Origin of the sequence: Streptomyces sp. NPDC002773 (genome assembly GCF_040295605.1) — a bacterium.
GTDB lineage: Bacteria > Actinomycetota > Actinomycetes > Streptomycetales > Streptomycetaceae > Streptomyces.
This window is the reverse complement of the sequence record NZ_JBEOVO010000003.1, coordinates 111,396-169,066: the sequence shown is the minus strand read 5'-3', so window position 1 is coordinate 169,066 and position 57,671 is coordinate 111,396. Positions and strand designations below refer to the sequence as shown.

General features: G+C 71.9%; 41 protein-coding genes and 1 pseudogene (1 of these 42 only partly in view). 20 read left to right on the top strand and 22 right to left on the bottom strand.

Annotated features, from left to right (window positions below; all coding sequences use genetic code 11):
• The 4 genes from ABT034_RS05950 to ABT034_RS05935 all read right to left on the bottom strand — a co-directional run.
• A protein-coding gene (locus ABT034_RS05950; RefSeq protein WP_351211680.1) for a prolyl oligopeptidase family serine peptidase crosses the window boundary here: on the bottom strand, positions 1–2,032 show its 5' portion. The gene continues 23 nt to the left of window position 1, outside the view; 2,032 of the gene's 2,055 nt are visible here — the first part of the coding sequence; it begins with the start codon at positions 2,030–2,032; its stop codon lies off the left edge, out of view.
• A 42-nt stretch (positions 2,033–2,074) separates the two neighbouring features.
• Positions 2,075–3,409: a M20/M25/M40 family metallo-hydrolase gene (locus tag ABT034_RS05945; RefSeq protein WP_351211678.1), complete on the bottom strand. Its 1,335-nt coding sequence runs from the start codon at positions 3,407–3,409 to the stop codon at positions 2,075–2,077.
• Positions 3,402–4,235 carry a M55 family metallopeptidase gene (locus ABT034_RS05940; RefSeq protein ID WP_351211676.1) on the bottom strand — a complete coding sequence of 278 codons (834 nt, stop codon included), beginning with the start codon at positions 4,233–4,235 and terminating at the stop codon, positions 3,402–3,404. The genes ABT034_RS05945 and ABT034_RS05940 overlap by 8 nt, the downstream gene beginning before the upstream one ends.
• A 99-nt stretch (positions 4,236–4,334) precedes the next feature.
• Positions 4,335–6,101: a hypothetical protein gene (locus ABT034_RS05935; RefSeq protein ID WP_351211674.1), complete on the bottom strand. Its 1,767-nt coding sequence runs from the start codon at positions 6,099–6,101 to the stop codon at positions 4,335–4,337.
• Between the two features lie 196 nt (positions 6,102–6,297).
• On the opposite strand from ABT034_RS05935, the gene ABT034_RS05930 reads away from it, so the two are divergent.
• Positions 6,298–7,452 (top strand): hypothetical protein, encoded by a 1,155-nt coding sequence (locus ABT034_RS05930; RefSeq protein ID WP_351211672.1) that lies wholly within the window; start codon positions 6,298–6,300, stop codon positions 7,450–7,452.
• Positions 7,453–7,470: 18 nt separating this feature from the next.
• Here ABT034_RS05930 and ABT034_RS05925 read toward each other — a convergent pair whose 3' ends face one another.
• Together ABT034_RS05925 and ABT034_RS05920 are read right to left on the bottom strand one after the other, a co-directional pair.
• Positions 7,471–9,939 carry an MFS transporter gene (locus ABT034_RS05925; RefSeq protein WP_502972815.1) on the bottom strand — a complete coding sequence of 823 codons (2,469 nt, stop codon included), beginning with the start codon at positions 9,937–9,939 and terminating at the stop codon, positions 7,471–7,473.
• A 252-nt stretch (positions 9,940–10,191) separates the two neighbouring features.
• Complete coding sequence (locus ABT034_RS05920) at positions 10,192–10,635, bottom strand: SRPBCC family protein (protein WP_351211668.1); 444 nt, start codon at positions 10,633–10,635, stop codon at positions 10,192–10,194.
• A 147-nt stretch (positions 10,636–10,782) separates the two neighbouring features.
• On the opposite strand from ABT034_RS05920, the gene ABT034_RS05915 reads away from it, so the two are divergent.
• The 3 genes and pseudogenes from ABT034_RS05915 to ABT034_RS05905 form a co-directional block, all read left to right on the top strand.
• Positions 10,783–11,814 (top strand): Rv2578c family radical SAM protein, encoded by a 1,032-nt coding sequence (locus ABT034_RS05915; RefSeq protein WP_351211666.1) that lies wholly within the window; start codon positions 10,783–10,785, stop codon positions 11,812–11,814.
• Between the two features lie 134 nt (positions 11,815–11,948).
• Positions 11,949–13,601 carry an alpha/beta hydrolase gene (locus tag ABT034_RS05910; RefSeq protein WP_351211664.1) on the top strand — a complete coding sequence of 551 codons (1,653 nt, stop codon included), beginning with the start codon at positions 11,949–11,951 and terminating at the stop codon, positions 13,599–13,601.
• A gap of 78 nt (positions 13,602–13,679) precedes the next feature.
• Positions 13,680–14,081: pseudogene (locus tag ABT034_RS05905) on the top strand (RidA family protein); the annotation flags it as partial.
• 69 nt (positions 14,082–14,150) lie between these two features.
• On the opposite strand, the gene ABT034_RS05900 reads toward ABT034_RS05905, so the two are convergent.
• A complete protein-coding gene (locus ABT034_RS05900) occupies positions 14,151–14,753 on the bottom strand; it encodes a HEAT repeat domain-containing protein (protein WP_351211662.1) in 603 nt (200 codons plus the stop codon).
• 365 nt (positions 14,754–15,118) lie between these two features.
• Between ABT034_RS05900 and ABT034_RS05895 the strand changes: the two genes are divergently transcribed.
• The 9 genes from ABT034_RS05895 (at position 15,119) to pssA (ending at position 25,991) form a co-directional block, all read left to right on the top strand.
• Positions 15,119–16,900, top strand: a complete 1,782-nt coding sequence (locus ABT034_RS05895; protein WP_351211660.1) for a 3-hydroxyacyl-CoA dehydrogenase family protein — start codon at positions 15,119–15,121, stop codon at positions 16,898–16,900.
• A 97-nt stretch (positions 16,901–16,997) separates the two neighbouring features.
• On the top strand, positions 16,998–17,834 hold the full coding sequence (locus ABT034_RS05890; protein ID WP_351211658.1) for a TetR family transcriptional regulator: 837 nt from the start codon (positions 16,998–17,000) through the stop codon (positions 17,832–17,834).
• 388 nt (positions 17,835–18,222) lie between these two features.
• Positions 18,223–19,584, top strand: coding sequence for a crotonyl-CoA carboxylase/reductase (gene ccrA, locus ABT034_RS05885; protein WP_351211656.1), 1,362 nt, complete (start codon positions 18,223–18,225; stop codon positions 19,582–19,584).
• Positions 19,585–19,598: 14 nt separating this feature from the next.
• On the top strand, positions 19,599–21,620 hold the full coding sequence (locus ABT034_RS05880; RefSeq protein ID WP_351211654.1) for an ethylmalonyl-CoA mutase: 2,022 nt from the start codon (positions 19,599–19,601) through the stop codon (positions 21,618–21,620).
• Complete coding sequence (locus ABT034_RS05875) at positions 21,617–22,582, top strand: HpcH/HpaI aldolase/citrate lyase family protein (protein ID WP_351211652.1); 966 nt, start codon at positions 21,617–21,619, stop codon at positions 22,580–22,582. The genes ABT034_RS05880 and ABT034_RS05875 overlap by 4 nt, the downstream gene beginning before the upstream one ends.
• A gap of 4 nt (positions 22,583–22,586) precedes the next feature.
• A complete protein-coding gene (locus tag ABT034_RS05870; protein ID WP_351211650.1) occupies positions 22,587–23,099 on the top strand; it encodes a MaoC family dehydratase in 513 nt (170 codons plus the stop codon).
• Positions 23,100–23,101: 2 nt separating this feature from the next.
• On the top strand, positions 23,102–24,307 hold the full coding sequence (locus ABT034_RS05865; RefSeq protein ID WP_351211648.1) for an acyl-CoA dehydrogenase family protein: 1,206 nt from the start codon (positions 23,102–23,104) through the stop codon (positions 24,305–24,307).
• Between the two features lie 168 nt (positions 24,308–24,475).
• Positions 24,476–25,132 (top strand): phosphatidylserine decarboxylase, encoded by a 657-nt coding sequence (locus ABT034_RS05860; RefSeq protein WP_351211646.1) that lies wholly within the window; start codon positions 24,476–24,478, stop codon positions 25,130–25,132.
• On the top strand, positions 25,125–25,991 hold the full coding sequence (gene pssA / locus ABT034_RS05855) for a CDP-diacylglycerol--serine O-phosphatidyltransferase (protein WP_351212057.1): 867 nt from the start codon (positions 25,125–25,127) through the stop codon (positions 25,989–25,991). Before ABT034_RS05860 ends, pssA begins: the two co-directional genes overlap by 8 nt.
• 67 nt (positions 25,992–26,058) lie before the next feature.
• Here pssA and ABT034_RS05850 read toward each other — a convergent pair whose 3' ends face one another.
• The 6 genes from ABT034_RS05850 to ABT034_RS05825 form a co-directional block, all read right to left on the bottom strand.
• Positions 26,059–26,640: a GNAT family N-acetyltransferase gene (locus ABT034_RS05850; RefSeq protein ID WP_351211644.1), complete on the bottom strand. Its 582-nt coding sequence runs from the start codon at positions 26,638–26,640 to the stop codon at positions 26,059–26,061.
• 85 nt (positions 26,641–26,725) lie between these two features.
• Complete coding sequence (locus ABT034_RS05845) at positions 26,726–27,991, bottom strand: ABC transporter substrate-binding protein (protein WP_351211642.1); 1,266 nt, start codon at positions 27,989–27,991, stop codon at positions 26,726–26,728.
• Positions 27,988–29,121, bottom strand: coding sequence for a branched-chain amino acid ABC transporter permease (locus ABT034_RS05840; RefSeq protein WP_502972804.1), 1,134 nt, complete (start codon positions 29,119–29,121; stop codon positions 27,988–27,990). Before ABT034_RS05840 ends, ABT034_RS05845 begins: the two co-directional genes overlap by 4 nt.
• On the bottom strand, positions 29,114–30,004 hold the full coding sequence (locus ABT034_RS05835) for a branched-chain amino acid ABC transporter permease (protein ID WP_351211640.1): 891 nt from the start codon (positions 30,002–30,004) through the stop codon (positions 29,114–29,116). The genes ABT034_RS05840 and ABT034_RS05835 overlap by 8 nt, the downstream gene beginning before the upstream one ends.
• Positions 30,001–30,810, bottom strand: coding sequence for an ABC transporter ATP-binding protein (locus ABT034_RS05830; protein ID WP_351211639.1), 810 nt, complete (start codon positions 30,808–30,810; stop codon positions 30,001–30,003). The genes ABT034_RS05835 and ABT034_RS05830 overlap by 4 nt, the downstream gene beginning before the upstream one ends.
• Entirely contained in the window at positions 30,807–31,625 is an 819-nt protein-coding gene (locus ABT034_RS05825) for an ABC transporter ATP-binding protein (RefSeq protein WP_351211637.1), read from the bottom strand. Before ABT034_RS05825 ends, ABT034_RS05830 begins: the two co-directional genes overlap by 4 nt.
• Before the next feature lie 194 nt (positions 31,626–31,819).
• On the opposite strand from ABT034_RS05825, the gene ABT034_RS05820 reads away from it, so the two are divergent.
• Positions 31,820–33,019 (top strand): PucR family transcriptional regulator, encoded by a 1,200-nt coding sequence (locus ABT034_RS05820; protein ID WP_351211635.1) that lies wholly within the window; start codon positions 31,820–31,822, stop codon positions 33,017–33,019.
• A gap of 259 nt (positions 33,020–33,278) precedes the next feature.
• Here ABT034_RS05820 and ABT034_RS05815 read toward each other — a convergent pair whose 3' ends face one another.
• The gene (locus tag ABT034_RS05815) at positions 33,279–34,430 is read right to left on the bottom strand and encodes a glycerate kinase (RefSeq protein ID WP_351211633.1); all 1,152 of its coding nucleotides are present in this window, start codon (positions 34,428–34,430) and stop codon (positions 33,279–33,281) included.
• Positions 34,431–34,540: 110 nt separating this feature from the next.
• Between ABT034_RS05815 and ABT034_RS05810 the strand changes: the two genes are divergently transcribed.
• The gene (locus tag ABT034_RS05810; protein WP_351211631.1) at positions 34,541–36,223 is read left to right on the top strand and encodes a BCCT family transporter; all 1,683 of its coding nucleotides are present in this window, start codon (positions 34,541–34,543) and stop codon (positions 36,221–36,223) included.
• Positions 36,224–36,272: 49 nt separating this feature from the next.
• Here the strand turns inward: ABT034_RS05810 and ABT034_RS05805 are convergent, their stop codons facing one another.
• The 7 genes from ABT034_RS05805 to ABT034_RS05775 all read right to left on the bottom strand — a co-directional run bounded on the left by ABT034_RS05805 (position 36,273) and on the right by ABT034_RS05775 (position 42,455).
• Complete coding sequence (locus tag ABT034_RS05805; RefSeq protein WP_351211629.1) at positions 36,273–36,476, bottom strand: type II toxin-antitoxin system VapB family antitoxin; 204 nt, start codon at positions 36,474–36,476, stop codon at positions 36,273–36,275.
• 21 nt (positions 36,477–36,497) lie between these two features.
• On the bottom strand, positions 36,498–37,001 hold the full coding sequence (locus tag ABT034_RS05800) for a methylated-DNA--[protein]-cysteine S-methyltransferase (RefSeq protein WP_351211627.1): 504 nt from the start codon (positions 36,999–37,001) through the stop codon (positions 36,498–36,500).
• Positions 37,002–37,007: 6 nt separating this feature from the next.
• Positions 37,008–38,492, bottom strand: a complete 1,485-nt coding sequence (locus ABT034_RS05795) for an AlkA N-terminal domain-containing protein (protein ID WP_351211625.1) — start codon at positions 38,490–38,492, stop codon at positions 37,008–37,010.
• Positions 38,493–38,568: 76 nt separating this feature from the next.
• The gene (locus ABT034_RS05790; protein WP_351211623.1) at positions 38,569–39,360 is read right to left on the bottom strand and encodes a metallophosphoesterase; all 792 of its coding nucleotides are present in this window, start codon (positions 39,358–39,360) and stop codon (positions 38,569–38,571) included.
• A 127-nt stretch (positions 39,361–39,487) separates the two neighbouring features.
• Complete coding sequence (locus ABT034_RS05785) at positions 39,488–40,108, bottom strand: L-threonylcarbamoyladenylate synthase (protein ID WP_351211621.1); 621 nt, start codon at positions 40,106–40,108, stop codon at positions 39,488–39,490.
• A gap of 26 nt (positions 40,109–40,134) precedes the next feature.
• On the bottom strand, positions 40,135–41,538 hold the full coding sequence (locus ABT034_RS05780; RefSeq protein WP_351212053.1) for a phytoene desaturase family protein: 1,404 nt from the start codon (positions 41,536–41,538) through the stop codon (positions 40,135–40,137).
• A gap of 80 nt (positions 41,539–41,618) precedes the next feature.
• Positions 41,619–42,455 carry an inositol monophosphatase family protein gene (locus tag ABT034_RS05775; protein ID WP_351211619.1) on the bottom strand — a complete coding sequence of 279 codons (837 nt, stop codon included), beginning with the start codon at positions 42,453–42,455 and terminating at the stop codon, positions 41,619–41,621.
• A 279-nt stretch (positions 42,456–42,734) separates the two neighbouring features.
• Between ABT034_RS05775 and ABT034_RS05770 the strand changes: the two genes are divergently transcribed.
• From ABT034_RS05770 to ABT034_RS05760, 3 genes are all read left to right on the top strand, one after another.
• Positions 42,735–43,544, top strand: a complete 810-nt coding sequence (locus ABT034_RS05770) for a serine protease (RefSeq protein ID WP_351211617.1) — start codon at positions 42,735–42,737, stop codon at positions 43,542–43,544.
• 303 nt (positions 43,545–43,847) lie between these two features.
• Positions 43,848–44,429: a carbonic anhydrase gene (locus ABT034_RS05765; protein WP_351211616.1), complete on the top strand. Its 582-nt coding sequence runs from the start codon at positions 43,848–43,850 to the stop codon at positions 44,427–44,429.
• Between the two features lie 11 nt (positions 44,430–44,440).
• Positions 44,441–45,904 (top strand): SulP family inorganic anion transporter, encoded by a 1,464-nt coding sequence (locus ABT034_RS05760; RefSeq protein ID WP_351211614.1) that lies wholly within the window; start codon positions 44,441–44,443, stop codon positions 45,902–45,904.
• 32 nt (positions 45,905–45,936) lie between these two features.
• On the opposite strand, the gene ABT034_RS05755 is transcribed toward ABT034_RS05760, so the two are convergent.
• Positions 45,937–46,335, bottom strand: coding sequence for an NTP pyrophosphohydrolase (locus tag ABT034_RS05755; RefSeq protein WP_351211612.1), 399 nt, complete (start codon positions 46,333–46,335; stop codon positions 45,937–45,939).
• Positions 46,336–46,678: 343 nt separating this feature from the next.
• On the opposite strand from ABT034_RS05755, the gene ABT034_RS05750 reads away from it, so the two are divergent.
• Positions 46,679–57,100, top strand: a complete 10,422-nt coding sequence (locus tag ABT034_RS05750) for a LamG-like jellyroll fold domain-containing protein (protein ID WP_351211610.1) — start codon at positions 46,679–46,681, stop codon at positions 57,098–57,100.
• Positions 57,097–57,621 (top strand): hypothetical protein, encoded by a 525-nt coding sequence (locus ABT034_RS05745; protein ID WP_351211609.1) that lies wholly within the window; start codon positions 57,097–57,099, stop codon positions 57,619–57,621. The genes ABT034_RS05750 and ABT034_RS05745 overlap by 4 nt, the downstream gene beginning before the upstream one ends.
• Positions 57,622–57,671: the final 50 nt, after the last annotated feature.

Below are 57,671 nucleotides of genomic sequence, written 5' to 3'. Positions count from 1 at the left end.
GGACGTCCTGCCGGTCGAGCCCGAAGACCCGCGCGTACAGGGAGAGTTCGGCCTCCAGGGCGCGCACCAGGGTGTCGGCCCTGCGGAAGCCGTGGCCCTCGCCCTCGAAGGCGAGGTAGGCGTGCGGGACGCCCCGGCCGGCCGTGGCCGTCAGGAACCGCTCGGCCTGCGCGGGTGGGCAGATGACGTCGTCGAGCCCCTGGAGCAGCAGGAAGGGGGCCGTGACCCGGTCGACGTGTTCGATCGGCGAGCGCTCCTTGTACCGGGCGGGCACCTCGTCGAGGTCGCCGATGAGGCCGTACAGGTACTGGGACTCGAAGTCGTGGGTCTCGTCGGTCGCCCAGCCCCTCAGGTCGAGGATGGGGTAGATGATCGTGCCGCAGGCGTACACGTCGGTGGAGACGAGGGAGGCGGCGGTCGTCCAGCCGCCCGCGCTGCCGCCGCGCACGGCGAGCCGGGCCGGGTCGGCGGTGCCCTCGGCCGCGAGCGCCTCGGCGACCGCGGCGCAGTCCTCGACGTCGACGACGCCCCACTGTTCGCGCAGCCGCTCGCGGTACTCCCGGCCGTACCCGGTCGAGCCGCCGTAGTTGACCTCGGCGACCCCGATGCCCCGCGAGGTGAAGTAGGTGATCTCCAGGTCGAGGACCAGCGGCGCGTGCCCGGTGGGACCGCCGTGTGCCCAGATGACGTAGGGCGGCCGCTCGCCCTCGGGCCCGGTGAAGCCGGGGTGGTGGGGCGGGTAGACCTGTGCGTGGATCTCCCGCCCGCCGGGGCCGGTGAAGGTGCGGACCCGCGGCTCGGGGTGGTGGGCGGGATCGACGGCGTCGGTGTGGTCGGCGCCGACCACACGGGTGCGGCCGGTGCGGGTGTCGAGTTCGACGAGTTCGTACGAGGTGTGCGGTCCGGCGGCGACGCCGACCACACGGGTGCCGTGCGCGGCGAGCGCCGAGGCCCACTCGGTCCAGGGTCCCGTGACGTCGACGAGGGTGCCGCGCGCCGGGTCGAGGATGCCGAGGGTGGTGGTCCCCCGGCCGTGGACGACGGCGATCAGTCCGTTCTCCAGGGGGGTGAACCAGTTCAGCCCGATCTTCCAGAGGGGTCCGCCGAACTCCTCGGCGCGCGGGCAGAGCGCGACCGGTTCGGCCAGGTGGACATCGGTGCCGTCGCCGGTGTCGGTGTCGCCATCGGTGTCGCCATCGGTTTCGCCGGTTCCGATCTCGGCCCGGTAGAGGTTCCACCAGCCGGTGCGGTCGCTGACGAGGAGCAGCCGTCCCTCCGCGTCCCAGTCGATCTGCGGGATGGACTCGGCGGGGCCGCCCGCGACGGTCCTGGCCCCTCGGAAGGTGCCGTCGGGGGTGACCTCAGCGAGCTGGACCTCGGTTCCGTCCCAGGGCATCCGGGGGTGGTCCCAGGCGATCCAGGCCGCCCGCCGCCCGTCCGGGGAGAGCCGTGGCCCGGTCACGAACCGGTGGCGCCCGTCGGAGAGTTCGCGTACCGCCGCACGGTCCTCCGCGGCCGATCCGTCCAGGGGTACGGCCGCGAGGACCCGGCGCACGTCGGTCGGCGCGGGTCCGGTGAACTCCTCCAGGACGCACCACACCTCGCCCCGGTCCGGGTGGATCACGGGGTCGACCCAGCGCAGTCCGCCGCCGACTTCGAAGACGGGCGTGAGGGGCCGCGGCCCGGCGCCCGCCGGGGCATCGGGCTCGTACGCGTACAGCCGCTGGTCCGGCAGGTTGCAGAACACGGCGAGCGGTCCGCCTTCCGGGCGTGCGACCGCAGCCCAGGGCCGGCCGCCGTACTCGATCACCCGGCTGCGGACGTTCCACGGCGCCGGCAGCACGCTCTCCTCGGTGCCGTCGGCGCGCCGCCTGACGAGGGCGCGCCTGCCGCCCTCGGCGGGGCGGGGCGCCGTCCACCACAGTTCGCCGCCGACGGCGCCGGGGTACTCGGGCCGTCCGTCGTGGGCGGCTGCGAGCGTCGCGTCGACGGGTGACGGCCAGCTGCCGTAGGGCGCCGTGGTCGTGGTCATCCGAACTCCCCCTGTCGTGGTGTCGCGCGGACCTGTCACGTCCTACGCCGACTTCAGATAGTGGTCGAGCACCTGGACGCCGAAGTGGAGGGCGTCCACGGGGACACGTTCGTCGACGCCGTGGAAGAGGGCCCCGTAGTCGAGGCCCGGCGGCAGCCGCAGCGGCGAGAAGCCGTAGCCGGTGATGCCGAGCCGGGAGAACTGCTTGGCGTCGGTGCCGCCGGACATCGTGAACGGCACGACGTGCCCGGTCGGGTCGAAGCGCTCGACGGCGGCCCGCAGCTTGGCGAAGGTCGGTGAGTCCACGGGGGCCTCGAGGGCGACCTCGCGGTGGTGGAACTCCCACTCCACGTCCGGGCCGGTGAGCCGGTCCATGGTCGCGGCGAACTCCTCCTCGGTGCCCGGCAGTGTCCGCCCGTCGATGTAGGCGACGGCCTGGCCCGGGATGACGTTGACCTTGTAACCGGCGTCCAGGATCGTCGGGTTGGTGCTGTTGCGGACGGTCGGCTCGACGAGGGCGGCGGCAGGCCCGAGCTTGTCGAGGAGCAGGTCCACGTCGAGGTCGGGTGCGCGGGTGTCCATGTCGATGGCGTACAGCGCGGCGAGTTCGGTGAGGGCGGCCCGGACGGTCGCGGTGAGGCGGACCGGCCAGGTGTGGGAGCCGATCCGGGCGACGGCGTCGGCGAGGCGGGTGACGGCGTTGGCCGTGTTCACCTTGGAGCCGTGGCCCGCGCGGCCGTGGGCGGTCAGCTTGAGCCAGGCGGTGCCCCGCTCCCCCGCGGCGATCGGGTAGAGGGTGGTGCCGGGCTGCGGATGGAAGCTGAACGCCCCGGATTCGCTGATCCCCTCCGTACAGCCGTCGAAGAGCGCGGCGTGCCGGTCGGCGAGGAAACCGGAGCCGTCGTCGGCGCTGGCCTCCTCGTCCGCGGTGTAGGCGAGGACGATGTCGCGGCGGGGCCGGACGCCCTGCCGGGCCCAGGAGCGGACGACGGCCAGGACCATCGCGTCCATGTTCTTCATGTCGACGGCGCCGCGCCCCCACACGATCCCGTCGCGGACCTCCCCGGAGAAGGGATGGACGCTCCACTCGGCGGGGTCGGCGGGCACGACGTCCAGATGGCCGTGGACGAGGAGGGCCTCGGCCGAGGGGTCGGTGCCGGGGATGCGTGCCACCACGTTGGTACGGCCGGGGGTCCGCTCCAGGAGGGTGGGCTCGATCCCGGCGCCGGCGAGCCGTTCGGCGACGTACTCGGCGGCGGGCCGCTCACGGCAGTCGCCGCCGCCCCGGTTGGTGGTGTCGATACGGATGAGCTCGGAGGTGAAGGCGACCACCTCGTCGAGCGCTGTCGTGTCCGGGCCCCGGAGCTCCTCAGCCATACTGCTCCTCCACCGCGGCCGAGACGATGGTCGTGACCGCCTTGAACGTGCGAATTGCCTCGTACATCGTCCCGCTGGTGTACGCGACGCGCCGCTCGCCGCTCCGCGCCACGCCGGGAACCACCGTGGCGGCGGCGCCCAGGTGGTCGGCGTCGAACTCCAGCTCCACAGTGAAGGGGCCGCCCCGGACGGGCTCGTGGCGCACGGCGAGCGCGGCGCCGCTCTTCGCCGCCGCCCGGATGTCGGCGGCGGTTCTGGCCGGGGTCCTGCACACCGCCGCGTACCGCGAGACATGGTCCTTGACGGCGACCTTCGGGGCCTCGGGCGCATAGCCGAGGGCGTCCTCGCAGGTGAGGTCGTCGCCGGTGACGAGGACGACGGGGACGCCGTACTCCGCGACCACCCGGGCGTTGAGCAGGCCCTCGCTCGCCCGCTCGCCGTCGAGCCAGACGCCCGTGATGGAGTTCGCGAGATAGGTGTGGGCGAGGACGCCCTCGGCGCCCGCGCCCGTGTGGTAGCCGACGAAGGCGATGCCGTCGACGTCGCCGTGCTGCACGCCCTCCACCATCGAGAGCGCCTTGTGCCGGCCGGTCAGCATCTCGGCCCGCTCGTCGAGCCGCTCCAGGAGCAGGTTCCGCATGGACCAGTGCGCCTCGTTGATGACGACCTCGTCCGCGCCTCCGTCGAAGAAGCCGAGCACGGCGGCGTTCACATCGGAGGTGAACATCGCCCGGCACCGCTCCCACTGGGGCGTGCCGGGCAGCACGTCGGCGGGCCAGGTCACACCGGTCGCGCCCTCCATGTCGGCGCTGATGAGGATCTTCATGTCTGGCACCGTACGCGCCGCCCGGCAGCCCCACCACCCCTGTGGATAACCGTCGTTGGAGTGGACCATTGGCAGTCACCGGGACGGCGGTACGGGCCGCTACGAGCGCTCCACGTAGGCCCTGGGGTCCCCTTCGGCCAGCAGGCGCAACGTCTCCGCCGCGCGGACCTCCGGCGGGGTGCCGTCGTCCGGCAGCCGCCACAGGAACTGGCGGGTCTCCCCCTCCGCCGTGTTCCGGCCCGGTCTGCCGAGCGGCGGCCCGGTGAAGGTGACCAGGGTCGTGTCCGGTTCGTGGAAGTCGGTGCTGATCCAGCCCTCCTGGAGGCCCCAACGGGTGACGAGGTCCGGCTGGTCGCGCAGCCCCGCAGCGATCAGCCGGGCGGTGCGCCGGGCCGGCCAGGCCCAGCCGTGGTCGTGCTCGGCGCGCGCGACCTCCGCGTCGTACGCGGCGGCGTCGAAGCGGTACGTCGGGAGGTCCGGCCGCCCGGCCGCACCACTCGGCCGCCGCCAGTCGCTCCACACGACGTGCCCGCCCTCGCGGCGCACCGTCACGTACAGCGCGCCGCAGCAGCCCTCGGTGCAGTACGCCTCGGCGAGACGCACCTCCCGGGGCTCGGGAGCGGCCCGGAGCGCGCCGCTGTCGAGGAGCCGCTCGGGGGAGTCCCCCGGCCCCGGGCCGAAGGCCTCCGGCACGAGTGGGCGCCCGTCGATCAGGATGCGGGTCTCGACGACGTCCGGGTCGCCGGGGTCGGCGACGGCCACCTCGATCCGGAACCGGTGCGGGTCCGCCGGAGCGGCCCGCAGCTGGCGTGCCGTACGGCGGATCCACTCGGCGCGGCGCCGTCCGTCCGGGTCGGTGGGAGCTTTCCCGGACCACGCCGCCGTGTCCAGGAGGGTGCGGTGGAGCGCCTCACGTCGGCCCGGCGGCCAGGGCAGGAGGTACGAGGGGCCGCTGTGCAGGTCGAGGGCGAGGGTGAGCAGCCGGGCCCGCTGGTCCACGTCGCGGGGCAGTCGATGGGCGTGGGCGGCCACCGTCCCGTACAGGTCGACGGCGTCCGCGTACCGCGTGATCTCGGCGTGGTAGTCCCGGCTGCTGGTCATCCGGGCGAGGAGGTGCACGGCCGACGCGAGGAGCCCGGGGTGGTCCGGGTCCGCCCGGAGGAGGCCGGCGAGGCCGACAGCCTCGGCGGTCCGCCGGGCGATCTCGGGGCCCATGCCCCGCGCCCGCGTGGGGAGGCTTGTGAGCCGGTCGCGCACGGCCGCGCGGTCGTCGGCGGCCAGGGCGTCGACAAGGCCGCGGAGTTCGTCGCCCCTGATCCGGCCGATCAGCCACACCGCGGCGGCGGCCGACCGGTCCAGGGGGGCGAGAGCCCCGTCGACGGAGTTGCCGAGACCGTCGAGGAGGCCGAGGACGCGCAGGTACGGGACGTCCTCGGGTTCGCCGAGCCGGCTCAGGAGCCCGAGCCCGGCCGCTACTCCGAGAACGGTCGTCCCGGTCCGGACGAGGTGCCGGGCGAACGATCGGGCGCGTGCTCGGGCGGCCGGTTCGTCGGGCGGTTCGACGGCCATGGCGGCGAGGAAGGTGCCCTGTTCGCGGACGACACCCGTCGCGGCGAGCGCGCATTCCGCCTCGGCGGCGGCGCGTGCGGGGTCCGGGGCGTCGAGGAACGGGAGCAGTGTGTCGGTGACGGCGGCGCGGGCCTCGCGGTGGCGGAAGGCGGTGTTCCTGCGGCTCGGGGGCCGTGCCGTGTCGGGGAGGGGGTGTCCGCCCCGGGGCGGCAGCCCGTCGGGGTCGCGGTCGCGCAGGCCCTTGGCGTACGCGTACAGGGAAGGTGCGAGCGTCGGGCGCTCGTACGGTGCGCTCATCGCGCGCGGTGGGACTCGATTCCGTAGGTCATGGCAGCATCCTGTACGTCAGCCGCTCACCGCGCCATCCATTTTCGGAGGCCCGGAGCCCGGAGGCCCGGAGGCCCGGAGGCATGGAAACGGGCGAAACGTCGCCAAGGGGTGCGTATAGGCTGTCGGCCGCAGTTGTCGTACCCGACCTTCCGGAGTGCTCTCGGTGACCATCGCCCTCGACCCGTCCGACACCTCCTCCACCATCCCCGCCCCCGCCGGCCCCGAGCCCTCCGGGGAGGACTTCTGGGTACAGCAGCCGGAAGCCACCACGGCACCCGAGCCCGACCCCGACCCCGAGCCCGACGAGACCCCAGCCGCCGCCGACCTCGACCCCGTCGTCGTCCGTGACGCTCGGGAATTCGGGGTGTACGCGCGTACCGGCGGCTGGGCGTTCGCGCTCAAGGTGGCGCGGAGCGTCCGGCCCGGCGGTCAGGCCGCCGAGGGGACGGCCCTGAAGAAGGTCTCCGCGAAGGCCTTCGCGGAGCTCGCGGGGTGCTCGCCGGAGCGGGTCATGCGCCACTACAAGGCCTGGGACATGGCGGCCGACGACGGTCTGGTCCCGCAGTTCGAGGTGCTCGTCCCGGGTGAGGACATCGAGCTGCCCGACGCGGACGTCTGGCTCTCGTACTACACCTCCCGCAACAGCGCCTCCTCGGTGCGCGGCCAGGCGATCAGCGCGGCGGCCGAGGCGGAGGGCATCCGGCCGACGAAGGCCCTGGAGGTCGCCGAGAACCCGACGGCGCTGCGGGCCGCGATCCTCGCCGACCCGGGGACGGCGGAGGCCGCGCGCGGCGCGCTGCTCGACCGGATGAAGGAGGACCCGGCCCTCCAGACCGAGATGGCCCGCGCCATCGCGCGTACCGACGATCTGAAGAAGGCGGTGGCGAGCGAGGCGAAGGCGGCCGACCGCATCGGGTACGTGCGCCAGATCGTCGAGAACGGCCAGATCAAGACCCCCGCCGGGCAGACCGTGGAAGCGCCGGCCGAGCTGCGGGCGGAGGCGGAGCGGCATCTGTCCCTCCTCGACGAGCTCGACGACTCGGAGGAGGCGGGCGAGTGGGCCGGTGAGGCGTACGACACGGTGAAGGGCCTGGTCGCCAAGGCGGTCGAGGAGGACCCGGCGCTGCGCGTGCAGGAGCGGCGGACGAAGTTCTACAACAGCCTGCAGAAGGCGACGAAGGTCTTCGAGGAGCTGACGCTCGACGAGGTGATGGAGGAGGACATCTACGAGGCCGACATGCTCCAGCGCCTCGAAGCCCTCCAGGAGGCGATCGGCACCTGCATCAGCGCGCTGCGCAAGGCGACGACCACCCCCTGAGTACAGCAGTACGGCCGGTCAGTCCTGGTGGCCGAGCTGGAGGTCGCGTTCGGTGCGGCCGCCGCCGGCCATCTGGAGGACGGTCGCGACGGGCGGGTAGCCGGCGGCGATGACCGTGTACTCGCCGGAGGACAGGTCCACGAAGCGGAAGGTGCCGTCGGCGCCCGTGGTGAGGGTGTCGACGACGTTGCCCGCCGCGTCGAGCAGGGTGACCCGGGCGTCCTCGACGGGGCGGCCGCCGCCGGCCCGTACCGTGCCGCGCAGCACGGCGCCGCCGGCCAGCTCGATGTCCTGGCGGGTCTCGCGGGAGGACTGGACGCTCACCGGGAGCGCGGCGGGCCGGAAGGCGGGGGCGCTGGCGGCGAGGGTGTACTCGCCGGCGACCAGTTCGGTGATGACGTATCCGCCCTCGCGTCCGCTGCGGGTGGAGGCGACGACCTCGCCGCGGACGTCGGTGAGGGTGACGGCCGCGTCCCGTACGGGTGTCCCGTCGGCGGTGACGACGCTGCCCGCGAGCCGCCCCGCGCCGCCGAGGACGACGTCGAGCTCGATCGGCCGGTCGCCGACGGTGACCGAGACGGCCTGGGGCTGGTGTCCGCCGGCCGCGGCGATGAGGACGTACGCGCCGCCGCCGGGGACGCTCAGGACGTATCGGCCGTCCTCGCCGCTGGCGCCGCGGCCGACCTGCCGGCCCTGGACGTCGATGAGGGTGAGGGCGGCCCGGGGGACCCGGCTGCCGTCGTGGTGCTGGACGGTGCCGCAGACGGGGAGCCCGGAGTGGGGCGGGGCGGCGGGCGCGGAAGCGGGGGCGGCGTGCCGGGCGTGCGGGACGGCCTGGACGCCGCCGAGGTCGTCGGCCCCGGTGGCCTCGGTGGTGGGGCTGTGGTGGGTCACCAGCGGTTTCTCCTTGAGGAAGAAGGCGAGGACGAGGCCGAGCACGAGGACCGGCACGAGGTAGAGGAAGATCCGCGGCATCGCGTCCGCGTACGCCTGGATGTAGGCGTCCCGGACGGCGGGCGGCAGGGTGTGCACCGTCTGCGGGGTGATCGACTCGGCCGGCGGGACGGCCGTCGGGCCGCCCGCGAGGACGCCGGCGAGCCGGTCGCCGAGGGCGTCGTCGAGCCGGGAGGCGAAGAGGGTGCCGAAGACGGCGGCGCCGACGCTGCCGCCGATCTGCCGGAAGTAGTTGTGGGCGCTGGTGGCGGTGCCGAGGTCGGCGGGGCGTACGGAGTTCTGCACGGCGAGGATGAGGACCGGCATGACGAGGCCGATCCCGGTGCCGAGGACGGCCTGCCAGAGGCTGTGCTGGAGGCGCGGGGTGTCGGTGTCCATCCGGGAGAGCAGCCACATGCCGAGGACGGAGACGGCGCCGCCGGCCACCGGGTAGATCTTGTAGTGGCCGGTGCGGCTGATGAGCTGGCCGGAGACGATGGAGGCGACGACGATGCCGCCCATGAGGGGCAGCATCAGGAGGCCGGACTCGGTGGCGGTGGCTCCCTCGACCATCTGCAGGAAGCTGGGGAGGTAGCTGGCGGCGCCGAAGAGCGCGATGCCGACGACGGCTCCGACGAGGGCGGTGACGGTGAAGACGGAGTCGCGGAAGAGCCGCAGCGGGATGAGGGGTTCGGGCGCGAAGTGCTCGACGACCAGGAAGAGCAGGGTCGTTCCGGCGGCGCCGCAGGCGAGGGCGAGGACGACCCGGGAGTCCCAGGCGTACTCGGTGCCTCCCCAGCTGGTCAGGAGCACCACGCAGGTGGAGGCGGCGGCGAGGAGCAGCGCGCCGAGGACGTCGAAGCGGCCGCGTGCCGTGGGCTTGGGGAGCTTGAGGACGACGGCGACGACGGCGAGGGTGACGAGCCCGAAGGGCACGTTGAAGTAGAAGCACCAGCGCCAGGAGACGTGGTCGGTGAAGAACCCGCCGAGCAGGGGCCCCGCGACGGAGGCGAGGCCGAAGGCGGCGCCGATCAGGCCCATGTACCGGCCGCGTTCCCTGGCGGGGACGATGTCGGCGATGATCGCCTGGACGCCGATCATGAGGCCGCCGGCGCCGATGCCCTGGATGGCGCGGAAGGCGATGAGCTCGTCCATGCTGCGGGACCAGCCCGCGAGTCCCGAGCCGATGACGAAGACGACGATGGCGAAGAGGAAGACGCTCTTGCGGCCGAGGAGGTCGCCGAGCTTTCCGTAGATCGGCAGGCCGATGGTGGAGGTCAGCAGGTACGCGGTGATCGCCCAGGACATCCGGTCGAGGCCCTGGAGCTCGCCGACGATCTTCGGCAGGGCGGTGGCGACGATCATCTGCTCGAGGGCGGCGAGGAGCAGCGCGAGCATGAGGCCGCAGAAGACGAGCCGGACGCGGCGGGGGTCGAGGGCGGCCGGCGAGGGGTCGGCCGGTGGCGCGAGGCCGCCGGGTGGGCCGGCCGGGACGAGGGGGTCGGCGCCCGCCGCGGCCGCCCCGCCCGCCGCGCCTTCGGCGGCCTTCGCCATCGTGATCGCACCCACGTACTGCTCCCCTCGTCACGGCGTCTGCGCCGCGCCATTCTTCGCATTGGGCACGAAGGGGGAGCAAGTCGGGCGGTACGGGAGGTCAGTGGCGTCCGGAGACCTGAACGGCCCTGCGGTACGGCGCACTTGGGTCGCTCATCAGCGCGTTTACGAGGGGGCCCGCGCCCCCGGCGCACAGGGGGCGCCCTGACGGGGGTGCGGGCGATCCACTCGAATCGGTGAACGCTCCGGGCGTTACTTCTCGACCTCGTCCGCCAACTTGGCGAGAAGAGCGTCGTAGATCCGGGCGAGACCCTTGGGCGCGAAGGTCCGCTCGAAGAAGCCGCCGACGCCGGTGGCGCCGTCCCAGACGGTGGTGACGACGGCGCGGGACTTGCCCTCGCCGGCAGGGGTCACGAGCCAGGTGGTGACCATGGAGGAGTTGCGGTCCTTCTCGACGAGCTGCCCGTCGGTGGGCTCGGTGACCTCCAGGAGGCAGTCGCGGACGCGCTTGCTGGTGGCCTGGAGCTTCCAGTGGACGAGGGTGCCCTCGCCGTCGCCGCCCTCGCGCACCTCGTACTCGCTGAAGTGCTCGGGGAGCACCTTCGCGCGCGTGCCGCTGTAGTCGGCCAGCGCGTCGAACACCGTCTCCGCGTCCGCGGCGATGATCCGTTCCGTGGTGGCCTCGACCTGCGCCATTGACTTCCTCCAGCTCGTGGTTCCTCAGGGGTGTGGGCCAAGAGAACCACGTGGGCTCCGGGGCGCGAAATCCGGGTTGCGGCGATCAAGGGAACATGTGTTCTATTCTGAGCGAACGGTCGAAGCAGAGCCATCGAGGAGGCGTCCATGCGCTGGGACAATCTGGGCGACACCCCTGCCGCTCCCGCCGACATCGCCCTGTTCGGCACGGACGCGGTCACCACCCGCACCTTCGACACCCCTGAGTTTCGGGGCATCACCTTCCACGAGGTGCGGGCCCGCTCGATCCTCAACCGGGTGCCGGGCGCCTCGCGGATGCCGTTCGAGTGGACGGTCAACCCGTACCGGGGTTGCACGCACGCGTGTGTGTACTGCTTCGCCCGCAAGACCCACAGCTATCTCGACCTCGACACCGGACTCGGCTTCGACTCCCAGATCGTCGTCAAGATCAACGCCCCGGAGGTGCTGGCCCGCCAGCTCGCCTCCGCCCGCTGGCAGGGCGCGCACGTCGCGATGGGCACCAACGTGGACTGCTACCAGCGGGCGGAGGGCCGGTACCGCCTGATGCCGGGCATCCTCACGGCGCTGCGGGACCACGCGAACCCGTTCTCGATCCTCACCAAGGGCACGCTGATCCTGCGCGACCTGGAGCTCCTCACCCAGGCGGCCCAGGTCACCGAGGTCGGCATCTCCGTCTCCGTCGGCTTCACCGACGAGGAGCTGTGGCGCACGATCGAACCCGGCACCCCCTCCCCGCAGCGCCGCCTCGACGTGGTCCGGACGCTCGGCGGGCACGGCATCGACTGCGGGGTCCTGATGGCCCCCGTCGTCCCCTTCCTCGGCGACCGGCCCGAGCAGCTGCGCGACACGGTCCGCGCGATAGCCGAGGCCGGGGCGAGTTCGGTCACCCCGCTCGTACTGCATCTGCGGCCGGGCGCCCGCGAGTGGTTCATGCAGTGGCTGCGGCGCCACCACCCCGGCCTGGTGGGGCGGTACGAGCGGATGTACGCGGACGGGGCCTACGCGCCGACCTGGTACCAGCGCCGGATCACCCGTCAGGTGCACGAGCTCGCCGCCGAGTTCGGGATCGGTCCCGCGCACCGGGGAGCGGCGCGCCGGACCCCCGTACCGGAGGAACCGGAGACGGCGGCGGCACCGGAGCAGCTCACCCTCCTCTGACCACCGCCCTGATCACGGCCACGACCGTCCGATCATCGGACCGGTCACCTGACGCGCCGTCGGAATCCCCTCCTTTCGGGTCAACTCTCGCCGAAACAGGTCCTTCCGTGCCCGGTTCGGGACACAAACGCCCTATGACCCCACGCGCAGGAATGCTGATCGCCGCGGGAGCGCTGGTCGCCGGGACGGTCACCGTCCTGCCGGCCGCCCCCGCGGGCGCCGGTGAACCGGCCCCCCGACCGCTCCCCCCGCTCGCCTGGACCGGCTGCGCCACCAAGGCGTATCCGAAGCTCCAGTGCGGCACCCTGAAGGTGCCGCTCGACCACGACGACCCGGCAGGCCGGACCGTCACCCTCGCCCTCACCCGGGTCCCGCACACCGCGAAGACCTTCCAGGGGCCGCTGCTCGTGAACCCGGGCGGGCCCGGCGGCAGCGGGCGGATGATGGCCGGGTACGTGGCGGCCTCGCTGCCCCCGAAGGTGGCCGCCGAGTACGACGTCATCGGCTTCGACCCGCGCGGGGTCGGCAAGAGCGAGCCCGCGCTCGACTGCCGGCCCGGCCACTTCGACCCGGTCCGCCCGGACTCGGTGCCGAGCGGAGCCGACAGCGAGCGGGTCGCGGTCGAGCGCGCCCAGGACTTCGCGAAGGCATGCGGCAAGAAGTACGCGGACGTGCTGCCGTTCATCGACACCGTGAGCACCGCACGGGACCTGGACGCCATCCGCCGCGCGCTCGGCGCCCCGAAGATCAACTACCTCGGCTACTCCTACGGGACCTACCTCGGCACCGTGTACGCGCGGCTGTACCCGGACCGGGTACGGCGCATGGCGCTCGACTCCGTCGTGAACCCGCACGGCGTCTGGTACGAGGACAACATCGCGCAGGACTACGCCTTCGACACCCGCCACAAGGACTTCATGGCCTGGGTGGCCCGGCAGGACGCCGTGTACAAGCTGGGCACCGACCCGGCGGCGGTCGAGGCGGCCTGGTACCGGATGCGCGACGCGCTGCGCGAGGCCCCGGCCGGCGGGAAGGTCGGCCCGGGCGAGCTGGAGGACACCTTCCTGCCCGGCGGGTACTACAACGGCTACTGGCCGCGCCTCGCGAGCGCGTTCTCCGCCTACGTCAACGACGCCGACGCGGTGCCGCTGACGGAGGCGTACGAGCGGTACGGAGAGGCCGACGCCGCCGCCGACAACGGGTACTCGGTGTACACGAGCGTGCAGTGCCGGGACGCGGCCTGGCCCCGCGACTGGAGCGTCTGGCGCAAGGACAACTGGGACGTGCACGCCAAGGCGCCCTTCTCCACCTGGAACAACGCCTGGTACAACGCGCCGTGCGCGTTCTGGCCGGTGGAGTCCCTGACCCCGCCGGACGTGACCAACGACCAGGTGCCGCCGGTCCTCATCCTCCAGGCGACGGACGACGCGGCCACGCCGTACGAGGGCGGGGTCGCCCTGCACCGGCTGATCCGCGGCTCCAGCCTGGTGGTCGAGGCGGGCGGCGGCAACCACGGGGTGACGCTCGGCGGCAACGACTGCATGGACGAGCACCTGGCGACCTATCTCGCCACGGGGAAGGTCCCGCGCGCCGAGGGCGACGCCGAGGTGGACGCGGTATGCGCCGCGCTGCCGGAGCCGGAACCTGAGCCCGCCGCCCCGGCCGGCGCGAAGGACGGCCAGAAGCCGGGCAGCGCGACCGGGCAGAAGTCCGGCGGCCGGGCCGCCGCCCCGAGCGCCGAGTCGGCCGGCGCCACCCTGCACGGGTTCCTCGGCCACGTGCGCTGACGTCGCCGTACACCTGCTGACCATGCCCGCGCCCCTGGGACGCGGGCATTGTCAGTGGCGTGCGCGAGGATGTCCGACATGACGAGCCACCTCACCCATGTCCCCGCACCCGACGGCATCGCCGCCAGCCCGCAGTACAGCCATGTCGTGTGGGGGACGGGCCGCTTCGTCGCGATATCCGGCCAGTGCGCCCTCGACGCCTCGGGCGCGGTGGTCGGGGAGGGGGACGCGGTGGCGCAGGCCCGGCAGGTCTTCGCGAACCTGGACCGCTGTCTCGCCGCGGCGGGCGCCGGGTTCGGGGACGTGGTGAAGCTCACGTACTTCGTGACGGACGTGGCGCACCTCCCGGCGGTGCGGGAGGCACGGGACGCGCATTTCGCGGGGGCGCCGCTGCCGGCGAGTTCGGCGGTGCAGGTGTCGGCGCTGGTCCGCCCGGAACTGCTCATGGAGATAGAGGCGTTCGCCCTGGTTCCGGAGCGGAGGACGGAACGGCCGTCGGATCAGTCGCCAGAGTTCGACGCGCTCGGCGCCTCCCGTCCGCGTCTTCGGTCAGTGGGCGGTGCCGAGTCGGCCCAGTGACCGCTCGGCCGCCGCGCCCAGCCGCGGGTGCGGAAGCGCGGCCTCCAGGGCGGGACGGGCCCGGGGATCCCCGAGCGCTCCGAGGGCCTCGACGCAGGCGAGGCCGACCCGCCAGTGGGGGTCGTCGGCGGGAAGGCGCCGTTCGAGGACGGTGATCAGGGCCGGGACGGACTCGGGGGCACGGAGCTCGGCGAGCAGCCGCACCGGCAGCAGGGCGTAGGCGACCCGGAGTTCGTTGGTGGCGAGGGCGGCGGCCGCGCGGGCGGTGCGCGGATCACCGAGCCGGGTCAGGGCGTGGGCGGCGGTGACGCAGCGCTCGGGGTCGCGGTGGTTGAGGAGGAGTACGAGCGCCTCGAAGGCGCGGGGGTCACCGGCGACGCCGAGGGTGTAGGCGGCGATCTCGCGGGCCCAGAGGGGCTGCGCGGGCGCGGTGAGGACGCCGAGCAGCTCTTCGGAATCGGCGGTTCGCGCGAGATGTTCGAATGCCGTGGGGATCTTTCCGGTGTCATTCCGGATCTCGTCCCGCAATCGATCGATCATCGAGCAGAATTCCGGATCCTCGGCGTATTCCATGAATCCGAGCCTATCCGCGATCCAGATCACACTTTCCCCAACTTCCCGGGACTGGCGCGCTCGTTACCCGCCGGTTAGTCTCAGGTGAGCGGGCACCACCCGCACTTCTCGCCACGGCCTGGTGACGCAGCCGCGGTGAGCGTTTCGTCGGTTCGGCAGTTTCGACGTGGCTCCGGGACAGAGTCCGTCGCCCCTTTCACCGGGCACGCCCTTTCTTCGGGCCTTTGCCCGCGTGACCCCCGCGACTTCTCCCGCTCGACTTCGCCCGCACGACTTCTCCTCGTGCGATTTCAGCGGCACTCCCCTCACGTACCGCCTGGCACGCACTGCCCTCAGTCGTCACTCTTCCTCTCAGGAGTCCCCTGATGGACACCCCTCTCTCCACCATCGCCGTCGTCGGTCTCGGCACCATGGGCACCGGTATCGCCGATGTCCTGGCCCGCGCCGGCCGCGAGGTCATCGGCATCGACATCAGCGACACCGCCGCCGCCCAGGCCGTCGCCGCCCTGGAGGCCTCCACCGCCCGTGCGGTGGCCCGCGAGCGGATCACCGAGGAGGAGCGGCAGGACGTCCTGGCCCGCTTCCGTACCTTCTCCGACCTCCAGGCGGCCGCCGGGGCCGACCTGGTGATCGAGGTCGTGCCCGAGTCGTACGAGGCGAAGCACGAGGTCTTCCGGGCCCTCGACGGCATCGTGCGGCCCGACGCCATCCTGGCCACCGGGACCAACGCGCTCTCCGTCACCCGGCTCGCGGCCGACTCGGCGCACCCCGAGCGGGTCATCGGGCTGCACTTCTTCACCCCGGTCCAGGCGATGAAGCTGGTCGAGGTGGTCTCCTCCGTCCTTACCGACCCGCGGGCCGTCGACGCCGTCACCCGACTGGCCCTCGACCTCGGCAAGGAACCGGTGGCGGTCGGCGACCGGGCCGGTTTCATCGCGGACGGGCTGCTCTTCGGCTACCTGAACCAGGCCGCCGCCATGTACGAGGCCAAGTACGCCTCCCGTGAGGACATCGACGCGGCGATGCGGCTCGGCTGCGGCCTTCCGATGGGCCCGCTCGCGCTGCTCGACCTGATCGGCGTCGACACCGCCCGTACGGTCCTGGAAGCCATGTACGCGGACTCGCACGACCGGCTGCACGCCCCGGCCCCGATCCTCAAGCAGCTCAGCGAGGCCGGTCTGACCGGCCGCAAGTCGGGCCGCGGCTTCTACACGTACGAGGCGCCGGGCTCCGGCGAGGTGGTGCGGGACGCGCTGACCCCGCTCGGCTCCGCGGAGGCCGCGGCGGGCCGCAAGGTCCGCTCCGTGGGTGTCGCGGGCTCGGGCACCATGGCCTCGGGCATCGCCGAGGTCTTCGCCAAGGCCGGTTACGAGGTCGTGCTCGCCGCCCGCTCCCAGGAGAAGGCGGACACGGCCAAGGCCCGGATCGCCAAGTCCCTGGCCCGCTCGGTCGAGAAGGGGCGGATGACGGGCGAGGCCCGTGACACGACGCTGGCCCTGATCACCGCGGCGGGCACGCTCGACGCCTTCGCCGAGGTCGACCTGGCCGTCGAGGCGGTCGCCGAGGACCTGGCGGTCAAGCAGGAGCTGTTCGCGCGGCTCGACAAGATCTGCAAGCCGGGCGCGGTGCTTGCCACCACGACCTCCTCGCTGCCTGTCGTGGCTTGCGCCCGCGCCACCTCGCGCCCGCAGGACGTCATCGGGATGCACTTCTTCAACCCGGCGCCCGCGATGAAGCTGGTCGAGATCGTCCGTACGGTCCTGACCGGCGACGACGTCCACGCGACCGTGCGCGAGGTCACCACGAAGATCCGCAAGCACCCGGTGGACTGCGGCGACCGGGCCGGCTTCATCGTGAACGCGCTGCTCTTCCCGTACCTGAACAACGCGATCAAGATGGTCCAGGAGCACTACGCGACCCTGGACGACATCGACGCGGCGATGAAGCTGGGCGGCGGCTACCCGATGGGCCCGTTCGAGCTCCTCGACGTGGTCGGCCTGGACGTCTCGCTCGCGATCGAGCAGGTGCTGCACCGCGAGTTCCGCGACCCGGGCCTGGCCCCGGCGCCGCTCCTGGAGCACCTGGTGGCGGCGGGCTGCCTGGGCCGCAAGACGGGGCGCGGCTTCCGCGAATATGCCCGACGCTGAGCCCGGAGCGGCCGGCTGGGGCGGTCTCCTGAGCCTCCCGGGCACCACCGGTGTCCCGGGGGGCTCCCCGCCCCCACCTGGGCACACTCTCCCACCGATGCAGTACGTTCGGACCATGCCCAAGGCCGCGAAGACACCCCGTGCCACCTCCTCGTCCGACGCTCCGGAGAGCGCGGCGGGTACCCGTGCCGCCGCGCAGCGGCTCAAGATGCGCCGGGAGCTCGCCGCCGCCGCGATGGAGCTCTTCGCGACCAAGGGGTACGAGGCCACGACGGTCGACGAGATCGCGGCCACGGCCGGGGTCGCGCGGCGGACCTTCTTCCGCCACTTCCGCTCCAAGGAAGAGGCGATCTTCCCCGACCACGACGACACGCTGGTGCGGGCCGAGGCCGTGCTGAACGCGGCCCCGCCGCACGAGCACCCGCTCGACACGGTGTGCCGGGGCATCAAGGAAGTCATGAAGATGTACGCGGGGTCCCCGGCGGTCTCCGTGGAGCGGTACCGGCTCACCCGCGAGGTGCCGACGCTGCGGGAGCGGGAGATCGCCTCGGTGGCCCGCTACGAGCGCCTGTTCACCCGCTATCTCCTCGGACACTTCGACGAGCGCGACCACCACGACGGCAACGACGACCCGCTGCTCGCGGAGGTGGCCGCGTCGGCGGTCGTCACGGCCCACAACCACGTCCTGCGCCGCTGGCTGCGGGCGGGCGGCCAGGGCGACGTGGAGGCCCAGCTGGACCACGCCTTCGCCATCGTCCGGGAGACCTTCGGCTCGGGCATAGGCGCGCGGCCCACCACCTCTCCGCAGCCGGCTTCCCCGGCCCCCGCCGCCATGGCGTCCACCGAGGGCGACGTCGTGGTCGCCGTGGCCCGTACGGACGCGCCCCTGGACGAGGTCATGCGCACGATCCAGCAGGCTCTCCGGAAGGCCTGACCGCTTCCCGTTCCACACGCCGTGAAAGCCGCCCCATCGGGGCGGCTTTCGTCCGTTTTGAGGAGCCCTTCGATCGATCATCGCTCAGATGTGACCGGCAGATTGCATATGAGTGAAATTGTTGGCACGCAGTGCCTTGTCAGGTGACACGGCGTGCCATACGTTGATGTTGTCCGGGCGGCCGGCGCGCAGAGGTCTCCTCGTGCGCCGGCTGTCCCCACAAGCGATCGTGATTGTGCGCCCGGACGCCTGCGTCACAGGCACCCCTCGCGCCCACCAGGCGCCGCCACCGCTCGACCCGCCGAACCGACGGCACACCTCCACAGCAGCTCCCAGACGTAACCCCCAGCGCGTCCCCCTCGGACGCCGCACCGCCGGAGGCATCCCCGTGAAGGACATCCTGGACGCGATCCAGTCCCAGACTGTGACATCGAGCGGCTCCGCCGCGGTCACGTCCGCCGACTTCGCGAACATCCCGCTCCCCGAGTCGTACCGAGGGGTCACCGTCCACAAGGACGAGGCCGAGATGTTCGCCGGGCTCGCCAGCCGCGACAAGGACCCGCGCAAGTCGCTGCACCTCGACGACGTGCCGCTGCCCGAGCTCGGCCCGGGCGAGGCCCTTGTCGCCGTCATGGCCAGCTCGGTCAACTACAACTCGGTCTGGACCTCGATCTTCGAGCCGGTGTCGACCTTCGGCTTCCTGGAGCGCTACGGCCGGCTCAGCGACCTCAGCAAGCGCCACGACCTGCCGTACCACGTCATCGGCTCCGACCTCGCGGGCGTCGTGCTGCGCACCGGCCCCGGCGTGAACTCGTGGAAGCCCGGCGACGAGGTCGTCGCCCACTGCCTCTCCGTCGAGCTGGAGTCCTCGGACGGCCACAACGACACGATGCTCGACCCCGAGCAGCGCATCTGGGGCTTCGAGACCAACTTCGGCGGCCTGGCGGAGATCGCCCTCGTCAAGTCGAACCAGCTGATGCCGAAGCCCGGCCACCTGAGCTGGGAGGAGGCCGCCTCCCCCGGCCTCGTCAACTCCACCGCGTACCGCCAGCTGGTCTCCCGCAACGGCGCCGGCATGAAGCAGGGCGACAACGTCCTGATCTGGGGCGCGAGCGGCGGGCTCGGTTCGTACGCCACCCAGTTCGCGCTGGCCGGCGGCGCCAACCCGATCTGTGTCGTCTCCTCCCCCGAGAAGGCCGACATCTGCCGGGCCATGGGCGCGGACGCGGTCATCGACCGCAACGCCGAGGGCTACAAGTTCTGGAAGGACGAGCACACCCAGGACCCGAAGGAGTGGAAGCGCTTCGGCAAGCGCATCCGCGAGCTCACCGGCGGCGAGGACATCGACATCGTCTTCGAGCACCCCGGCCGCGAGACCTTCGGCGCGAGCGTCTACGTCACCCGCAAGGGCGGCACCATCACCACGTGTGCCTCCACCTCGGGCTACATGCACGAGTACGACAACCGCTACCTGTGGATGTCGCTCAAGCGGATCATCGGCTCGCACTTCGCCAACTACCGCGAGGCGTGGGAGGCCAACCGCCTGATCGCCAAGGGCAAGATCCACCCGACCCTGTCGAAGGTCTACTCCCTGGAGGAGACCGGCCAGGCCGCCTACGACGTGCACCGCAACCTGCACCAGGGCAAGGTCGGCGTCCTCGCGCTCGCCCCCGAGGAGGGCCTCGGCGTGCGCGACCCGGAGATGCGCGAGAAGCACATCGACGCCATCAACCGCTTCCGCAACATCTGAGCCCGGGGCGACACATGACTGAGCGTCAGAAGGACCGGCCGTGGCTCATGCGGACGTACGCCGGTCACTCGACCGCCGAGGCGTCCAACGAGCTGTACCGGCGCAACCTCGCCAAGGGCCAGACCGGCCTCTCGGTCGCGTTCGACCTGCCGACGCAGACCGGGTACGACCCCGACCACATCCTCGCCCGCGGCGAGGTCGGCCGGGTCGGGGTCCCCGTCTCGCACCTCGGTGACATGCGGCGGCTGTTCCAGGACATCCCCCTGGACCAGATGAACACCTCGATGACCATCAACGCCACGGCGATGTGGCTCCTGGCGCTCTACCAGGTGGTCGCGGAGGAGCAGGGTGCGGACGTCACCCGGCTCCAGGGCACCACCCAGAACGACATCGTGAAGGAGTACCTGTCGCGCGGGACGCACGTCTTCCCGCCCGGCCCCTCGCTCCGCCTCACGACGGACATGATCACCTACACGGTGAACAACATCCCGAAGTGGAACCCGATCAACATCTGCAGCTACCACCTGCAGGAGGCGGGGGCCACTCCGGTCCAGGAGATCTCGTACGCGATGTCCACCGCGATCGCGGTGCTCGACGCGGTACGGGACTCCGGGCAGGTCCCGGCGGACCGCTTCGGCGAGGTGGTCGCCCGTATCTCGTTCTTCGTGAACGCGGGCGTCCGCTTCATCGAGGAGATGTGCAAGATGCGCGCCTTCGGCCGCATCTGGGACCAGGTCACCCGCGAGCGGTACGGCATCGAGAACGAGAAGCAGCGCCGGTTCCGCTACGGCGTGCAGGTCAACTCGCTCGGTCTGACCGAGGCTCAGCCGGAGAACAACGTCCAGCGGATCGTCCTGGAGATGCTGGCCGTCACCCTCTCCAAGGACGCCCGCGCGCGGGCCGTGCAGCTGCCCGCCTGGAACGAGGCCCTCGGCCTGCCCCGGCCGTGGGACCAGCAGTGGTCGCTCCGCATCCAGCAGGTCCTCGCCCATGAGTCCGACCTCCTGGAGTACGAGGACATCTTCGCCGGCTCGCACGTGATCGAGGCCAAGGTCGAGTCGCTCGTCGAGGAGTGCCTGGCCGAGATCGGGCGGATCCAGGAGATGGGCGGCGCGATGGCCGCAGTCGAGTCCGGCTACCTCAAGTCGCAGCTCGTCTCCTCGCACGCCGAGCGGCGCGCCCGGATCGAGGCCGGCGACGAGAAGATCATCGGCGTCAACATCTTCCAGGCGACCGAGGAGAACCCCCTCACCGCCGACCTGGACACCGCGATCATGACGGTGGACCCGGCGAACGAGGCGCGGGTCGTCGCGGCCCTCCACGAGTGGCGCGACGACCGCGACGAGACCCGCGCCCAGGAATCCCTGGCGAAGCTGAAGGCGACGGCTGCCGGTGACGGCAACCTCTTCGCCGCCACCCTGGAGTGCGCGCGTGCGGGCGTCACGACCGGGGAGTGGTCCTGGGCGCTGCGGGACGTCTTCGGCGAGTTCCGCGCCCCGACGGGCGTGTCCTCGGCCCCGGTCGCGGTGACGGCCGAGGCGGGCACGCCGCTGGCTCTCGTACGGGAGAAGGTGGCGCGGACCGCCGAGGAGCTCGGCTGCGGGCGGCTGCGGCTGCTCGTCGGCAAGCCGGGCCTGGACGGGCACTCCAACGGGGCCGAGCAGATCGCCGTACGCGCGCGTGACGCCGGTTTCGAGGTGGTCTACCAGGGCATCCGGCTGACCCCCGAACAGATCGTGAACGCGGCCCTCGCCGAGGATGTGCACTGCGTCGGTCTGTCGATCCTCTCCGGTTCGCACGCCGAGCTGGTCCCCGACGTCCTGGACCGCCTGCGCGAGGCGGGCGCGACCGACGTGCCGGTCATCGTCGGGGGGATCATCCCGAACGCCGACGCCGCAGAACTGAAGCGCGCGGGTGTGGCCGCCGTCTTCACACCGAAGGACTTCGGTATCACGGAGATCATCGGCCGTATCGTCGACGAGATCCGGACAGCTAACAAGCTCAGCCCCCTTGAACGTACGGAGGTCCCCGCATGACCAGCCCCGTGAACCGGCTCCGCCCCCGCCGCTCCTGCCTGGCGGTCCCCGGCTCCAACCCGCGCTTCCTCGAGAAGGCCCAGGGCCTCGCCGCCGACCAGGTCTTCCTGGACCTGGAGGACGCGTGCGCCCCGCTGGCCAAGCCCGAGGCCCGGCACACCATCGTGAAGTTCCTGAACGAGGGCGACTGGACCGGCAAGACCCGCGTCGTCCGCGTCAACGACTGGACGACCCACTGGACGTACCGTGACGTCGTCACCGTCGTCGAGGGCGCCGGCCAGAACCTCGACTGCATCATGCTGCCGAAGGTCCAGGACGCCCAGCAGATCGTCGCGCTCGACCTGCTGCTCACGCAGATCGAGAAGACGATGGGCTTCGAGGTCGGCAAGATCGGCATCGAGGCGCAGATCGAGAACGCCCAGGGCCTGAACAACGTCAACGCGATCGCGCAGGCCTCCCAGCGCGTCGAGACGATCATCTTCGGCCCGGCCGACTTCATGGCCTCCATCAACATGAAGTCGCTGGTCGTCGGCGAGCAGCCGCCCGGCTACGGCGCCGACGCGTACCACTACATCCTGATGGCCATCCTGATGGCCGCCCGCGCCAACAACCTCCAGGCGATCGACGGCCCCTACCTGCAGATCCGCAACCAGGAGGGCTACAAGGCCGTCGCGCAGCGCGCCGCCGCCCTGGGCTTCGACGGCAAATGGGTGCTGCACCCGGACCAGGTCGCCGCCGCGAACGAGATCTTCTCGCCCTCGCAGGAGGACTTCGACCACGCCGAGCTGATCCTCGACGCGTACGACTACTACACGTCCGAGGCCGGCGGGAAGAAGGGCTCCGCGATGCTCGGCGACGAGATGATCGACGAGGCCTCCCGCAAGATGGCCCTGGTCATCTCCGGCAAGGGCCGTGCCGCCGGCATGCAGCGCACCAGCAAGTTCGAGATCCCGGAGGCGTAGGGCCATGCAGTTCGGACGCACCTATGAGGAGTTCGAAGTCGGCGCCGTGTACAAGCACTGGCCCGGGAAGACGGTCACCGAGTACGACGACCACCTCTTCTGCCTGCTGACGATGAACCACCATCCGCTGCACATGGATGTGAACTACGCCGAGAACACGACGGACTTCGGCAAGAACGTCGTCGTCGGCAACTACATCTACTCGCTGCTGCTCGGCATGTCCGTCCCCGACGTCTCCGGGAAGGCCATCGCCAACCTGGAGATCGAGTCGCTGCGGCACGTGGCGCCGACCTTCCACGGCGACACCCTCTACGGCGAGACCACGGTCCTCGACAAGACCCCGTCGAAGTCGAAGAACGACCGCGGCATCGTCTACGTCGAGACCAAGGGCTACAAGCAGGACGGCACCCTCGTCTGCGTCTTCCGGCGCAAGGTGATGGTCCCGACCGAGACGTACATCAAGGAGCGCGGCGGCGAGCAGCCCGGCCGCCCCCAGCTCAAGGAACAGGGGAAGTAGCCATGGCCCGACTCGCCCAGACCGCCGGGCTCACCGACGTCCAGCAGGAGATCCTCAAGACCGTCCGGGACTTCGTCGACAAGGAGATCATCCCGGTCGCGACGGAGCTGGAGCACCGCGACGAGTACCCGCAGCAGATCGTCGACGGGCTCAAGGAGCTCGGTGTCTTCGGTCTGATGATCCCCGAGGAGTACGGGGGCCTGGGTGAGTCGCTGCTCACCTACGCGCTGTGCGTGGAGGAGATCGCCCGCGGCTGGATGTCGGTCTCCGGCATCATCAACACGCACTTCATCGTGGCGTACATGCTGAAGCAGCACGGCACGCAGGAGCAGAAGGACTACTTCCTGCCGCGGATGGCGGCCGGCGAGACGCGTGGCGCGTTCTCGATGTCGGAGCCCGCCCTCGGCTCGGACGTGTCGGCCATCACGTCCAAGGCGGTCAAGGACGGTGACGAGTACGTCCTGAACGGCCAGAAGATGTGGCTGACGAACGGCGGAACGTCCACGTTGGTCGCCGTTCTCGTCCGAAGTGACGAAGGACACCCGGAGGGCACCGCCCCCCACAAGTCGATGACGACCTTCCTCGTCGAGAAGGAGGCCGGCTTCGGAGAGGTCCGCCCTGGCCTCACCATCCCCGGGAAGATCGACAAGATGGGTTACAAGGGCGTCGACACCACCGAACTCATCATGGACGGACTGCGCATTCCGGCCAATCGGGTGCTCGGCGGGGCCACCGGCCGAGGGTTTTACCAAATGATGGACGGCGTGGAGGTCGGCCGGGTGAACGTGGCCGCGCGTGGCTGCGGCGTCGCTCAGCGTGCCTTCGAGCTGGGCGTCTCGTATGCCCAGCAGCGTCACACTTTCGGCAAGCCGATCGCCCAGCACCAGGCGATTCAGTTCAAGCTCGCCGAGATGGCTACCAAGGTCGAGGCCGCGCATGCCATGATGGTGAACGCAGCACGCAAAAAGGACTCCGGGGAACGAAACGACCTTGAAGCAGGGATGGCGAAGTACCTCGCCTCCGAATACTGCAAGGAGGTCGTGGAGGACGCCTTCCGCATCCACGGCGGGTACGGGTTCTCGAAGGAGTACGAGATCGAGCGCCTCTACCGCGAGGCGCCGATGCTGCTCATCGGTGAAGGTACCGCCGAGATCCAGAAAATGATCATTGGTCGCCGGCTCCTCGAGGAGTACCGATTCCAGGGGTGATTGTCGGCTTTGAGTCGATTCGGCCGCGAAGAAGATCACACCCTGTGTTCGTCTTCCGGCCGTCGACTCGGTTCCTGGCTTACCCAGTTGCGCCCCGCAACCGATAGCATCGCGGGAAAGCCGCCGTCCCCCTTGCCAGTGCGGCATCATCCGCTACGAAGGTCATCCATGCCCCACAGCCAAACCTCTGCACACCGCGACAGCCTCCCGGGCGTACGCCTCGCGCGCGGAGCATCGCCGTGGCTTCTGCCGACCGTCGCCACCGCGGCGCTCAGCCTCGTGCGCGCGCGCAAGTCGAGGCGGGCCGCGGCCATCGCCGTGCCGACCACCGCTCTCGCGGCCGGCATGCTGTGGTTCTTCCGCGACCCCGAGCGTGAGATCGCTCAGGGCCGGGTCATCTCCCCCGCCGACGGTGTGGTGCAGAGCATCATGCCGTGGAAGGACGGACGCACCCGGGTCGCCATCTTCATGAGCCCGCTGAACGTCCACGTCAACCGGGCGCCGCTGGCCGGCACCGTGACGTCCGTGGAGCACGTTCCCGGTGGGTTCGTCCCGGCGTTCAACAAGGAGAGCGAGAACAACGAGCGCGTTGTCTGGCACTTCGACACCGAGCTCGGCGACATCGAGATGGTGCAGATCGCGGGCGCCGTCGCCCGGCGCATCGTGCCGTACATCCCGCAGGGGACGAAGGTCGAGCAGGGTGACCGCATCGGTCTGATCCGCTTCGGCTCGCGCGTCGACATCTACCTCCCCGAGGGTGTCGAGGTCGCCGTCGAGGTCGGCCAGGCCACCACGGCGGGGGTGACTCGCATTGACCGTGATTGATCCCGACACACGGGCCGCCGACTGGGCCTCCGGCACCGATGACGAGGCGGCCGAAGAGGCCGAGGAGATGCCGCTGTCGCTGAGGCTGTCCATAGCGGACGCCCTCACGCTCGGTAACGCCACCTGTGGATTCATGGCGGTGTACTTCACCACCACCGGCATCCTCATCCCGCACCTCACGGGCAGCACCGAGTCCGGCATGGCGCGCAACAGCGCCGCCACCGCCGTGATCCTGATGCTGTGCGCGGCGATCTTCGACCTCTTCGACGGCATCGTGGCCCGCAAGCTGCGTTCGTCGCCGATGGGTGCCGAGCTCGACAACCTGTCGGACCTGATCAGCTTCGGTCTCGCCCCGGCCTACTTCGTACTCGTGTACGGGATGGTCGCGGACGACGCGCAGCAGAAGGTCTCGGCGGTGGCCGCGATCGTGGTGCTGCTCGCGGTGGTGCTGCGGCTGGCGAGATTCTCCTGCGTGACCATGAAGGACGGCATGTTCCAGGGCATGCCGAGCCCCTTCGGCGCGCTGACGGTGGTCTCGATCGTGCTCCTGGAGCTGCCGTTCATCCCGACGCTGCTCGCGATCATCGGTGTGGCCTGGCTGATGGTGAGCCGGGTCGAGTACCCCAAGCCGCGGGGTGTCCTCGCGGTGGCGATGCTCAGCTGGATCGTCGGCGCGATGGGCATGCTGGCGGCCTGGGCGTTCGACGCCCCGGGCGGGCAGTTCCTGCTCCAGACCGGCTGCGCGCTCCAGGTCGTGATGGGCGCCGTGATCCCCCTCTTCGCGACGGCCCGTCGGGTGAACACCTTCCGCGGCAACCGGCGTGAGAGCCGTGAGGCGCGGGCGGCACAGCTGCCGTAGGCGGACGATGTGTGGGAAGGGCCCCGGAGGCGATGCCGCCTCCGGGGCCCTTCCGCGTGCCCTGGGCCTATCCGAGACGCTTGTAGTACAGCGTGGTGGAGCGGAGGGTGCCTGCCGGGTCGGCGGCGAAGTCGGGGATCGTCCCGGCGGCCGTCCAGCCCGCTCCCCGGTAGAGGCGCTCGGCCGGGCTGCCGGTCCGGGTGTCGAGCACGAGCAGGCTGAGGCCGGTGGCGGTGGCGTGTGCCTCCGCGGTGGCGAGCAGCCGGTGGCCGAGGCCCCTGCCCCGGGCGGAGGAGTGCACCAGGAGCCGGGCGATCTCGCCGCGGTGCCGGCCGTTGGCGGCGCCGGAGCGGACGAGGGTGACGACACCGGTCAGGCCGCCGTCGGGCCCGTGGGCCGCCCAGACGTCCCGTACGCCCTCCCCGGCCTCCTCCGCGACCCCGGTCCACCAGGCAGCCGCCTCCGCGGCCTCCAGGGGCGCCAGGAAGCCGACGGAGGCCCCGCCGTCCACGGCGTCGACGAGGAGCGCGGCGAGGCCGGTGGGGGCGTGGGTGCGTACGGCGTCGGGGGTGAGGCGCTCGATGCGGTCGGGGACCGGCAGGTCGGGGAGGCGCGGCTGGGGGTGGTTCTCCTCGGTCGTCACGTTCATGGGCCGAGCTTCACATCGCGCTGTTTCACGCGTGTGAAGCCCGGCCCATGGGGTCGAGCGTGTCGGGAGTGTCGAGCGGGTCGGATCAGGGGGTGTAGGCCTTCGCCGCGTCCGCGACGAAGGGCTGACGGACCGTGCGCATGCCGCCGGGGACCGTCTTGTCCGGCTGGATGATGACGGACTCGCGGGACGACGGGGCCTTGGGGTCGCCGAGGTTGTGGCTCATGCCGAAGCCGGCGTCGTGGGCCGTCATCGTGAGGAGTGCCTTGCCGACGCCGTCGCGGGTGAGGTCCTTGTCGGCGCAGGCCTTCTTCAGGGCCTCGCCGAAGACGCTCGCCGCCGTCCAGCCGGCCACGATGCCGTTGTCGAGGGCGTCACCCGGGTAGGCGGCCTTGTAGTCGGCGACCAGCTTCTTCGCGGTCGGGGTGTCCGCGCCGATGGGGAGGCTCGGGGAGGCGAACCAGTACATCTTCTCCAGGGCGGGTCCCGCCTGGGTGCCGAGGAGCTGGGGGGCGAAGGCCGAGTTGTTGCCGACGACCGGCACCCGCAGGCCGGTGGCGGCGGCGACGCCGACGAGGGAGGCGGCCTGGCGCGGGCCCGCGCTGATCACGATGGCCTTGACGCCGGCCTGCTTGAGCGCGGCGACCTGCGCCGACATGTCGTTGTCGGTGGGCTTGATCTTCTGCTCGACGACGGTGAGGCCCGCCTTCTCCGCCGCGTACTTCGAGCCCTTGAGCGCGTTCTCGCCGTAGTCGCCCTCGAAGTAGACGTGCCCGAGCTTGTCGCCCGACTTCAGCCCCTTCTCCTTCGTCAGGAAGTCGACGGCGTTGATCGTCTCGACGTCGTACGTGGCACCCAGGACGCGGATGTACGGGGAGCCGAGCAGCGAGGCCGACCAGGCCTGCGGGAGGACGAGGCCCTTGTCCTGGCCGTCGACCCTGGGCTTGACGGCGGCGACGAACGGCGAGCCGATGAACTGGGCGTAGCCGACGACCTTGGGCTCCAGTTCGGTGTAGGCGGCGAGCGCCTTCTGCGGGTCGTAGCCGTGGTCGCGGACCGTGAGCTCCAGCTGCCGGCCGCAGATGCCGCCGGCGGCGTTGGCCTGCTTCACGTACAGCTGCTGGGCCTGGGTGACGCTCTTGCCGAGGGTGGCGTACACGCCGGTCATGTCGGTGAGCGCGCCGAGCGCGATCGTCTTGTCGGTGACGCCCTCGCCGGTCTTCACCCCGCCCGCGTCGGTCTGCTTGCCGTCGCCGGTCTTGGCCTTGGAGCTGCATCCGGCGGCGGTGAGGGCGACCAGTGCGGCGAGGGCGGCGGCCAGGCCCCGCACGGCCTGTCTGCTGTGGTTCATCGTGTCTCCCCAGAGGGTTCGGTGGTGGGCGTGGGGCTCTTGGATGTGGGGTGCTCGGATTTGCCCGGTTTGCCGGGCCTGCGGGCCGCGAGCCGGGCCAGGCCTCCGGGCAGGAACAGCACCACCGCGACGACGGCGGCGCCGTACAGGTAGCGGGAGGCCTCCCCCGGTGCGATCCCGCCCGTCCCGGGGGCGGAGACCAGCGGGAGCGCCTCGCTGTACCGGTTGAGGAACTGCGGCAGGAGGGAGACGAAGACGCCTCCGGCGACCGCGCCGGCGACCGAGCCGAGGCCGCCGATGACGATCATGGCCAGGTACTCGAGGGAGAGCGCCATGCCGAAGTACTCCGGCACCGTGCGCTGGAAGACCAGGGCGAGCAGGACGCCCGCCAGGCCCGCGTACATGGAGGAGAGGACGAACACGGCGGCGCGGTAGCGGGCCACCGGGATGCCCATCACGCCGGCGGCGATCCGGTGGTCCCGGATGGCGTTCATCGCGCGGCCGGGGCGGCCCCGCAGCACTCCGCGGGCGAAGAGCACCCCGGCGACGAGCAGGACGAGCCCGAGGTACCAGAGCTTCTCGACCGCGCCGAACGGCACCTGGGCGACGATGAGTTCGCTGTCGTCGAAGGTGAGGCCGAAGAGGGAGAGCGGCGGGACCGCGCGGCCGTTGTAACCCCCGGTGAGGTCATGGGCGTTGAAGAGCACGTGCTGGCCGATGAAGATCAGCGCGAGGGTGGCGATGCCGAGGTACGCGCCCCGCAGCCGGCCCGCGATGGGGCTGAACACCCCGCCCGCCAGGCCCGACAGGGCGACCGCGAGGACGGCGGCGAGCCAGCCGGGCAGGCCGAGCCCGGCGAGTCCGTCGGCACCGTCGCCGGCGAAGGCGCAGTAGCCGTAGGCGCCGACGGCGAGGAAGAAGGCGTGCCCCATGGAGAGCTGTCCGGTGGCGCCGGTCAGCAGGTTGATGCCGATCGCGCCGATGGCCGCGGCGATCGCGAACAGGCCGGCCTGGAGCCAGAAGCGGTCCAGGTAGAAGGGGAGGGCGACGAGCACGAGGCCGGCCGCGGCCCACCCGTACACCGCGGGGGTACGGACCCGGAGGCCGCTCCGGGCGAGGGTCTCAGACACGGGCCAGCTCCTTCGTACCGAAGAGTCCGGCCGGGCGGATCAGGAGCACCGCGACCATGACGAGATAGGGGGCCAGATCGCCGATCCCCCGGCCGAGGAAGGCCAGGTCGCTCTGGTAGCCGGTGGCGAGGGACTCGGTGACGCCGACGAGGAGACCGCCGACGAGGGCGCCCGTGGTGGAGTCGAGGCCGCCGAGGATGGCGGCGGGGAAGGCCTTGAGCGCGGCGAGCGACGTGGCCCGCTCGAGGCCCGGCGTCGGGAAGACGGTGAGGAACAGCGCGGCGACGGCGGCGAGAGCGCCTGCGACCGCCCAGGCGCCGAGCGAGACCCGGCCGAGCCGGATGCCCATGAGGGCGGCGGTCTCCTGGTTCTCGGCCGCGGCCCGCATGGCGACGCCCCAGGAGGTGTACCGGAACGCGAGCAGGAAGGCGGTGATGAGGAGGGCCGCGGCGAGCAGGGCGGCGATCCGGGTCTCCGCGATCGTGACCGGGCCGACGGTGACGACGGCGTCGCCCCAGGGGTCGCCCAGGGCGAGGATGTCGGTGCCGATCCTGCGGGTCAGCTCGGTGGCGAGCAGGATGTCGACGCCGATGGTGACGATGGCGAGGACGCTGTGGTCGGCGCCCCGGTGCCGGCGCATCACGAAGAACTCGACGGCCGCTCCGACCACCGCCGCGCCCGCGATGCCCGCGAGCAGGGCGGGCCAGAAGCCGATCTCCTCGTGGAGCACGGCGGTGACGTAGCCGCCGGCCAGGAGGAGGGAGGCGTGGGCGAAGTTGACGACCTCGGTGGCGCGGAAGATGACGACGAAACCGAGGGCGATGAGGGCGTAGATCGAGCCCAGTGAGATGCCGTTGATCAGGAACTCGGCGAAGGTGCTCACGCGGCGGACTCCTCTCCGAGGTAGGCGCGGACGACCGCCGGGTCGTTCTGTACGTCGGCGGGTGCCCCGTCGGCGATGCGGCGGCCGAAGTCGAGGACGGTGACGGAGTCGGCGAGCCGCATCACCAGGCCCATGTCGTGCTCGACGAGGAGGACCGAGATGCCGAGGCTGTCGCGGACGCCCGCGATGACCGAGGCGGTACGGACCCGCTCGTCGGCGGTCATGCCGGCGACGGGCTCGTCGAGCAGCAGGAGCTTCGGCTCCATGCAGAGGGCGCGGGCGAGTTCGGCGAGCTTCTGCTGCCCGTACGGGAGGGAGCCCGCGGGCTGGGCGAGCTGCTTCTCCAGACCGACGAAGGCGGCTATCTCCCGGACCCTCGCGCGGTGGCGTGCGTCCTCGCGGGCGGCGGAGGGCAGCCGGAGCCCGGCGGCCAGGAAGCCGGTGCGGGTCAGCCGGTGGCGGCCGAGCATCAGGCTGTCCTCGACGGTGGCGCGGGGCGGCAGGGCCAGGTTCTGGAAGATCCGGCCGACGCCGAGGTCCGCGATCCGGTGCGGCGGCAGCTCGGTCAGCTCGTGCGCGCCGAGGCGTACGGAGCCCTCGGTGGCCCGGTAGACGCCGGAGAGCACGTTGAAGCAGGTGGACTTGCCGGCGCCGTTGGGCCCGATGAGGGCGTGCACGGTGCCGGGCCGGACGGTGAACCCGACGGCGTCGAGGGCGGTGAGGCCGGCGAAGCGGACGGTGAGCCCCTCGACGACGAGGGCGGGGACGCCCGGGGCGGCCGCGGGGGACGCTGGTGCGTCGGTCATCGGGACTCCTCCCAGCGGGACAGGACCGGGTGCGTGGCGCGGGCGCGGGCCGCGTCGGCGGCGGCGTCCTCGTCGACCACGCCCAGGTAGCGGCGGCGTACCTCGTCGGACGCGGCGAGTTCGGCCGCCGGACCGGAGAGGGTGACCTCGCCGACCTCCAGGACGTACGCGCGGGAGGCGAGCCGGAGCGCGAGCGCCGCGTTCTGCTCGACCAGGAGCACCGCCGTGCCCTGGGCGTTGATCTCCCGGATCGCGTCCGCGATCCGGGCGGCCATCAGCGGGGCAAGACCGAGGGAGGGCTCGTCCAGGAGGAGCAGGCCGGGCGCGGCCATCAGCGCGCGGCCGACGGCCAGCATCTGCTGCTCACCGCCGGAGAGCAGCCCGGCCTGCTGACGGGAGCGCTCGGCGAGGACCGGGAACAGCTCGTGGACCCGCCGGAGGGCGTCGGCCTTCGCCGCCCGGCCGCCACGCCTGCCGAGTGCGCCGGCGCGCAGGTTGTCCTCGACGGTCATCCGGGCGAAGACCTGGCGGCCCTCGGGCACCTGGGAGACGCCGGCCGCGACGACCCGGTCGGGCGGCAGTCCGTCGAGCGGCCGGCCGTCGCGGCTCACCGTGCCGGAGACCACGGCGCCGCCGTGGAACCGCAGGGTGCGCGAGACCGCCCGCAGCAGCGTGGACTTGCCGGCTCCGTTGCCCCCGAGCACGGTGACGACCTCGCCCGCCGGCACGGTCAGCGACACCTGCCGCAACGCGCGCACCGGTCCGTATCCCGCCGTCAGGTCCGTCACCTGGAGAGCGGGTGCGGTACCTCCCATGGTTCCCCTTTCCCCGGCCGCTTTGTTACTCGGCCGTTCAGTGGCGCTCACCCCAACACCGCGCCCGACCGCGCGTCCACGTTCCGCGGCCGAATCGCTGCCGGTGACCAGCGCGGACGGGGGGCGGCTGTGCATGCGCACAACAGTGCGCGTGAGGGGTGTGCGGCGGGGCCGCGGCGGTGGATCCTCCCGGCATGGGACGGCGCAGACGGCGGACCGGTGACGACTGGAAGGTGCTCGCTCAGGCGTGCACGGCGCTTCTGGAGCGGGTGCCGGAGCTGGTGGACGAGCATCTGAGGGAACTCCACGCCTACGAGCCCGCCTACGGGCGGATCCTTCCGTACGACCAGCACTGGCAGGAGGCGCAGGAGGCGATGCGGATCGGGATCGAGATGATCTCGGCGCCGCGGAACTCGCCCCGGCGGGACCTGGAGCACGCGGAGATGATGGGCCGGCGGCGGGCCGCGCAGGGCATGCCGCTGGAGCTGGTCGTCCACGCGTACCGGCACGCCGGGCATCTGGTCTGGGACGCGCTGATCGAGGGCGCGGGGGCGGACGCGGCGCACCTGGCGGCGCTGATGCAGTCGGCGACGACGGTGTGGTCGGCGGTGGACGCGCAGGCGGACACGGCGTCGGAGGCGTACCGGTCGACCGAGCTGGAGCTGCGGCGGCGGACCGACGAGCAGCTCCAGGCGCTCCTGGACGCGCTGCTCCAGGGCCAGCGGTCGCCGGAGCTGGTGTCGCGGGCGGCGGCGGGGCTCGACCTGCCGGAGCAGGGACGGTACGCGGTGGTGGTGCTGCGCTACGACCGGCGGGAGGAGCGGGAGCCGTTCCACCGGCAGGTGCAGGGCGAGGGGGTGCGGTTCCTGTGGCGGATGGGCGCGGACTGCGAGCTGGGGGTGGTGGCGCTCGCCGGGGACACCGGGCTGGACGCGCTGTCGGAGCTCCTCGACGGGCGGTGCCCGGGGCCCGGCGGGATCAGTCCGGTGGTGGTGGGTCTGACCGAGTTGGGCCGGGCGCGGCGGCTCGCGGAGCTGGCGCTGCGGACCTGCCCGCCGGGGAGCCGGCAGATCGTGCGGCTCGACCGGCGGATGGCGGGCGCGCTGGTGGTGGGCCAGCCGGAGATGGCGAGCCTGCTGGTCTCGGACGTCCTGGGCGGGCTGCTCGAACTGGACCCGGCGGACCGGGCGGTGCTCCTTGAGACGCTGGACGCGTGGCTGGACTGCGAGGGGTCGGCGGGGAGGGCGGCGGGGCGCCTCTACTGCCACCGGAACACGGTCTTCAACCGCCTGCGCCGCCTCGAACAACTGACGTCCCGCTCACTGTCCCGCCCCCGGGACCTGACGGAAATGACCCTGGCCCTGGACGCGTTCCGCCTGACGGCCCCGGGCTAGGGGGGCCTGGCCCTCGCCCGGTGGCTGCGCCGCCCGCGCCCTGCCTGCGGCAGCCTCGCGCCGCCGGGACCGTCGCCCCCCGTTGTGGGCAATCGTCCCGCTGGGGCGGGACGGGTGGGCACAACGGGACGGCGCCCTTGGCGGCGCCTCCGCCCCCTGCGCCCCGGTGCCCACCAGGACCGTACCCGTGTGCGGGCCGGTGGTCGGTTTGTGCCCACCCGTCCCGCCCCGGCGGAACGCATGCCCACAAACCGTGGGGCTACGACAGGAAGTCGTGGGCGATTGCGGACGCCACGTCTTCCAGGAGCGGGCCCGCGTTAGCCATCGACTTGGCCGGGTCCGGTTCCAGCGCCGTGAGCGGATACGCGCGCCGGATCCCCGCCTTGCCCAGCGCCTCGGGCGGCAGGGCCAGGCGGCCGCAGACCGCGACGACCTCCTTGCCCGCGGCACGCGCCGCCGCGGCGACGCCCGCCGGGGCCTTGCCGTGGAGGGTCTGCTCGTCGAGGGACCCCTCGCCGGTGATGACGAGGGTGGCGCGCTCCAGGGCGGGCGCGAAGCCGAGGACCTCGAGCATCAACTCGATGCCGGGTCGGAAGCTGGCGCCGAGGATGAGCGCGCCGTACCCGATGCCACCCGCACCCCCCGCGCCGGGCGCGACAGCCGCCTCGGCGGCCTTGGGCCCGATGGCCTTCTCCAGGACGGTGGCGAAGTGGGCGAGGGCCGCGTCCAGGGTGCGTACGTCGTCCGGCGTGGCGCCCTTCTGCGGCCCGTAGACGGCGGGGGCGCCCTTGGGCCCGGTGAGCGGGTTGTCGACGTCGCTCGCGAGGATCAGGTCGACGGAGGCGAAGCGGGGGTCGAGTCCGGTGAGGTCGGCCGTGGCCAGGTCGGCGAGGGCCGCGCCGCCGGGGCCCACGGGCGCGCCGGACGCGTCGAGGAAACGGGCGCCGAGCGCCGCGAGCATGCCCGCGCCGCCATCCGTGGTGGCGCTGCCGCCGACGCCGAAGACGACGGTGGTCGCACCGGCGTCGAGGGCCGCGCGGAGCAGCTCACCGGAGCCGTACGTCGTGGCGGTCAGCGGGGCGAACACGCCGGACGGGAGGAGCTGGAGGCCGGAGGCCTCGGCCATCTCGACGACCGCGGTGGTGTCACGCAGCGCGAAGGCCGCGGTGACCGGCTCGCCGAGCGGCCCCGTCACCCGCACCTCGCGGCGCTCGAATCCGGCCGCGACGGCTGCCGCGACGGTGCCGTCGCCGCCGTCCGCGACGGGCAGCGTCTCCACCGTGAGCTCCGGGATGACCCGTCGCAGTCCTGCCGTGACCCGCTCCGCGACCTGTACGGCCGTGAGCGAACCCTTGAACTTGTCGGCCGCCACGAGTACGCGAGCGACCTGAGTTGCTGCCCCGTCCGTCACCTTGCATCCCTTGCTTTCGAACGTGCAGTCGCGCCGAGGCCGACCCTATCCGTACCGCCGGACGGCGTGCCACCCCCGGATAAGACGATATTCCGCACCATAGTGGGCTCGTGAGTACGGAACCGATCGATCAAACGCAGCCGGACCGGTACGCGCCCGATGGCAAGGTCATCGGGATCGGGGTCACGGCCGTCGTCGCGGCGGTCGCCTGGGCCGCGCTCGGCGAGGACTCGTTCGACAGCGCCTCGTCCGCCGCCCTGGAGTGGGTGCTGTCCAACTTCGCCTGGCTCTTCGTGGTCGCCGCGGACACCTTCCTCGTCCTGTGCGTGGTGATCGCCCTGAGCCGGTTCGGCCGGATCAGGCTGGGCGCGGACGACTCGGAGCCCGAGTTCACGAACCTCGCGTGGATCGCGATGATGTTCAGCGCGGGCATGGGCATCGGACTGATGTTCTACGGGGTAGGGGAGCCGCTGACGCACTTCCTGAGCCCTCCCCCGGCGAGCGGGGCCCCGGCCGGGACGGGCGCGGCGGCCCGTACCGCCATGGAGTACTCGTTCTTCCACTGGACGCTGACCCCGTGGGCGATCTACGGCATCGCGGGGCTCGCCCTGGCGTACGCGGGCTTCCGCAAGGGCCGCGGGAACCGGTTGAGCTCCGCGTTCGTGCCGCTGATGGGGGCACGCCGGGCGGCTTCCTGGCCCGGGAAGGCGATCGACCTGCTCGCGGTGTTCGCGACCGTGTTCGGCACGGCGACGAGTCTGGGGCTCGGGGCGCTCCAGGTCGCCGAGGGCCTGAACCTGACGATGGGCGTGGAGAACTCCACGGCCACCCAGCTCATCGTCATCGCGTCGCTGTCCGCGGCCTTCGTCCTGTCGGCCTTCTCGGGGCTGCACAAGGGCGTGAAGTGGCTGTCGACCCTGAACATCGTCCTCGCGGCCTGTCTGATGCTGTTCGTGTTCCTGCTCGGCCCGACGGTCTACATCCTGGACACCATCCCGGCCTCGGTCGGCGGCTATCTGCACCAGCTGCTGCCGATGGCGAGCCGTACGGGCGCGTTCACCGACGCCGACTGGCTGGGGACGTGGACGATCTTCTACTGGGCGTGGTGGCTGTCCTGGGCGCCGTTCGTCGGCACCTTCATCGCCCGGATCTCACGCGGCCGGACGATCCGGGAGTTCCTGATGGGCGTGCTGCTCGTGCCGTCCGGCGCGACGGTGCTGTGGTTCTGCGTGATGGGCGGTACGGCGATCCGGCTGGAGTCCACCGGTGCGGCGGACCTGGCGGCGGCCGTGGAGGACGGGGCTGAGGCCTCGCTGTTCGCGATGCTGGAGGCGCTGCCCATCGGCGCGGTCACCTCGGTCCTGGCGATGCTCCTGGTGATGACGTACTTCATCACGAGCGCGGACTCGGCCTCGCTCGTGATGGGTTCGCTGACGAGCCGCGGCTCGCTCCACCCGCCGACCTGGCTCGTGGTCACCTGGGGCGTCCTGATGGCCGCCGTGGCGGCGGTGCTCCTCGTGGTGGGCGGCCTGAACTCGCTCCAGACGGCGACGATCCTGGTGGCGCTGCCGTTCGTGGTGGTGATGCTGGCGCTGTGCTGGGCGCTTCTGAAGGAACTGCGGGAGGACCCCGGGGCGGGCCCGGTCCGGCACCACGCGCTGCACGGCCTCGGGGACGCGGTACGGGCCCTGGTCGGCGAGGCGATCACCGAGCAGGGCGGTTCCCGCCACCACAGGCTGCGCAGGCTGGCGAAGGGGCGCGGCGACGCGGAGCCGCCGGGGGACGGCGGCTGACGGGCCCGGGCCGGTGGTCGTGTTCCACGCGGCCCGGGAGCCCGGCCGGTCAGCCCTGCGGAGGCTCCGGTGGGACCAGCTCGCCGGTGCGCCCTGCCTCGTCCCTACTGACGGCTCGCGCCTCGGTGCGGTGGCCGCGGGCGATGTAGTCCCGTACCACCGCCTCGACGGCGTCCTGGGGGTTGCCGACACCGGCCAGGACCATGACTTCCACGACGAGTTCGGCGTCGAGCGCGATATTCACCTTGGCCATGGCGGGAACCTAACACCTCCCTCAGAAGAGGCCCACCGGTTCCGCCGCACCCGACTCGAAGGCGAGCAGCCGCTGCTTGCGATCGAGCCCGCCGCCGTATCCGGTGAGGCTGCCGCCGGCGCCGATCACCCGGTGGCAGGGGACGATGATGCTGACGGGGTTCTTGCCGTTGGCGAGGCCCACGGCACGGGAGGCGCCGGCGTTGCCCAGCTCCTCGGCGAGTTCGCCGTACGTCCGGGTCTCCCCGTACGGGATGCGGAGCAGCTGCTCCCATACCCGCATCTGGAACGGGGTGCCGGTCATGCTCAACGGCAGGTCGAACTCGGTGAGTTCGTTGGCGAAGTAGGCGTCGAGCTGGCGGATCGCCTCGCCGAACGGGCGCGGGTCGGGCTCGCCGAACGTCTCCTCGGGCGGGCGGTGGCGCTGTCCCGTCATGTAGAGGCGGCTGAGGACGCCGTCGACGGCGACGAGGGTCAGCGGCTCGTACGGGCTGTCCACGACGGTGTGCCGGACGGTGGGGGCCATGGCGGTTCAGTTTCCTTCGCTGGGCAGGGAGTTGATCGGGTGGTCGTCGGTCGCCCAAAGGTACTGGACGGCGTAGGCGCGCCAGGGGCGCCAGTGGGCCGCGCGGACGGTCAACGCGGCCGGGGTGCCCGGCAGTCCGAGTCCGACGGCGGCGCGGCGGACGCCGAGGTCTCCGGGGAGGAAGGCGTCGGGATCGCCGAGCGCCCGCATGGCGATGATCTCGGTGGTCCAGGGGCCGAATCCGGGCAGGGCGAGCAGCCGGGCGCGGGCCTCCTCGCGGTCGTCGGCGGGGCCGAGGGTGAGCGAGCCATCGGCGAGGGCCCCGGCCAGGGTGAGGAGGGTGGTGCGGCGGCTGCGGGGCAGGGCGAGGGCTTCGGGGTCGAGGGCGGCGAGCGCCTCGGGGCCCGGGAAGAGGTGGGTGAGGCCGCCCTCGGGGTCGTCGACGGGGGTGCCGTACGCGGTGACGAGCCGGGCCGCGTGCGTGCGGGCGGCGGCGGTGGACACCTGCTGGCCGAGGACGGCCCGTACGGCGAACTCGGCGGGGTCGACGGTCCCCGGCACCCGGCGGCCGGGCGCCTTGTCGACGATCGGCGCGAGCAGCGGGTCGGCGCGCAGCCGTTCGTCGACGGCGACGGGGTCGGCGTCGAGGTCGAGGAGGCGGCGGCAGCGGCTGATGGCGTGGGTGAGGTCGCGGGGGTCGGTCAGGGAGAGGCGGCAGGCGATGTGGTCGGCGCGCGGGGCGAGGGCGACGATGCCGTGTCCGTACGGGAGGGTCAGCGTCCGCCGGTAGGCGCCGTCGCGCCACTCCTCCACGCCGGGGACGGCGGTCGCGGCGAGGTGGCCGAAGAGGTTGGACGGCTCCAGAGGGGCGCGGAAGGGGAGCCGGAGGCTGATCACCCCGGGGGTGGGGGTCCGGTCGGGGGTCGGGCGGGCGGCGCGGGCGCGGAGCTCGCCGGGGGTGAGGGCGAAGACCTCGCGGACGGTGTCGTTGAAGGTGCGGATGGAGGAGAAACCGGCCGCGAAGGCGATCTCGCCCAGGGGCATCGGGGTCGTCTCGATGAGGACCCGGGCGGTCTGGGCGCGCTGGGCGCGGGCGAGGGCGAGGGGTCCGGCGCCCAGCTCGGCGAGGAGCTGGCGTTCGATCTGGCGGGTGGACCAGCCGAGGCGGCGGGCGAGCCCGGGAACACCCTCCCGGTCGACGATCCCGTCCTGGATGAGCCGCACGGCACGGGCGACGGCGTCGGCGCGGACGTTCCACTCGGGCGAGCCGGGGCTGGTGTCGGGCCGGCACCGCTTGCAGGCCCGGAAGCCGGCGCGCTGGCAAGAGGCGGCGCTGGCGTGGAACTCCATGTTCTCGGGCTTGGGCGGGACGACCGGGCAGCTGGGCCGGCAGTAGATCCGGGTGGTTCGGACGGCGGTGAAGAACACGCCGTCGAAGCGGGCGTCCTTCGACTGGACGGCCCGCACGCAGCTCTCGGTGTCGGTGTGCATGGTTCAAGGATCGGGGACGGACGGCGCTCGGGCTGGCGAGAAAACGACATGATCGTCCGCGGCCGGGTCCTCGTCCTCAGGCGGTGACCGTCCGGTAGTGGGTGGTCAGCCTGCCGTCCCCGCCGAGGACGTGGAAGGCGAGGGCGGGCGGCGGATCGAGGTGGACGTGCGGGCTGTCCGGGCCCGGGTTCTCCCAGGGCAGCCGGAGGGTGGAGACGACCCCGGGGGCGACCAGCAGCGGTCGTCCGGCGAAGGTCGTGGCGGCGGCCGTGTGCGCGTGGCCCGCGAGGAAGGCCGTGAGGTGGGGGTGGCGGTCGGCGAGCGCGGCGAGCCGCTCCTCGCCGAACTGCCGGATCTCGTCCACGTACGGGGTGTGCAGCGGTACGGGCGGGTGGTGGAAGGCGACCAGGACGGGCACTCCGTGCGGGGTGCCGGCGAGGACGCCGTCGAGCCAGTCCAGGGTCTCGTCCTCCAGGAGGCCCCGGTGCTCGCCGGGGACGGACGAGTCGCAGAGGGCGATGACGAAGCCCTCGCCCCGGAGCACCTGGTTGACGGGGGCGTACGGGCGCGCCCCGGCCCCCTCGGCACCCCCGGCCCCCTCGGTCTCCTCCTGGAGCAGGCCCTTGCGGAAGGCGGCGCGGTCGTCGTGGTTGCCGGGGCAGACGAGCAGCGGGTGCCGGGAACTCAGGAGCCGCCGCGCCTCCGCGTACTCGTCGGGGGCGCCGTGGTCGGCGATGTCCCCGGTGACGAGCACGGCCGCCAGGTCGTACGGCAGCTCCTCCAGGTACCGCAGGACGGCCCGGGTGCGGTCGGTGGCGCGCTGCTCGCCGTCGAGGTGGATGTCGCTGACATGGGCGATGACGATCATGCGGCCGGATCCTCCGTGGTGATCGCGAACGGGCGTCACCCGACCGTACGGCGCCCCCGACCGGCGGGAAAGGGCCGCCTCGGGACCGGTGGACCTTCCCCCCCGGGGCCGGTGGGCGGCCTCCCCCCTACTCGAAGCGGGTGGTGTCCCCCGCCCCGCGGCGCAGGATCTCGGGCTCCCCGCTGGAGAAGTCGACGACCGTGGTGGGTTCGGTCCCGCAGTCGCCGGAGTCGAGCACGGCGTCCACCTGGTGGTCGAGCCGCTCCTTGATCTCCCAGCCCTGGGTGAGCGGCTCCGCCTCGTCGGGCAGGAGCAGGGTGCTGGAGAGCAGTGGTTCGCCGAGTTCGGCGAGGAGGGCCTGCGTGACGACGTGGTCGGGGATGCGGACGCCGACGGTCTTCTTCTTGGGGTGGAGCAGCTGCCGCGGCACCTCCTTCGTCGCCGGCAGGATGAAGGTGTACGCGCCGGGGGTCGCCGCCTTGACCGCGCGGAAGACGTCGTTGTCGATGTGCACGAGCTGGCCCAGCTGGGCGAAGTTCTGGCACATGAGCGTGAAGTGGTGCCGGTCGTCGAGGTCGCGGATCGTCCGGATGCGGGTGATGCCGTCGCGGCTGCCGAGACGGCTGCCGAGCGCGTAGCAGGAGTCGGTCGGGTACGCGACGAGCGCCCCGTTCCGGATGGAGTCGGCCACCGCACCGATGGTGCGCGGCTGCGGGTTGTCGGGGTGCACGTCGAAGTACTTCGCCATGGGGGCAGTCTATTTTCGCGGCTGACCTATTCCCGCAACCGGCGCCAGACCGCCTTCGCCGCGTTGTGGCCGGACATGCCGTGCACACCGGGGCCGGGTGGGGTGGCGGCGGAGCAGAGGAAGACCGCCGGGTGCGGGGTGGCGTAGGGGCGGAGCGAGAGGGTGGGGCGCAGCAGGAGCTGGAGGCCGCGGGCGGCGCCGCAGGCGATGTCGCCGCCGACGTAGTTGGCGTTGTGGGCGGCGAGTTCGGCCGGGCCCGCGGTGGCGCGGGCGAGGACGCGGTCGCGGAAGCCCGGGGCGAAGCGCTCGATCTGACGCTCGACGGCTTCGGTGAGGTCGCCGCGCCAGCCGTTCGGCACGTGCCCGTACGCCCAGAACACGTGCTTGCCGTCGGGGGCGCGGGACGGGTCGACAAGGCTGGGTTGGGCGGTGATGAGGAAGGGGGTGTCGGGGGCGGTGCCGGAGGATGCCTGGCGCAGGGCGGTGCCGATCTCCCCGGCGGTGGGGCCGATCTGGACGGTGCCGGCGCGGCGGGGTTCCTCGGCGGTCCACGGCACGGGCCCGTCCAGGGCGTAGTCGATCTTGAAGACGCTCGCGCCGTACCGGTAGTGGTCGTAGTGCCCGCCGAAACCGGCGATCCTCGCGAGGGCCGTGGGTGAGGTGTCGAAGACGTAGGCGCGGGCGGGCGGCAGGTCGTCGAGGCGCTTGACCTCGAAGTCGGTGTGGACGGCGCCGCCGAGGTCCTTGAGGTACGCGGTGAGGGCGTCGGAGATCGACTGGGAGCCGCCCCGGGGCAGGGGCCAGCCGCCGGCGTGGGCGGCGAGCGCGAAGACCAGGCCGACGGCGCCGGTGGCGAAGCCGCCGAGCGGGGCCATGACGTGGCCGACGAGTCCGGCGAAGAGCCCGCGGGCCTTCTCGTCCTGGAAGCGGCGCATCAGCCAGGTGGAGGGCGGCAGTCCGGCGAGACCGAAGCGGGCGAGGGTGACCGGGTCGCGGGGCAGCGCGGTGAGCGGCAGCTGCATGAAGTCCCGGGCGAGGGTGTCCCACTTGTCGCGGAAGGGGGCGACGAGCCTGCGGTACGCCCCCGCGTCGCGCGGGCCGAAGGAGGCGGCGGTCTCCGCGACGGAGCGGGCGAGGACGGCGGCGGTGCCGTCGTCCCAGGGGTGGGCCATGGGCAGTTCGGGGTGGAGCCAGTGGAGCCCGTACCGCTCCAGCGGCATGGTCTTGAAGACCGGTGAGCCGGCGCCGAGGGGGTGGACCGCGGAGCAGGGGTCGTGCCGGAAGCCCGGGAGGGTGAGCTCCTCGGTCCTGGCGCCGCCGCCGACGGTGGGTCTGGCCTCGAAGACGGCCACGGAGAGTCCGCGGCGGGCCAGTTCGACGGCCGCGGTCAGTCCGTTGGGCCCCGCGCCCACGACGACGGCATCGAGCATCGACGTCCCCTGCGACACCTTGGACTCCTTCGTCAGCCGATGGCCTGGGACCTCAGGATATTCCTGTGGCCCGACGGGTCTTAACGACCCCTCAGGAGGGTCAGGACACGGTCGGCGGTGGCCGTGTCCCTCGCCGCGGTGAACGGCAGCGCGTTCCCTCCGGTGACGCGGAACGGTTCCCCGGCGACGGTCGCCTGCGCGCCGCCCGCCTCGGTCACCAGGAGCAGTCCGGCCGCGTGGTCCCAGGCGTACTCCCAGGAGAAGGCGGTGGCGTCGAGCGCGCCGCGTGCCACGGCCAGGTACTCGAGTCCGGCGGAGCCGCAGGGGCGGGGGGCGACGCCTTCGGTGGCGAGGCCGAGCAGGGCGCGCTTCTGGTCCGGAGTGGTGTAGTCGGGGTGCGAGGCGGCGACCTGGAGCACCGCGCCGGGCGCGGGGGAACCGGTGTGCAGGGGCTTCCCGTTGAGGGTGGCGCCCCTGCCCCGCACGGCGACGGCGAGCTCGTCGAGGGCGGGCGCGAAGGTCCAGGAGGCGAGCAGCTCGCCGTGCCGCGCGAGGGCGACGAGGGTGCAGAAATTGGGGTCGCCGTGGACGAACTGGCGGGTGCCGTCGACGGGGTCGACGATCCAGACGGGGGCGTCGCCGCGCAGCGCCTCGTAGACCGCGGGGTCGGCGTGGACGGCCTCCTCGCCGACGACCACCGAGCCGGGCAGCAGGGCGGTCAGGGAGGCGGTGAGATGGGCCTCGGCGGCCCGGTCGGCGACGGTGACCAGGTCGTGCGGCCCGTTCTTCTCGACGATGTCGTGGGCGGCGAGCTGCCGGAAGCGCGGCATGATCTCGACGGCGGCCGCCTTGCGGACCGCCTCCTCCACCTCGGACGTACGGCCGCCGAGGACGTGCTCGATGAAGTCTTCCGTCATGCCCTCCAGCTAAGCACGCGGCGCTGACAACCGGACCACCGCACTTGTCACCCGCCGTTTCCCCGGAGAGTACCCTTTGGCCGGGTTCACCCCTTACGTACGGACAGGGCTCCTGAGCGGCCCGTACGCCCACGCCGCTGCGGACACCTGTCCGGCCCCGCCGCCAGGTGACCTGATCCCGTCCGCGTCGTTGATGCCCACGCGGGCCGGGACGGACGTGCGGAAACGTCTCCGCACCCTGACGGCCCGGAACCAGGGCGTCGAAGGTGCGGAGATCAGGTGGGACGGGCGAGGCAGGCCATGGCGGCGGTCGCGGGCGCGGTGCTGGCGGTGTGCCCGCTCGGCGCGGCACCGCCCGCGCGGGCGGTCGTCGGTGGGCAGGAGGCGCGGCCCCACCAGTACCCCTTCATGGCGGGGCTCGTGGACACGGTCGAGCGCCGGGTGATGTGCGGCGGCGCGCTGATCGGCGACCGGTACGTCCTCACCGCCGCGCACTGCCTGACCGGCTCGTACCGCAGCCCCGCACGCGTGGGCGTGCTCCTCGGCGACCACGACCTCACGACCGGGGCCGACAGCCCGCACGCGGTCCTGGTGGCGCCCGCCCGGTTCCTCCCGCACCCGGAGTACAACCCGGAGACCCAGCGGAACGACATCGCTCTCGTCCGGCTCTCCGAGCCGGTCGCCCTCAACCGCGACGTCCGCCCGGTCGGCCTGCCCACCTCGTACGCCCACGGAGTGTCCGACCGCACCCAGGTCGAGGCGCCGGGCTGGGGCACCACCTCGTTCGGCGGGCCCACCTCCGACGTGCTGCGGACCGTGACCCTGCGCACCATGAGCAACCCGGCCTGCGCGAGCCGGGGCATGGAGCAGATCGCCCCCACCCAGATCTGCACCCACGCCCCCGGCCGCGACACCTGCCAGTACGACTCCGGCGGCCCCCTGGTCCGCACGGTCGCGGGGCGGCCGCACGTCGTCGGTCTGGTGTCCTACGGCAGGGAGTGCGCCACCGACACGCCCGCCGTGAACACCCGCGTCGGTTCCTACGTCGACTGGATCGAGCGGACGACCGGCCGACTCCCCGGCGTCTGACGAGGGCGGTGGTCCCGGGCACGGCGACCGGCACGCCCCATAGCACCGCCGGTGTCCGCCGTTCAAGAGTCGGTCCGCGTCAACAAACCGAGGGTTTTCGGGCTCACTTCCAGCCGTAACGTTCAGTTAACTCCCCGCACGGCTTTGCCGAGTTATCGTCGTCCTTGACTGATTGTTGACCAACTGTTGGGGCTCTCTAGACCTTGCGAACCACTGCTGGCCAGCAGAGCAGCCCCACCCCCCACGCACCTGCCCTGCACACCCGACGCGCCCCCACGACGCGCCAGGAGGAGTCACCACACCATGCAACCCCTCATCGACAACGCCCGCACGTTCGGACAGCGCCCTGAGGAGTTCGCCAGACTGGCCGAAGGCCAGTCCCCCGAGGTCCTGTTCATCACCTGCGCCGACTCCCGGGTCGTACCCGCCCTGATCACCGGCGCCAACCCCGGCCAGTTGTTCGAGCTGCGGACGGCCGGCAACATCGTCCCGCCGTACGGCTCCGGCACCCCGACCGGCGAGGCCGCCACCGTCGAGTACGCCGTGGAGGTCCTCGGCGTCCAGCACATCGTGGTCTGCGGCCACTCGCACTGCGGCGCCGTCGGCGCGGTGGTGCGGGGCGACGACCTCGACGCCGTCCCCGCGGTGCGCGACTGGCTCGCACACGCCGCGGAGAAGCCCGCGTGCGCGGACCCGGCCGATCCGACGGTCGCCGAGGCCGTCCAGCACCACGTCCTGACGCAGCTGCTGCGGCTGCGTTCCTACCCCTGCGTCGGCAAGCGGCTGGCGTCGGGGCGGCTGAGCCTGCACGGCTGGTACTACGAGGTGCACACCGGAGCCGTACGCGAACACCGCGCGGACACCGACACCTTCGAAGCCCTGTGAGGGCGGCCGACATGACCAAGTTCCCTTACTTACGACAGGACTTCGCCGCCTCACTCGTCGTGTTCCTCGTCGCCCTCCCCCTCTGCGTGGGCGTCGCCGTCGCCTCCGGCGTCCCGGCCGAACTCGGACTCGTCACCGGCATCGTGGGCGGCATCGTCACCGGCCTCCTGCGCGGCAGCAGTCTCCAGGTGTCCGGCCCCGCGGCCGGACTGACCGTGCTGGTCTTCGAGGCCGTCAGCGAGTTCGGGCTTCCCGTGCTCGGTGTGATCGTGCTGGCCGCGGGGCTGCTCCAGCTCGTCATGGGCGCCCTGAAGCTGGGGCGTTGGTTCCGCGCGATCTCCGTCGCCGTCGTCGAGGGCATGCTGGCCGGAATCGGTCTGGTGATCATCGCCGGTCAGCTGTATGCGGCGGCCGGCCTGAAGGCCCCCGTCTCCGGCATCGACAAGATCCTGGGGCTGCCCGGGGCCGCCGTCGACGCGCTCGGCAGTACCGCGGCACTGGCCTCGCTCGCGGTCGGCGCGGGCACCATCGCCGTGATGACGGGGTGGAAGAAGCTGCCGAAGAAGGCCCAGACCGTGCCGGGCGCCCTCGCCGCGGTGGTCCTGGCGACGGTGGCCGCCCGGGCGTTCGGCCTGCCGGTGGCCACCGTCGAGGTGAACGGCCTGATCGGCTCCGTCCAACTGCCCGGCGCCGACGCCCTCGGCGCGCTGGCCAGCCCGGCCGTCCTGGGCACGATCCTCGCCTTCACCCTGATCGCCTCCGCCGAGAGCCTGTTCAGCGCGGCCGCGGTGGACCGGCTGCACGACGGCCCCCGCACCGAGTACGACAAGGAACTCATGGCGCAGGGCGCGGGCAACGCGGTCTGCGGCGTGCTCGGGGCGCTGCCGATGACGGCGGTCATCGTGCGCAGCTCCGCCAACGTGGCGGCGGGCGCCAGGACCAAGGCGTCCCGGGTCCTGCACGGCGTGTGGCTGCTGCTGTTCGCGGCGCTGCTGCCCTGGGCGCTGGCGCTGATCCCGCTGCCCGCGCTCGCCGGCATCCTGGTCCACGCGGGCTGGAAGCTGATCCCCTTCCGCGGGGTCGTCTCGCTGTGGCGGGGGCACCGGGGCGAGGCGCTGATCCTGGTGGTCACGGCCGTGGCGATCGTCACGGTGAACATGTTCGAGGGCGTGCTGATCGGTCTTGCCCTCTCCGTGGTCAAGACCGCCTGGGTGACGTCGCACGTCAAGCTGGAGGTCATCGACAAGGGCGCGGGCCCGATCCAGGCGTACCTGTCGGGGAACGCGACCTTCCTGCGGCTGCCGAAGATACTGGACAGCCTGGAGGCGCTTCCCCAGGACCGCCCGGTGGAACTCGACCTGTCCGGCCTGCACCACCTCGACCACGCCTGCCGCACGGCCCTGGAGACCTGGGCCGAACGGCACAGTGCCGCCGGTACGGAGCCGGTGAAGCTCACGTCCACCGGGGTCGCCTGACTCCTGCCGGCCTGCCCCTCGCGGGAGGGGCTTCAGGCGGGCGGCTGGGGGAGGCTGCGCGGGCCCGTGCAGCGGGCGCCCGTCTCCTCCACCCGTCGGCGCAGTTCGCGGTCGGCCGTGACCACCAGGCACGGCCGGCCCTCCGCCTCCCGGGCCAGTTCGGCGATCAGGTCGTCGCCGCTGCCAGGAGCCTCGTCGACCCGCACGCCGGGAACGGAGGAGACCCCCCGGGCGCGGCCCTCGACGACCAGGACGATCTCGTACGGGCCCGAGTACGGACCGTCGGCCGGGCCCCCGGTCGCGGCGAGCCGGTCGCGCAACCGCTCGGCGGCCCCCCTCCGGTCGCGCCACCACCCGTCCGGCACCGATCCCACGACGTTGGCCGCGTCCACGACCAGCAGGGGACGCGGGGGCGGTTCTTCAGGGCTCATGACCCCAGGATGTCAGCCCGGTCCTTCGGACGCTGCCGTCCGGCGCGGGCGGAGCCCTGGAGAGTTCCCGCCCGCGACGTGATGTCACACACTCAGGCGGCGCCGACGGGGGGCCGGTTTGTCCGTCGATCACTCACCAAAGCCGTCTATACCCACCCGCCTCCGGCGGGGAGGCGGAAGGGGCCACGTCTGGGCGGATCTTGTGCGCAAGGAGTGAAAGTGGATAGGACAACCCCACTGATCGTCTATGTGGGGGAATTCCGTGCGCACAGCGCGACCACTGGTACTCCTGGTGGCATTCGTCATGGCCGTTCTGGCAGGTACAGAACAGGCTGCATTCGCGATGGACAGGTCGTTCGTCGCACAGACCGGCTACGGAGCCGGTGAACTGCCCGAACAGGGCTGGGGATCGGCACGCGGGCGGGGCCACAGCGCCCCCGGCGACGCCACGGACGCGACGGCGGGAGGCGGACGCGGCGGCGCGCTGAAGGCCCCGGACGAGCTCCCCCCGGACGGCGGCACCGCGCCGCTGCGCCTGGGCCAGGCGCCCAAGCCGCCGGCCAGGACGCCGTTCGTGAAGGTCCAGGCACCCGAGGTGGCGGCGCCGAAGGGCTTCGTCCCGAAGGCCAGCACCGAGGTGCCCGCGCAGCGCACCGAGCGCGGCCGCACCTTCGCCAACCCCGACGGCACCTTCACGACCCGGTTCTACAACGAGCCCGTCAACTTCCGCGGCGACGACGGCACGTGGCAGGGCATCGACACCCGGCTGGCCAAGGGCTCCGACACGGCGCGGGCCTCGGCCCCCGCGGGCTCGGCATGGCAGCCCAGGTCGACCGAGGACGCCATGGCCCTGGGCGAGTACGCCGACGCCGCGCCGCTGGTGCGCCTCTCCGTGTCCGAGACCGCATCGCTCGGATACGCGATCGAAGGCGCCTCGCACAGCCGGGGTACGGTCTCCGGAAGCGTGATCACCTACCGCGACGTCCGCCGCGCCTCCGACGTCGAACTCATCGCGGGCAGCAACTCCGTCAAGGAGACACTCGTCCTCAAGGACCGCTCGGCCCCCACCGAGTGGCGCTTCCCCCTCGCCCTGAACGGCCTGACCGCGCAGCTCGACGGTCACGGCGGCGTGGTCTTCACCGACCCCGCGGGCCGGCAGCAGGCCCGCATGCCGGCCGGGTGGATGGAGGACTCCCGACACCAGGAGAACGCCTCGGAGGGCGTCATCTCCGCGGGGGTCACCTACCGTCTCGAAAACCTCTCCGGACGGCAGACGCTCGTCGTCTCCCTCGACCGGGAGTGGCTCGCCGCCCCGGAGCGGGTCTACCCCGTGAAGGTCGACCCGTCCGTGAACGGCGTGGGCGCGACCTCGGGCACGTACGTCGAGTCGCCGTACAACACCAACTTCTCCACTGCCAACGTCCTCAAGGTCGGCACGTACGACGGCGGTGGCCACAAGGCCGCGAGCTTCCTGCGCTTCGACGGCCTCAACACGGGCAGTCTGAAGAACGCCTGGGTCATCAGCGCCAACCTGGCGCTCTACAACTCCTGGTCGAGCTCCTGCACGGCCCGCCCGGTGACCGTGCACCAGATCACCTCGAACTGGTCGGAGGCGAGCACCTCCGTGTACCCCGGTCCTTCGACCGGTCCGGCGCTCGGGTCGAAGAGCTTCGCCCACGGCTGGCGGCCCACCGGGACCGAGACGTGGTCCTGCTCCCCCGCGTGGGAGACCATCCCCCTCGGCTCGTCCGGCCGCGCGCTGGTCGACGACTGGACGCACGGCCGCACGCCGAACTACGGCCTCGCGGTCAAGGCCGCCACGGACGACTCGAAGAGCTGGAAGCAGTTCCACTCCGACGACTACGCCGGCGGTGTTCCGAGCCTCGACGTGTCCTGGACGAAGTACGGCGCGAGCTACCAACTCGGCAACTTCGTCGCCCCCATCACCGCGACCTCCGAGGGCGTCTTCAAGGTCACGGTCACCAACCGGGGACAGCAGACCTGGACCAAGGGCAGCAACTTCAAGCTGCGCTACGACCTGTACGACGGCAACGGCAACCAGGTCGGCGGTGACTACTGGAGCAAGATCCGCTGGACCGACATGCCCCACGACGTCGCGCCGGGCGCCACGGTGACGCTCGACGCCCGGATCGCCCCGCTCGCACCCGGCACCTACTCCATCGCCTGGACGATGGACGAGTTCGGGGTGAACTCCTTCGCCTCGCAGGGCGTGCCCGCCGCGGCCATGAGGGTGGAAGCGGCCAACGCCGTTCCCTACATCACCGCGGCGAGCCCTCCGAGCGGAACGCTCGTGGACTCCCTCACCCCCGTCCTGTGGGCATCCGCCGCCGACCACGACAAGTACCCCAGCGGCCTGACGTACCAGTTCGAGGTGTGCGAGGTCGAGGGCAAGGACACCCGGAAGAACTGCAAGGGCAACACGCACGCCGCCTCGCAGAGCTGGACCGTGCCGTCCGGCTGGCTGAGCTGGGCCAAGACGTATGCCTGGTACGCGTACGCCAACGACGGCAAGGACCAGTCGGCCCGCACCGCACCCTCGATCCTGACCACGTGGGTACCGCAGCCCGTCATCACCTCCCACCTGGGAGGCGCCGAGAACGGGCGCAGCTTCGGCGAGCGGTCCGGCAACTACGTCACCGCCGCCACGGACGCCACCGTGCCCACGGTCGGCCCGGAGCTGGCGGTCACCCGCACGTACAACTCGCAGGACCCGCGCACGACCAGCGCCTTCGGAGCCGGCTGGGCCACCCGCTGGGACATGCGGGCCACGTCCGAGCCGGACGGCAGCGTCGTGATCACCCTCGCAGCCGGCAACCAGGTCCGCTACGGCAGGAACAGCGACAACTCGTACAGCGCGCCGTCCGGCTCGATGGGCGTACTGACCGCCGTCACGGGCGGCGGCTGGACGCTGCGCGACGCCGGCGCCACGCTGTACACCTTCGACGCGACCGGCCTGCTGACCAACGTCAAGGACGGCCACGACCGCGAGCAGCGGCTCACCTACACGGGCGGCAGGCTCACCAAGGCGACCGACGTCCAGTCCGGGCGGACGCTGACGTTCACCTGGAGCGGCGCGCACGTCGCGTCCGTCTCCACGGACGCCGTCGGCCCGTCCGCGCCGGCTCTCGTCTGGTCCTACACCTACACCGGTGACCTGCTCACGAAGGTCTGCCCGCCGTCGTCCACGACCGCGTGCACGGTGTACGCGTACACGGCCGGTTCCCAGTACCGGGGCATGGTGCAGGACGCCAACCCGGTCGCCTACTGGCGGCTCGGCGAGACCGAGGGCGAGGCCGCGCGGAGCGAGGCCGTCTCCCGCACGGGCATGAACGCCGGGCGCTACCGCGACGTGGGCCTCGGCCACGCCGGAGCCGTGGTGGGCACGGACAACAAGGCGGCGTCCTTCAACGGCACGAACTCCTACGTGGAGCTGCCCGAGTCGACGCTCGCCGCCTCCACCGTGCTGTCCGTGGAGCTGTGGTTCAAGACGGGCAAGCCGAACGGGGTTCTCGTCGGCTTCCAGGACGACCCGCTGGGTCCCACCCATCCCCGCGTGTACAACCCCGTGCTGTTCGTCGACTCGGCGGGCAAGCTGCGCGGCGCCTTCGAGAAGGCCGACGGCGGTGTGGTCCCGATGAGCTCCCCGACCACCGTCACGGACAACGCCTGGCACCACGCCGTGATCACCAGTACCGGCACCGGCCAGACGCTGTACCTCGACGGCCGGGCCGTCGGCACCCTCGCAGGGCCCGTCAACCACTCCGTCAAGTCCTTCACCTACCTCGGCGGCGGGTTCACCGACCACACCTGGGACGGCGCCGGCACCTACGGCACGCGCCACTACCAGGGGCTGATGGACGAGGTCGCGGTCTACCACCGCGCCCTCGACGCCGGCTCCGTCCGCGCCCATCACCAGGCCCGCGGCGGTGCGTCGAAGCTGTCCCGGGTGACCCTGCCCTCGGGCCGGGTCGGCGGCACGGCCGAGTACGACAACGACACCGAGCGCGTCGTCAAGGCCACCGACGAGAACGGCGGCACCTGGCAGGTCTCCTCCCCGCGCTACGCGTCCGGTTCCCAGGTCTACGCGGACGCCGTGCACACCGCGGGCCCCGTCAACTACTGGCGCCTGGGCGACAGCAGCGGCGCGGCGGCGGCGGACGAGATATCCGACGGCGGCAACGGTTCCTACCGGGACGGCGTCACGCTCGGCGGGGTGGGCACCTTCCTCGACGGCGACGACGGCGCGGTCACCCTCGACGGGTCCAAGGGCGCCATCTCCGTACCGGCGGAGTCCATCAGCAACGCCACCTCGCTCTCCGTGGAGCTGTGGTTCAAGACGGACAAGCCCAGCGGTGTCCTGCTCGGTCTGCAGAACGCGGAAATCGGCAGCACCCCCACGATGTGGAACGCGAGTCTGCTCGTCGACGGCGAGGGCAAACTGCGCGGACACCTGTGGGACGGTCCGTCCGCGGGCTGGCCGGTCATGGGCGGCGTCCAGGTCACCGACAACAGGTGGCACCACGTCGTGATCACCGGCGGCCCGACCGGGCAGTCGCTGTACCTCGACGGTGCGAAGATCGGTTCCAAGTCCGGTGCGGTCAAGCCGGAGACCCTGGTCCACGCCTACCTGGGCGCCGGCTACTCCAGCGAAACCTGGGACGGGCAGGCACGCGCGACCCGGTACTTCAACGGCCGGCTCGACGAGGCGGCCTTCTACGCGAAGGAACTGACCGCCCAGGACGTCACGGAGCACTTCACGGCCCGCAACAAGGCCATGAGCGGAACGGCCGACCAGTACCGGGGCGTCGTCACCGCGGCGCATCCGGCCGGTTACTGGCGCCTGGACGAGACCTCCGGCACCAAGGTCACCAGCAGGGTCGCCGCCCTCGACGGCACCGGCACCTACACCAAGGCCACCCTGGGCGTCACCGGCGCCTTCGACACCGGCGACGGAACGGCCGCGCGGTTCGACGGCGACGGCTACGCGGAGGTCCCGGGCGTCGGCATCGGCAGCGCGGACGTCTCCGCGAGCCTCTGGTTCCGCACCGACAAGGCGGGCGTCATGCTCGCCAACCAGTCGGCGCCGATGGCGGGTGCCACCGAGCCCTCGGGCAACTGGGCGCCGATCCTCTACGTCGGCACCGACGGCAAGCTCCACGGCGAGTACTTCTCCGGGACGGGCGCCTCGAACGCCTCACCCGGCACGGTGACCGACAACCAGTGGCACCACGCGGCCGTCACGGTCAAGGGTGATGTCCAGACGCTGTACCTGGACGGCGCCCAGGTCGCGACGCGGTCCGGTGCGCCCGTCAACCACGAGAGCAGCAACCGCACCTACATCGGTGCGGGCTTCGCGAAGAGCTGGCCCGCCGCCCCGGCACACGTCAGCTACTTCACCGGAGCGCTCGACGAGGTCGCGGTCTACCGCCGCGGCCTGAGCGCCGACGAGGTCGCCGACCAGTACGCGGCGCGCGTCACCTCCGCGTCCTCGTCGCTCACCTCGACGGTCACGGTCACCGACCCCACCGGCGCGACCACGTCCAGCACGTTCGACGCGGTCCGCGGCCAGCGCCGCTCCGCCACGACGGACGCGGACGGCGGTGTCACCACGTACGCGTACGACACCGGCGGCTTCCTGCACACGGTCACCGACCCCAACGGCCACGCGACCATCACCGGTCACGACGAGCGCGGCAACACCGTCTCGACGACGACCTGCCGGGACGCCGACTCCTGCTGGACCTCCTTCGCGGAGTACCACCACAACGCGTCCGACCCGCTGGACCCGCGCAACGGAAGGCAGCTCTCCACCCGCGACGGCCGCTCCACCGGCCCGGACGACAACCGCTACCGCACGACCACGACGTACACGCCGCTCGGCCTGACCGACACGATCACGCTGGCGGACGGCCGCACCATCTCCACCACGTACACCGACGGCACCGAACCCGCGGTCGCCGGAGGCAGCACCCCGGCCGGCCTGGTCGCCACCAAGAAGAGCACCGGCGGAGCCACGACCTCGTACGCCTACTTCGCGAGCGGCGACCTGGCCAGGACCACCGAGCCCTCCGGTCTGGTGACGACGTACACCTACGACGGCATCGGCCGGAAGCTGACCGAGACCCAGGTCTCCGACGCCACCCCGGGCGGCGCGACGACCTCATACACGTACAACGCGATGTCACGCGTCTCGTCGGAGACGGGCCCCGGGGTCAGGAACGAGATCACCGGAGTCACGCACACCGCGAGGATCTCCCGCACCTACGACGCGGACGGGCGCCTGCTCACCGAGTCCGCGGAGGACACCACCGGCGGCGACGCCACCCGCACCACCACCTACCGCTACAACGCCCTCGGCCTGGTCGAGAGCACCACGGACCCGGCGGGCAACGAGACGGTCTTCGGACACGACGCGCTGGGCCGGGTGGTCCGCGAGACGGATGCCGCGGGCACCGTCGTCACGCACGCGTTCACCAAGCGCGGGCAGCCGGCCGAGTCGGTGCTGAAGGACTGGACGGGCGACCCGTCCGGCCAGACCCGTGACCTGGTCCTGGTCTCCCACGCGTACGACCCGGCGGGCCGCCTGGCCTCGACGACGGACGCGATGGGCGCGACGACCGCCTTCACGTACTACGACGACGGCCTCCAGGCCACGGCGACGGCGAAGCAGGTCACCCAGGCGAACGGCGGCAAGAAGGACATCCTCCTCGACTCGACGGTGTACGACGGCGCCGGCAACGCGGTCACCCGGACCGCGAGCGGCGGCCGCACCACGGTCCACACGGTCGACGCCACCGGACGGGTCACCCGCTCGGTCTTCGACCCGAACGGCCTCAACCGGGTGACCACCTTCGCCTACAACGGCGACGACCAGGTCACCGAGGAGAGCCAGTCCATCGACGCAGCCGGGAAGAAGCTGACCTCGTCCACCGAATACGACGGAGCGGGCAACCCGAAGAAGACCACGGTCACCGACGGCACCGGCAGCCGGACGTCCTCGGCCACCTTCGACCAACGGGGCATGCCGGTCACGGAGGTCAGCCCGCGGGGCAACACCTCCACCCACCGCTACGACGTCCTCGGCCGGCTGGTCGGGACGACGGCCCCGCAGGTGCAGGCGGAGGAGAACGGCGGCGCGGCCACGGCCGTCGCCCCCACGTCCCTCGTCGGCTTCAACACCTTCGGCGAGATCACCGAGGCGCGTGACGCACGGGGCCTGGTGACCCGTACGGAGACCGACACGTCGGGCCGCCCGACGGCGGTCACACTGCCCGACTACACGGCCCCCGGCGCCACGACGCCGATCACGGCCGTGACGCGCATGACGTACGACAAGCTCGGCAACCCCGCCTCCACCACCGACCCGCTCGGACGTGCGACGTACTTCGCGTACGACCAGCTGGGCCACCTGGTCCGCAGGACGGACCCGGCGCCCGGCGGCGGACAGGGCCTCCAGGCCCCGGGCGCCACCACGTTCAGCGGCACCTCGACGGACCTGTCCGGCGGCGGTGTCTCCACCTACACCTGGACCCCCACCGGTCTTCCGCTCTCGGCGACCGACCCGACCGGGGCCCGTACCGAGTCCACCTACGACGAGCTGGGCCGCAGGCTCACCGACACGACGGTCGAACGCAGGCCCACGCTCCAGAACCTCGTCACCCGCTACACCTGGGACGACGCGGGCAACCAGACCGGGTCCACCACGCCCGGCGGCCGCCGCACCACGGCGACCTACAGCACCGCCGGTGAGGTGCTGACCGCCACGGACCCGATGGGTGGCATCACGCGTGCCTCCTACGACGGTCTCGGACGTCAGACCGAGAGCAAGGACGCGACCGGCCGCAGGACGGTCACGGCGTACGACGTCCTCGGCAAGCCGACGACCGTGTCGGACTACGGAACCGGAACGACGGTCCTGCGAACGGTCTCGTCCGAGTACGACAACGACGGAAACGTCACTGCATCGGTCTCCGCGACCGGCGCCCGACGCACCTACACCTACGACGCCCTCGGCCGGATGACCAAGCAGGTCGAACCGGTCACGGGCAGCGACTCCATCACGACGACCTTCGGCCACGACGCGGCGGGCAACCGCACCCGGCTGACCGACGGCCGCGGAAAGGCCACGTACTACACCTTCAACGCGTGGGGACTCCAGGAATCCACCATCGAACCCAGCACCACGCTGCACCCGGCCCTGAACAACCGCACCTGGACGAACGTCTACGACGCGGGCGGCCGGCTCGTCACCGAACTGCTCCCGGGCAACGTCAAGCGTCAGAAGACGTACGACGCGCTGGACCGGCTCACGGCGGAGACCGGCTCCGGCACCGCCGTGGCCACCCGTCCGCGCTCGCTCTCGTACGACCTCGCCGGCCGTCTGACCGGCGTCGGCGGTGACGGGGTCCTCGCGGGCAACACGTACACCTACAACGACCGCGGCCAACTGCTCTCCAGCGAGGGCCCGGGCGGCCGGTCCGGGTACGTGTACGACGCGGACGGTCAGCTGACCTCCCGTACGGACGCGGCGGGCACGACGGCCTTCACCTACGACCTGGCCGGACGCCTCGACACCACGACCGACCCCTTGACCGGCACCCAGGTGCGCAACGACTACGACGCGGCCGGGCGACCGACCGTCGACGAGTACGCACGCCCCGCGGCCGGCGGCACGTACACGATCGGTTCGAGGCGCTCGTACACGTACGACGCTCTGGGCCGGCTCGCGGACGACAGCGTCAGGCAGACCGGCACGGGCACCGGAGTCCAGGGCCTCGCCTACGAGTACGACCTCGCCGACCGGCTGGTCAAGAAGACCACGACCGGCATCGCCGGGGCGGGCGCGCGGACGTACGCCTACGACCTCGCCGGCCGCATGACCTCCGAGACCAGCGGGAGCACCACCACCGCCTACGAATGGGACAAGGCCGGCAACCTGACCAAGAAGGGGGACATCGCCGGCGCGTACGACTCCCGCAACCGCCTCCAGAGCTGGGGCACGCAGACCTTCGACTACTCCGCGCGCGGCACGGTCAAGGCCGTGACCGACTCCAACGGCCCGGTCCGCACAATCCAATCGGATGCCTTCGAGCGTACGGTCAACAACGGCACGAGCACCTTCACGTACGACTCGCTCGACCGGATCATGACCCACAACGGAAGCGGCTTCAGCTACGACGGCGGCTCCAACAACCTGGTCAAGGACGGGACGTCCACCTACAGCCGCAACCCCGACGGACCGCTGCTCGCCAGTGCCACCACCGGGGCCGCGGACTCGTCCCGGCTCGCCGTCACCGACGGTCACACGGACCTGGTCGCCAGCCTGTCCGCGGACGGCACGTCGGTCACCTCGTCCCGCGCGTACGACGCCTCCGGCAAGGTGACCGCGAGCAGCGGCACCACTCCGTCGGTCGGCTACCAGTCCGGCTGGACGGACTCGTCCACGGGCGAGGTCAACATGGCCGCGCGCTGGTACCAGCCCGGCACCGGCGGCTTCACCGGCCGCGACACGTGGCAGCTCCACCCGGACCCGTCGGTCCAGGCCAACCGCTACACGTACGCCAACGCGAGCCCGATGAACGGGATCGACCCGTCCGGTCACCGGGTCGAGATGGGAGGCGGCAGCGGCTCGATGGGCACGATGATCCCGTACCGCACCTGGTCGCCGCCGAGGCCGACCCAGACCGCCGAGTCGATGCGTTCCCAGCTCGCCCGCTACCTGAAGCTGGAGACCAGGTACAACCGGTCCAAGGGGCAGGAGGAGTACTACTCCTCCTCCAGGAGTTCGAGCAGCCCGGGTTCCTCCACCAACACCTCGCCCTTCCGGGGCTACCGGAACTGCGACAAGTACTGGTACCACACCGACTGCGGGGGCAGGGGGTCGCGCGGCGACTACCGGACCCCGACCCGCGGCGAGATCGGCTCGGCCGCCAGCGGGTCCCGGGGCCGCGGCAACGGCGGTCCCGGCGGTCTCGGCCACGGCGGTGGTGGCGGTCACGGCGGTGGCAACGGGGGGAGCAGCTCGCTCGTCAACACCCTGAAGGTCATCAACCAGAACCCCAACAACCCGGCCCCCGCTCGGCGTCCGGAATTCGACTGGGGCACCGGCGACAGCCAGTGGAAGATCGACGTCGGCTACATGAAGCAGTTCTCCAAGGAAGACTTCCAGGAGATGATGCAGACCTTCGGGTTCACCCCCGCGGAAGCCGCCGCGATGTACAACAGCCCCGATGCCCAGGTGAGCGCGCCCAACGGGGGCAAGAATCCTTGCGACCGCGACAGGTCCGAGCGCTTCCGCTACATGCCGCTCGTCGACGACGCGCCCACGGGTGTCGCCGCCCTCATCTGCCCGGACGACCTCAAGAAGAATGACCGGGCCAACCGGAAGGGGACCTGGGAGCCCCCGGGCTGGAAGTCCGAGAAGATTCCGGGCACCAAGAAGTACCGCTTCAACAGGTCGCACATCCTCGGCGACAGGTTCCGCGGGGACTGGATCAAGGAGAACATCTTCACCGGTCACACGCAGATGAACACTCCGGACATGAGGAAGTGCGAGAACCGGATGGCGACGGTTCTCGACAAGACCAACGGCGGGGGAAACCCGGTTCTCTACTTCGGTAAACTGGAGTACGGGAACGGGCGGAGAGAGATCCCCACGGCGATCAACATGGACGCGTTCACGCAGAAGGGCCGACTCTTCTCCGTGAAGATAAACAACGTACCGACCCCGCAGGTGACCTGTTGAACCTCGACGATCTCGAACGGGCCATTCCGAATCTGAGTCCCCTCAAGGCGAGGGAGCCGAGGAGGATCGCATGGGATGAGCTCTGCGGCGACCTGGGAACGACGCTGCCCGGAGACTTCGTGGAACTCGCCGAGGCCTATCCGGCGTTCTCGCTCTCCGACTTCCTGAGCGTGCACCTCCCCGATCCGGGACGGGAAGCGGAGTTCGCCGACGGAGTGAGGGAGTCCCTGCGGCCCCTCGCGAGTCTGTCCGACGAGGACATGACCGAAGGCTACGTTCCGTATCCGGCGGCCGGCGGGTTGATCCCGTGGGGGGACTCGGCCGAAGGCGACGCCTTCTACTGGCACACCGCCGCCGAGGATCCCGACGCCTGGACCGTCGTCGTCGAGACCACCAACGGCTACTGGGCCACGTATGACGGCACGCTCACGGACTACCTCACCGGCCTCGCGACCGGCGCCGTAGAACCCGACGGGCTGCCCTCGGAGTTCCCGGGGGACAACCCGAGCGTCGAGCTGTAGCCCCACCCGATCCCTCAGGCCGGCCCGTCCCCAGGACGCGCCGGCCTGAG

Coding starts and splice junctions, on each gene's coding strand:
- ABT034_RS05945 (WP_351211678.1), bottom strand. CDS start 3,409: ATGGCTGAGGAGCTCCGGGGCCCGGACACGACAGCGCTCGACGAGGTG.
- ABT034_RS05940 (WP_351211676.1), bottom strand. CDS start 4,235: ATGAAGATCCTCATCAGCGCCGACATGGAGGGCGCGACCGGTGTGACC.
- ABT034_RS05935 (WP_351211674.1), bottom strand. CDS start 6,101: ATGAGCGCACCGTACGAGCGCCCGACGCTCGCACCTTCCCTGTACGCG.
- ABT034_RS05925 (WP_502972815.1), bottom strand. CDS start 9,939: ATGGCGAAGGCCGCCGAAGGCGCGGCGGGCGGGGCGGCCGCGGCGGGC.
- ABT034_RS05920 (WP_351211668.1), bottom strand. CDS start 10,635: ATGGCGCAGGTCGAGGCCACCACGGAACGGATCATCGCCGCGGACGCG.
- ABT034_RS05915 (WP_351211666.1), top strand. CDS start 10,783: ATGCGCTGGGACAATCTGGGCGACACCCCTGCCGCTCCCGCCGACATC.
- ABT034_RS05910 (WP_351211664.1), top strand. CDS start 11,949: ATGACCCCACGCGCAGGAATGCTGATCGCCGCGGGAGCGCTGGTCGCC.
- ABT034_RS05900 (WP_351211662.1), bottom strand. CDS start 14,753: ATGGAATACGCCGAGGATCCGGAATTCTGCTCGATGATCGATCGATTG.
- ABT034_RS05895 (WP_351211660.1), top strand. CDS start 15,119: ATGGACACCCCTCTCTCCACCATCGCCGTCGTCGGTCTCGGCACCATG.
- ABT034_RS05890 (WP_351211658.1), top strand. CDS start 16,998: ATGCAGTACGTTCGGACCATGCCCAAGGCCGCGAAGACACCCCGTGCC.
- ABT034_RS05880 (WP_351211654.1), top strand. CDS start 19,599: ATGACTGAGCGTCAGAAGGACCGGCCGTGGCTCATGCGGACGTACGCC.
- ABT034_RS05875 (WP_351211652.1), top strand. CDS start 21,617: ATGACCAGCCCCGTGAACCGGCTCCGCCCCCGCCGCTCCTGCCTGGCG.
- ABT034_RS05870 (WP_351211650.1), top strand. CDS start 22,587: ATGCAGTTCGGACGCACCTATGAGGAGTTCGAAGTCGGCGCCGTGTAC.
- ABT034_RS05865 (WP_351211648.1), top strand. CDS start 23,102: ATGGCCCGACTCGCCCAGACCGCCGGGCTCACCGACGTCCAGCAGGAG.
- ABT034_RS05860 (WP_351211646.1), top strand. CDS start 24,476: ATGCCCCACAGCCAAACCTCTGCACACCGCGACAGCCTCCCGGGCGTA.
- ABT034_RS05850 (WP_351211644.1), bottom strand. CDS start 26,640: ATGAACGTGACGACCGAGGAGAACCACCCCCAGCCGCGCCTCCCCGAC.
- ABT034_RS05845 (WP_351211642.1), bottom strand. CDS start 27,991: ATGAACCACAGCAGACAGGCCGTGCGGGGCCTGGCCGCCGCCCTCGCC.
- ABT034_RS05830 (WP_351211639.1), bottom strand. CDS start 30,810: ATGACCGACGCACCAGCGTCCCCCGCGGCCGCCCCGGGCGTCCCCGCC.
- ABT034_RS05825 (WP_351211637.1), bottom strand. CDS start 31,625: ATGGGAGGTACCGCACCCGCTCTCCAGGTGACGGACCTGACGGCGGGA.
- ABT034_RS05820 (WP_351211635.1), top strand. CDS start 31,820: ATGGGACGGCGCAGACGGCGGACCGGTGACGACTGGAAGGTGCTCGCT.
- ABT034_RS05805 (WP_351211629.1), bottom strand. CDS start 36,476: ATGGCCAAGGTGAATATCGCGCTCGACGCCGAACTCGTCGTGGAAGTC.
- ABT034_RS05800 (WP_351211627.1), bottom strand. CDS start 37,001: ATGGCCCCCACCGTCCGGCACACCGTCGTGGACAGCCCGTACGAGCCG.
- ABT034_RS05795 (WP_351211625.1), bottom strand. CDS start 38,492: ATGCACACCGACACCGAGAGCTGCGTGCGGGCCGTCCAGTCGAAGGAC.
- ABT034_RS05790 (WP_351211623.1), bottom strand. CDS start 39,360: ATGATCGTCATCGCCCATGTCAGCGACATCCACCTCGACGGCGAGCAG.
- ABT034_RS05785 (WP_351211621.1), bottom strand. CDS start 40,108: ATGGCGAAGTACTTCGACGTGCACCCCGACAACCCGCAGCCGCGCACC.
- ABT034_RS05780 (WP_351212053.1), bottom strand. CDS start 41,538: ATGCTCGATGCCGTCGTCGTGGGCGCGGGGCCCAACGGACTGACCGCG.
- ABT034_RS05775 (WP_351211619.1), bottom strand. CDS start 42,455: ATGACGGAAGACTTCATCGAGCACGTCCTCGGCGGCCGTACGTCCGAG.
- ABT034_RS05765 (WP_351211616.1), top strand. CDS start 43,848: ATGCAACCCCTCATCGACAACGCCCGCACGTTCGGACAGCGCCCTGAG.
- ABT034_RS05760 (WP_351211614.1), top strand. CDS start 44,441: ATGACCAAGTTCCCTTACTTACGACAGGACTTCGCCGCCTCACTCGTC.
- ABT034_RS05755 (WP_351211612.1), bottom strand. CDS start 46,335: ATGAGCCCTGAAGAACCGCCCCCGCGTCCCCTGCTGGTCGTGGACGCG.
- ABT034_RS05750 (WP_351211610.1), top strand. CDS start 46,679: ATGGACAGGTCGTTCGTCGCACAGACCGGCTACGGAGCCGGTGAACTG.